The organism is Streptococcus mitis SK1080, assembly GCF_000220085.1.
GTDB lineage: Bacteria > Bacillota > Bacilli > Lactobacillales > Streptococcaceae > Streptococcus > Streptococcus mitis_K.
Genome location: NZ_AFQV01000015.1, coordinates 1 through 44,097, shown reverse-complemented (window position 1 = coordinate 44,097; position 44,097 = coordinate 1). Strand labels below are relative to the sequence as shown.

45 protein-coding genes and 3 pseudogenes are annotated in these 44,097 nt (G+C 40.7%); 9 read left to right on the top strand and 39 right to left on the bottom strand.

Annotated elements, in window-relative coordinates:
* Positions 1-179: IS3 family transposase (locus HMPREF9957_RS12575; RefSeq protein ID WP_004242311.1), on the top strand; the 179-nt coding region annotated here is incomplete at its 5' end.
* Positions 180-248: 69 nt separating this feature from the next.
* Here HMPREF9957_RS12575 and HMPREF9957_RS06275 read toward each other — a convergent pair.
* Positions 249-1,298, bottom strand: a complete 1,050-nt coding sequence (locus HMPREF9957_RS06275) for an ABC transporter permease (RefSeq protein ID WP_000653794.1) — start codon at positions 1,296-1,298, stop codon at positions 249-251.
* Positions 1,295-2,026: an ABC transporter ATP-binding protein gene (locus tag HMPREF9957_RS06270; RefSeq protein ID WP_000889954.1), complete on the bottom strand. Its 732-nt coding sequence runs from the start codon at positions 2,024-2,026 to the stop codon at positions 1,295-1,297. Before HMPREF9957_RS06270 ends, HMPREF9957_RS06275 begins: the two co-directional genes overlap by 4 nt.
* A 67-nt stretch (positions 2,027-2,093) precedes the next feature.
* On the opposite strand from HMPREF9957_RS06270, the gene HMPREF9957_RS06265 reads away from it, so the two are divergent.
* Together HMPREF9957_RS06265 and HMPREF9957_RS06260 are read left to right on the top strand one after the other, a co-directional pair.
* Positions 2,094-2,504 carry an HIT family protein gene (locus HMPREF9957_RS06265; RefSeq protein WP_001278327.1) on the top strand — a complete coding sequence of 137 codons (411 nt, stop codon included), beginning with the start codon at positions 2,094-2,096 and terminating at the stop codon, positions 2,502-2,504.
* A gap of 9 nt (positions 2,505-2,513) precedes the next feature.
* Positions 2,514-2,801, top strand: a complete 288-nt coding sequence (locus HMPREF9957_RS06260; protein ID WP_000777749.1) for a hypothetical protein — start codon at positions 2,514-2,516, stop codon at positions 2,799-2,801.
* A gap of 452 nt (positions 2,802-3,253) precedes the next feature.
* Here HMPREF9957_RS06260 and dnaJ read toward each other — a convergent pair whose 3' ends face one another.
* The 13 genes from dnaJ to HMPREF9957_RS06195 all read right to left on the bottom strand — a co-directional run bounded on the left by dnaJ (position 3,254) and on the right by HMPREF9957_RS06195 (position 15,645).
* Positions 3,254-4,390 (bottom strand): molecular chaperone DnaJ, encoded by a 1,137-nt coding sequence (gene dnaJ / locus HMPREF9957_RS06255; RefSeq protein WP_001066308.1) that lies wholly within the window; start codon positions 4,388-4,390, stop codon positions 3,254-3,256.
* A gap of 198 nt (positions 4,391-4,588) precedes the next feature.
* Positions 4,589-5,221 (bottom strand): DJ-1/PfpI family protein, encoded by a 633-nt coding sequence (locus tag HMPREF9957_RS06250; protein ID WP_000756353.1) that lies wholly within the window; start codon positions 5,219-5,221, stop codon positions 4,589-4,591.
* 215 nt (positions 5,222-5,436) lie between these two features.
* Positions 5,437-7,260: a molecular chaperone DnaK gene (gene dnaK / locus HMPREF9957_RS06245; protein ID WP_000034667.1), complete on the bottom strand. Its 1,824-nt coding sequence runs from the start codon at positions 7,258-7,260 to the stop codon at positions 5,437-5,439.
* Between the two features lie 368 nt (positions 7,261-7,628).
* Positions 7,629-8,153, bottom strand: coding sequence for a nucleotide exchange factor GrpE (grpE, locus tag HMPREF9957_RS06240; protein ID WP_000046042.1), 525 nt, complete (start codon positions 8,151-8,153; stop codon positions 7,629-7,631).
* A gap of 26 nt (positions 8,154-8,179) precedes the next feature.
* Entirely contained in the window at positions 8,180-9,214 is a 1,035-nt protein-coding gene (hrcA, locus tag HMPREF9957_RS06235; RefSeq protein WP_000255759.1) for a heat-inducible transcriptional repressor HrcA, read from the bottom strand.
* A gap of 160 nt (positions 9,215-9,374) precedes the next feature.
* Positions 9,375-9,887 carry a DUF2812 domain-containing protein gene (locus HMPREF9957_RS06230; RefSeq protein WP_001088690.1) on the bottom strand — a complete coding sequence of 171 codons (513 nt, stop codon included), beginning with the start codon at positions 9,885-9,887 and terminating at the stop codon, positions 9,375-9,377.
* A gap of 34 nt (positions 9,888-9,921) precedes the next feature.
* Positions 9,922-10,497 carry a DUF2812 domain-containing protein gene (locus HMPREF9957_RS13765; RefSeq protein ID WP_004242305.1) on the bottom strand — a complete coding sequence of 192 codons (576 nt, stop codon included), beginning with the start codon at positions 10,495-10,497 and terminating at the stop codon, positions 9,922-9,924.
* Positions 10,497-10,817, bottom strand: a complete 321-nt coding sequence (locus HMPREF9957_RS06220) for a PadR family transcriptional regulator (RefSeq protein ID WP_000423971.1) — start codon at positions 10,815-10,817, stop codon at positions 10,497-10,499. The genes HMPREF9957_RS13765 and HMPREF9957_RS06220 overlap by 1 nt, the downstream gene beginning before the upstream one ends.
* A gap of 122 nt (positions 10,818-10,939) precedes the next feature.
* On the bottom strand, positions 10,940-12,286 hold the full coding sequence (gene glnA, locus HMPREF9957_RS06215; RefSeq protein ID WP_001122887.1) for a type I glutamate--ammonia ligase: 1,347 nt from the start codon (positions 12,284-12,286) through the stop codon (positions 10,940-10,942).
* Positions 12,287-12,322: 36 nt separating this feature from the next.
* A complete protein-coding gene (gene glnR / locus HMPREF9957_RS06210; protein WP_000659548.1) occupies positions 12,323-12,679 on the bottom strand; it encodes a transcriptional repressor GlnR in 357 nt (118 codons plus the stop codon).
* A gap of 76 nt (positions 12,680-12,755) precedes the next feature.
* Positions 12,756-13,283, bottom strand: a complete 528-nt coding sequence (locus HMPREF9957_RS06205) for an FUSC family protein (protein WP_000119914.1) — start codon at positions 13,281-13,283, stop codon at positions 12,756-12,758.
* Between the two features lie 135 nt (positions 13,284-13,418).
* Positions 13,419-14,618 carry a phosphoglycerate kinase gene (locus HMPREF9957_RS06200; RefSeq protein ID WP_001096780.1) on the bottom strand — a complete coding sequence of 400 codons (1,200 nt, stop codon included), beginning with the start codon at positions 14,616-14,618 and terminating at the stop codon, positions 13,419-13,421.
* Between the two features lie 319 nt (positions 14,619-14,937).
* Positions 14,938-15,645 carry a hypothetical protein gene (locus HMPREF9957_RS06195; protein WP_000035012.1) on the bottom strand — a complete coding sequence of 236 codons (708 nt, stop codon included), beginning with the start codon at positions 15,643-15,645 and terminating at the stop codon, positions 14,938-14,940.
* Between the two features lie 257 nt (positions 15,646-15,902).
* On the opposite strand from HMPREF9957_RS06195, the pseudogene HMPREF9957_RS13555 reads away from it, so the two are divergent.
* Together HMPREF9957_RS13555 and HMPREF9957_RS06190 are read left to right on the top strand one after the other, a co-directional pair.
* Positions 15,903-16,103, top strand: a pseudogene (locus HMPREF9957_RS13555) (IS630 family transposase); the annotation flags it as partial.
* An 83-nt stretch (positions 16,104-16,186) separates the two neighbouring features.
* Positions 16,187-17,818, top strand: a complete 1,632-nt coding sequence (locus tag HMPREF9957_RS06190) for a Na/Pi cotransporter family protein (protein ID WP_000026671.1) — start codon at positions 16,187-16,189, stop codon at positions 17,816-17,818.
* A gap of 203 nt (positions 17,819-18,021) precedes the next feature.
* Here the strand turns inward: HMPREF9957_RS06190 and HMPREF9957_RS06185 are convergent, their stop codons facing one another.
* Together HMPREF9957_RS06185 and pepA are read right to left on the bottom strand one after the other, a co-directional pair.
* Positions 18,022-18,318, bottom strand: coding sequence for a bacteriocin immunity family protein (locus tag HMPREF9957_RS06185; RefSeq protein ID WP_000230142.1), 297 nt, complete (start codon positions 18,316-18,318; stop codon positions 18,022-18,024).
* Between the two features lie 21 nt (positions 18,319-18,339).
* The gene (gene pepA, locus HMPREF9957_RS06180) at positions 18,340-19,404 is read right to left on the bottom strand and encodes a glutamyl aminopeptidase (protein WP_000209174.1); all 1,065 of its coding nucleotides are present in this window, start codon (positions 19,402-19,404) and stop codon (positions 18,340-18,342) included.
* Positions 19,405-19,697: 293 nt separating this feature from the next.
* Between pepA and galE the strand changes: the two genes are divergently transcribed.
* Positions 19,698-20,696: a UDP-glucose 4-epimerase GalE gene (gene galE / locus HMPREF9957_RS06175; RefSeq protein ID WP_000167823.1), complete on the top strand. Its 999-nt coding sequence runs from the start codon at positions 19,698-19,700 to the stop codon at positions 20,694-20,696.
* A gap of 293 nt (positions 20,697-20,989) precedes the next feature.
* Here galE and yidD read toward each other — a convergent pair whose 3' ends face one another.
* The 12 genes from yidD to treP form a co-directional block, all read right to left on the bottom strand.
* Entirely contained in the window at positions 20,990-21,226 is a 237-nt protein-coding gene (gene yidD, locus HMPREF9957_RS0102320; protein WP_025170696.1) for a membrane protein insertion efficiency factor YidD, read from the bottom strand.
* Positions 21,226-21,948, bottom strand: coding sequence for a pseudouridine synthase (locus HMPREF9957_RS06170; protein ID WP_001222223.1), 723 nt, complete (start codon positions 21,946-21,948; stop codon positions 21,226-21,228). Before HMPREF9957_RS06170 ends, yidD begins: the two co-directional genes overlap by 1 nt.
* Entirely contained in the window at positions 21,935-22,504 is a 570-nt protein-coding gene (gene scpB / locus HMPREF9957_RS06165) for an SMC-Scp complex subunit ScpB (protein ID WP_000105305.1), read from the bottom strand. The genes HMPREF9957_RS06170 and scpB overlap by 14 nt, the downstream gene beginning before the upstream one ends.
* Before the next feature lie 18 nt (positions 22,505-22,522).
* Entirely contained in the window at positions 22,523-23,251 is a 729-nt protein-coding gene (locus HMPREF9957_RS06160; protein WP_000351889.1) for a segregation/condensation protein A, read from the bottom strand.
* Positions 23,251-23,985, bottom strand: a complete 735-nt coding sequence (gene xerD / locus HMPREF9957_RS06155; RefSeq protein WP_303659944.1) for a site-specific tyrosine recombinase XerD — start codon at positions 23,983-23,985, stop codon at positions 23,251-23,253. Before xerD ends, HMPREF9957_RS06160 begins: the two co-directional genes overlap by 1 nt.
* A complete protein-coding gene (cbpB, locus tag HMPREF9957_RS06150; RefSeq protein WP_000560711.1) occupies positions 23,982-24,443 on the bottom strand; it encodes a cyclic-di-AMP-binding protein CbpB in 462 nt (153 codons plus the stop codon). Before cbpB ends, xerD begins: the two co-directional genes overlap by 4 nt.
* The gene (locus tag HMPREF9957_RS06145; protein WP_001118948.1) at positions 24,440-24,961 is read right to left on the bottom strand and encodes a metallophosphoesterase; all 522 of its coding nucleotides are present in this window, start codon (positions 24,959-24,961) and stop codon (positions 24,440-24,442) included. Before HMPREF9957_RS06145 ends, cbpB begins: the two co-directional genes overlap by 4 nt.
* The gene (locus tag HMPREF9957_RS06140; RefSeq protein ID WP_000182444.1) at positions 24,937-25,908 is read right to left on the bottom strand and encodes a nucleoside-triphosphate diphosphatase; all 972 of its coding nucleotides are present in this window, start codon (positions 25,906-25,908) and stop codon (positions 24,937-24,939) included. Before HMPREF9957_RS06140 ends, HMPREF9957_RS06145 begins: the two co-directional genes overlap by 25 nt.
* Positions 25,905-26,699, bottom strand: coding sequence for a glutamate racemase (gene racE, locus HMPREF9957_RS06135; RefSeq protein WP_000370376.1), 795 nt, complete (start codon positions 26,697-26,699; stop codon positions 25,905-25,907). The genes HMPREF9957_RS06140 and racE overlap by 4 nt, the downstream gene beginning before the upstream one ends.
* 199 nt (positions 26,700-26,898) lie before the next feature.
* Positions 26,899-27,147 carry a YneF family protein gene (locus tag HMPREF9957_RS06130; RefSeq protein ID WP_000364990.1) on the bottom strand — a complete coding sequence of 83 codons (249 nt, stop codon included), beginning with the start codon at positions 27,145-27,147 and terminating at the stop codon, positions 26,899-26,901.
* 141 nt (positions 27,148-27,288) lie between these two features.
* The gene (gene treC / locus HMPREF9957_RS06125; RefSeq protein ID WP_000171235.1) at positions 27,289-28,914 is read right to left on the bottom strand and encodes an alpha,alpha-phosphotrehalase; all 1,626 of its coding nucleotides are present in this window, start codon (positions 28,912-28,914) and stop codon (positions 27,289-27,291) included.
* A 63-nt stretch (positions 28,915-28,977) separates the two neighbouring features.
* Positions 28,978-30,945 carry a PTS system trehalose-specific EIIBC component gene (gene treP, locus HMPREF9957_RS06120; protein WP_000514333.1) on the bottom strand — a complete coding sequence of 656 codons (1,968 nt, stop codon included), beginning with the start codon at positions 30,943-30,945 and terminating at the stop codon, positions 28,978-28,980.
* A 290-nt stretch (positions 30,946-31,235) separates the two neighbouring features.
* Here treP and treR point away from each other — a divergent pair, with 290 nt between their 5' ends.
* Positions 31,236-31,946: a trehalose operon repressor gene (gene treR / locus HMPREF9957_RS06115; RefSeq protein WP_000760667.1), complete on the top strand. Its 711-nt coding sequence runs from the start codon at positions 31,236-31,238 to the stop codon at positions 31,944-31,946.
* Between the two features lie 32 nt (positions 31,947-31,978).
* Here treR and HMPREF9957_RS06110 read toward each other — a convergent pair whose 3' ends face one another.
* The 5 genes and pseudogenes from HMPREF9957_RS06110 to HMPREF9957_RS06095 form a co-directional block, all read right to left on the bottom strand.
* Positions 31,979-32,782, bottom strand: coding sequence for an ABC transporter ATP-binding protein (locus HMPREF9957_RS06110; RefSeq protein ID WP_000157670.1), 804 nt, complete (start codon positions 32,780-32,782; stop codon positions 31,979-31,981).
* A gap of 12 nt (positions 32,783-32,794) precedes the next feature.
* Positions 32,795-33,688 (bottom strand): ABC transporter permease, encoded by an 894-nt coding sequence (locus HMPREF9957_RS06105; RefSeq protein WP_001012086.1) that lies wholly within the window; start codon positions 33,686-33,688, stop codon positions 32,795-32,797.
* An 11-nt stretch (positions 33,689-33,699) separates the two neighbouring features.
* Positions 33,700-34,677, bottom strand: a complete 978-nt coding sequence (locus HMPREF9957_RS06100; RefSeq protein ID WP_000869840.1) for an ABC transporter substrate-binding protein — start codon at positions 34,675-34,677, stop codon at positions 33,700-33,702.
* A gap of 506 nt (positions 34,678-35,183) precedes the next feature.
* A pseudogene (locus HMPREF9957_RS13045) lies at positions 35,184-35,303 on the bottom strand (IS630 family transposase); the annotation flags it as partial.
* 202 nt (positions 35,304-35,505) lie between these two features.
* A complete protein-coding gene (locus HMPREF9957_RS06095) occupies positions 35,506-37,131 on the bottom strand; it encodes a malolactic enzyme (protein ID WP_000123926.1) in 1,626 nt (541 codons plus the stop codon).
* 357 nt (positions 37,132-37,488) lie between these two features.
* Here HMPREF9957_RS06095 and HMPREF9957_RS06090 point away from each other — a divergent pair, with 357 nt between their 5' ends.
* Together HMPREF9957_RS06090 and HMPREF9957_RS06085 are read left to right on the top strand one after the other, a co-directional pair.
* Positions 37,489-37,839: a helix-turn-helix domain-containing protein gene (locus HMPREF9957_RS06090; protein ID WP_000208712.1), complete on the top strand. Its 351-nt coding sequence runs from the start codon at positions 37,489-37,491 to the stop codon at positions 37,837-37,839.
* A gap of 127 nt (positions 37,840-37,966) precedes the next feature.
* A complete protein-coding gene (locus HMPREF9957_RS06085) occupies positions 37,967-38,845 on the top strand; it encodes a LysR family transcriptional regulator (RefSeq protein WP_001049298.1) in 879 nt (292 codons plus the stop codon).
* Between the two features lie 414 nt (positions 38,846-39,259).
* Here the strand turns inward: HMPREF9957_RS06085 and HMPREF9957_RS06080 are convergent, their stop codons facing one another.
* The 5 genes and pseudogenes from HMPREF9957_RS06080 to HMPREF9957_RS06060 all read right to left on the bottom strand — a co-directional run.
* Complete coding sequence (locus HMPREF9957_RS06080; RefSeq protein ID WP_001291302.1) at positions 39,260-40,186, bottom strand: ATP-binding cassette domain-containing protein; 927 nt, start codon at positions 40,184-40,186, stop codon at positions 39,260-39,262.
* Positions 40,187-40,196: 10 nt separating this feature from the next.
* Positions 40,197-41,264: an ABC transporter ATP-binding protein gene (locus HMPREF9957_RS06075; RefSeq protein WP_000159551.1), complete on the bottom strand. Its 1,068-nt coding sequence runs from the start codon at positions 41,262-41,264 to the stop codon at positions 40,197-40,199.
* An 8-nt stretch (positions 41,265-41,272) separates the two neighbouring features.
* The gene (gene oppC, locus HMPREF9957_RS06070) at positions 41,273-42,199 is read right to left on the bottom strand and encodes an oligopeptide ABC transporter permease OppC (RefSeq protein ID WP_000103703.1); all 927 of its coding nucleotides are present in this window, start codon (positions 42,197-42,199) and stop codon (positions 41,273-41,275) included.
* Positions 42,199-43,695, bottom strand: coding sequence for an ABC transporter permease (locus tag HMPREF9957_RS06065; RefSeq protein WP_000759899.1), 1,497 nt, complete (start codon positions 43,693-43,695; stop codon positions 42,199-42,201). The genes oppC and HMPREF9957_RS06065 overlap by 1 nt, the downstream gene beginning before the upstream one ends.
* A gap of 66 nt (positions 43,696-43,761) precedes the next feature.
* Positions 43,762-44,097, bottom strand: a pseudogene (locus HMPREF9957_RS06060) (peptide ABC transporter ATP-binding protein); the annotation flags it as partial.

The following is a 44,097-nucleotide window of genomic DNA, read 5'->3' as shown; positions in this document are numbered from 1 at the left end:
AATCCTTCTTTGGTATTTTGAAATCCGAAATGTTTTATGGTTATGAGAAGACGTTTAAATCACTTAATCAATTGGAGCAAGCTATTGTAGACTATATTGATTACTACAACAATAAACGCATTAAGGTAAAATTAAAAGGACTCAGTCCTGTGCAATACAGAACTAAATCCTTTACTTAAATTATTTGTCTAACTTTTTGGGGTCAGTACAATTAAACTCAACTTCTTTTTTGTTTCATATAAGCAATGTTAGTCCTGCATCTGACGTTTTACCTGATAAGGCAAATACAAAACTTGTAAAACCAAACCAGCTCCCAGTAAGGCTAGAAGGGCTAGTTTTTCTTGGAAGGTAATCAACCCAACAACTAATTCCACTACTAAGACCAAACTGGTCAATCCTCGGACTACCGCCTGCAAGCCTTTTTCCTTTTGCCCCTTGTCCAGCGGAAAGAGTTGGGTCAAATACTGGTAGTCAAAGGCATGATAGAGGGCCAGCAACTGGAAGAGCAAGAGGTAGTTAAAGAGAACTACCACTGCTGTCGCAATCCAAGCTTGCTCGATAAAGACCTGCGCCAGCAAGGAAAGTAGGAGCAGACGAAGACTGAGGGCAAAGAGGTCTCCATTTCGCAGATAAGAACGCAGATAGAGATTTTGCCAAATCTTTCCAGGCACCTTTTGAACAACCTTTAGGATAAAGTCCAGATAGACACGACGCTTGACGCTGTTTGAAATTCCCTTTACCTGGGTAAAGAGGGCAAAGAAACGAAGCAAGACTTGCTTACGCTTGCTTTCTTGAGAAATAACATAGTCCCAGTCTAGTCCAGTTTCAGTAAAAAACTTGCTGGCCTTTTGACGAAAGAGGAAATATTTACCTAACCCAAACAAAAGCACATAGATTAGGAAGACAGGCAAGCCATAGCCCATTGCTAAAAATAAAGGCGCAAATAACAGCAAGAAAAGGGTCTGGACAAAGAGCCAAAAGACTAGGGAAATGCCAGTTTGACGCTTGAGATGGAGCTTGATTTCCTCTTCTCCGACCAAGAGAAAGAGCTTGTCTGGAGCCTCCATATAGGTGGCAATTCCACCCCAAAGCAAAAGTAAAACAGACGTAATTCCTACAAACAAAAGGATAGGCCAATGATTTTCAGGAAAATCTTGCAAGAGTTGACTGTACTGGTAGGCTAGAAAGCCCAACAGGACAAGTAGGAACAAGACAAAGTGGTCATTGAGAACATAGCGCAGATAACCGACACACTCCTTACGAAAAGCCTGCTTTCTCTTTAAAAACAAGTCTTTCATAGCTCCTCCTCTTTGGTCAGAGCCAAGTAAATATCATTCAAACTAGCCTCAGGCATATCAAAGGCTTCGCGCAGTTGCAGGAGATTTCCCTTAGCACGCACCTCTCCCTTGTGAAGAATGACAAAAGCATCACACATCTTTTCCGCTGAATCCAGCACGTGGGTACTCATGAGAATGGACTTGCCCTTTTGCTTTTCCACTTCCAAAAGCTGAATCAAGTCTGCAATAGCCAACGGATCAAGACCAAGGAAAGGCTCATCCACGATAAAGAGACTTGGATCCACCACAAAAGCACAGATAATCATGACCTTCTGCTTCATCCCTTTTGAAAAATGAACAGGAAACCAGTCTAATTTCTGGTCCAGACGGAACATTTTTAACAAGGGTTCTACTCGATCAAAAGCCACTTTCTGCTCAATACCATAAGCCATGGCAACCGTTTCGATATGCTCTCTGAGGGTCAATTCCTCATACAGACTAGGTGTCTCAGGAATGTAGCCAATTTGCTTGCGGTAGCTCGTTGCATCTTCTTGCAGGGTCAAGCCATTGATATTGATGGAGCCACTATAAGGTGTCAACAGACCGATAATTTCATTAATAGTCGTCGATTTCCCAGCACCATTGAGACCAATCAAACCGACCAACTGCCCACTTTCAACAGTAAAGGACACATCTTTCAAGACCGGGACATGAACATAGCCACCTGTCAGGTTTTTAATTTCTAACATATTTTCTCCAAATCTGGTATAATGTAGCTATATTATATCAAAATTCAATACAGTAGAGGTAGATTTTATGTCAGATTGCATTTTTTGTAAAATCATCGCAGGGGAAATTCCTGCTTCAAAAGTATATGAAGATGAGCAGGTTCTTGCCTTTCTTGATATCTCTCAAGTGACACCAGGACACACCTTGGTCGTACCCAAAAAGCACTATCGCAATCTTTTGGAAATGGACGCTACTAGCGCAAGCCAACTCTTTGCCCAAGTACCAACAGTGGCTCAAAAAGTCATGAAAGCTACCAAGGCTACTGGTATGAATATCATTGCCAACTGTGAAGAAATCGCTGGTCAAACAGTCTTTCATACCCACGTTCACCTCGTGCCTCGCTACAGTGCGGACGATGACCTCAAGATTGATTTTATCGCCCACGAACCAGACTTTGACAAACTCGCTCAAGTCGCTGAAACTATCAAAAACGCCTAAGGAGTTGCCATGAAATTATCTAATCTACTGCTATTTGCAGGAGCTGCAGCCGGAAGTTATCTGCTCACAAAAAATCGCCAAACCATCACAGATGAAGTCTTGAATACAACTGACCGCGTTCAAGCTATCAAGGACGATGTGGATATTATCCAAAACAGCCTGCAAATCATCGACCAACAAAAAGAACTCATCAAGGAATATCAAGAAGACCTGACTTACAAGTTTAAGGTCTTGGAAAAGGATATCCAGACTAGACTAGCTGTGATTAAAGAAACACAGGAAATCGAAGATAAGTAAAAAGAGCCCGACGGCTCTTTTTAAAAACGTAAACAAGTCATATCCCATCAACTATACTTCATAATTTAGGCAACTCATACTCAATAAAAATCAAAGAGCAAACTAGAAAGCTAGGCACAGGCTGCTCAAAACACCGTTTTGGGGTTGTGGATATAACTGACGAAGTCAGCTCAAAACACGGTTTTGAGGTTGTAGACAAACCGACGCTGACGTGTTTTGAAGAGATTTTTGAAGAGTATTATTCACCGTTTCATAACTAAATCGAAGACTTTCCCAGGTTTTCCGCCGTAATGAAAACACCTGAAACAGTTTGGTTTCAGGTGTTCGGAAACTTTGAGACCTAGGTTCAAAGTTTAGATATGGAACTTCGAAGAAGGTCGCTACCATCCGTCATTACTTAAGGAAAGTTTTAAAAAATCTATAAACAAAAGAGCCCAACGGCTCTTTTTGCTTTATTCTCCTTCAAAGGCATCTTTAATATGGTCAAAGAAGCCTTTTTTCTTTGGATTGACTTTTAAATCACCAGCAGCTGCGAATTCTTTCAAGGCTGCTTTTTGGCGGTCGTTCAAGCCTGTCGGTGTTACGACATTAACGGTAACGTATTGGTCACCAACTGCACCACCACGAAGGCTCGGAGCTCCCTTACCACGTAAACGGAATTTCTTACCAGTCTGAGTTCCCTCTGGGATAACCAATTCAACATCACCGTGAACAGTTGGAATATCTACTGTATCACCAAGAGCCGCTTGGACAAAGTTGAGGTTGAGATTGTAGAAGATAGTCGTTCCTTCACGTTCAAACTTATCGCTGGCTTCCACAGAAACTACTACATACAAGTCACCATAAGGTCCACCGTTAAAGCCTGCTTCACCCTGACCTGCTAGGCGAATTTGTTGACCAGTTTCCACACCAGCAGGAATTTTCACATGTACACTATGGGCTTGTTTTTCATGGCCTGTCCCGTGACAAGTTGTACATGGATCTTTAATTTCTTTTCCACGACCGTGACAGACATCACAGGTTACTTGACGACGCATCATACCAAGAGGAGTTTGTGTATCGACGTTAATGACACCAGCGCCATGACAGCGTCCACAAGTGACTGGACTTGTTCCTGGTTTAGCACCTGAGCCATTACATGTACTACAGCTTGCTTCACGATTGTACTTAACCTCTTTTTCAGCTCCAAAAATAGCTTCTTCAAAGGTCAAATTCACACGATACTGGAGATCATCTCCTTGACGAGGAGCATTTGGATTGCGCGAGGCACCGCCTCCGCCGAAGAAACTTGAGAAGATATCTTCAAAACCACCGAAGCCTCCTGCCCCGTCAAAGCCGCCGAAACCACCTGCACCACCAAAGCCACCATTGGCACCAGCCGCACCATATTGGTCATAGGCAGCCCGTTTTTGGTCGTCACTCAAAGTCTCATAGGCTTCCTGAACTTCCTTGTATTTTTCCTCAGCACCAGGCTCCTTATTGATATCTGGGTGATATTTTTTCGAAAGCTTACGATAAGCCTTTTTGATCTCGTCTGCCGAAGCGTTTTTTGACACCCCCAGACGATCATAAAATTCAGTATTGTTCATACAAGATACCAAGACCGTAAAATTCGACTGAAAAATAGGAAATCTGACGCTGGAGCGATGCTCCTAGGCAGATTTATCTTTTTTCCGCGAATTTAGGTCGGGTTCAATTCCTTTCTGTTATATTGAGTAAGAAATTTGGGAACCCGTGTTCAATTCCCTGAACACCCTTGTTCCTTTCTATAATTTTCATGTAAATCTTTAGAGGCTGTTTTCTATACTCTGCTTCACTTGATTAAACTCTTCATCTGATAGAGTAAATATCAAATCCTCTTCAGCATACTCGTTCTGTTCTTTAAAATAGTTGTCCGTATTCTCTGACAACCCTAAACCGAAAATCACTTTTCTTGCAAACTCTTGATGTGCAAAACCGATAGCCGTAATGATTTGTTTATCTTGGACAAGAACTTTCGGTTGGAAATTCTCACGTGGAAGAAATTCAAAATAGTCAAAGAAGTTTTGCCAAATTCCACCTGTAAATTCCGTGTCGTTCAACAAGCCTGCTTTCGCCAATAAAAGGGGCGCTGAAGAAATGGCTGCAATTAGGATATCTTGCTCATTAAGACTTCTCAAAAACGAGATCAATTTCTCATCTTGTAGAGCAGGACCTATATTTACCATTCCTGGCAAAATCACACAAGAATAATCTTCTATACGGATCTGATCCAATGTTTTCGTCGGTTGACAGGACAAACCATCCTCAGAGACCACTATCAAATTCTCAGAAGCTACATAATCAATCGTGATATTAAAAGACAGAGCTAAAGTACTTGTTAAAGAGGCTATCTCATAAAGAGAAAAATTAGGATAAATGACACAAAGTACTTTTTTCATACGCAACACCCTCTATTTTATCGAAAAACAGAGGCTGGGTTGCAACCTCTGGATTTCTTCTTATCATTACGACGTTCGAGTTTTAAAAATCAAACTAGTAATGCTAAATCGAGCACGCCCTAACCTCTTGGTGAAAAAGACAAATCTTTCTAGAAACTAAAGTTTCTGCGTCAGATTTCCTATTTTCACTGTGAGGTTTTAACGGGCTTTGCATCTTACTTTTCAGTAAACTCTCCGTCTACGACGTCATCGCCTGCGTTTCCTGTTGCTTGTGCACCTTCTGCTCCTGCTTGAGCTTGTTGAGCTGCGGCGGCTTGTTCGTAGAGTTTAACAGCAAGGCCTTGAGCTTTTTCGTTCAATGCTTCAAGTTTTGCTTTCATTTCGTCCAAGTTGTTGTCTTCTTGAGCTTTCTTAAGGTCATCAAGGGCAGCTTGGGCAGCGTCACGTTCTGCGTCGAAGCCTTTGCCTTCAGTTTCCTTGATTGTCTTTTCAGTCGCAAAGATGGCTTGGTCTACTTCGTTACGAAGGTCTACTTCTTCTTTACGTTTCTTATCTGCTTCAGCGTTAGCTTCTGCATCTTTCATCATGCGGTCGATTTCTTCGTCTGTCAAACCTGAGTTAGATTGGATCACAATAGTTTGTTCTTTTTGAGTTCCAAGGTCTTTAGCCTTAACAGACACGATACCGTTCTTGTCGATATCAAATGTTACTTCGATTTGAGGAATTCCACGAGGTGCAGCTGGGATGTCTGTCAATTGGAAACGTCCAAGAGTCTTGTTATCTGCTGCCATTGGGCGTTCACCTTGAAGAACGTGGATATCAACGGCTGGTTGGTTGTCTGCCGCAGTTGAGAAGACTTGTGATTTAGATGTTGGAATTGTTGTGTTACGATCGATGAGTTTTGTAAAGACTCCACCCATTGTTTCGATACCAAGTGACAATGGTGTTACGTCAAGAAGGACAACGTCTTTAACATCACCAGTAATCACACCACCTTGGATCGCAGCACCCATAGCAACTACTTCGTCAGGGTTGACTGATTTGTTTGGTTCTTTACCAGTTTCAGCCTTAACAGCTTCTACAACGGCTGGGATACGAGTTGAACCACCAACAAGGATAACTTCGTCGATTTCTGACAAGCTCAAACCTGCATCTGAAAGGGCTTGACGAACTGGCACTTTTGTACGTTCTACAAGGTCACGAGTCAAATCGTCAAATTTCGCACGAGTCAAAGTCATTTCCAAGTGAAGAGGTCCAGCCTCACCTGCAGTGATAAATGGCAAGCTGATTTGTGTTGAAGTTACACCAGAAAGGTCTTTCTTAGCTTTTTCAGCTGCATCTTTCAAACGTTGCATTGCCATCTTGTCAGTAGACAAGTCAATACCGTTTTCTTTCTTGAATTCTGCTACCAAGTGGTCAATGATTTTTTGGTCAAAGTCGTCACCACCAAGTTTGTTGTCCCCTGCAGTTGACAATACGTCGAAGACACCGTCACCCAATTCAAGGATAGAAACGTCGAATGTACCACCACCAAGGTCAAATACCAAGATTTTTTCTTCTTTATCAGTCTTGTCCAAACCGTAAGCAAGGGCTGCTGCTGTTGGTTCGTTGACGATACGTTCTACTTCAAGACCAGCGATTTTACCAGCGTCTTTTGTTGCTTGACGTTGAGCATCGTTGAAGTAAGCCGGAACTGTGATAACTGCTTTGGTTACTTTTTCACCAAGGTAGTCTTCAGCATAACCTTTCAAGTATTGAAGAATCATAGCTGAGATTTCTTGTGGAGTGTATTCTTTTCCGTTAGCAGAAACTTTTTCAGAAGTTCCCATTTTAGACTTGATAGAGATAACTGTATCTGGGTTTGTAACTGCTTGGCGTTTTGCAGCATCACCAACGATGATTTCGCCGTTTTTGAATGAGACTACAGATGGAGTTGTGCGGTTTCCTTCTGGGTTTGCGATGATTTTGCTTTCAGTTCCTTCAAGAACTGCAACTGCTGAGTTTGTTGTACCTAAGTCAATACCGATAATTTTAGACATGTGTTTTTCTCCTTAAATTTTATATTCTATTTTCTTTTTGATACTCTTCTTAAGTGGCGGCGCCGTCAGAGCTTGACTTCGTCAATCTCTTTGACTAAACTTTGAGCCTAAGGTCTCAAAGTTTGCGCAAATAGCGCCACGGCAAAGAGTATCGTCTTTGGTTCGCTTCGCTCACTATTGCAAAGCCAAATATATTTTATCTTTCTTCATAGTTTAGTGTCGTTTCGGACAAGTTTTCAATGTATTTATGTTACGACACGAGGAGTCGAAATCGATATTATTTCGACGACGAGTTAGTAAGGAGGCTAGGCAAACGCCATAGCGATTGCCGTTTTCTGACGAGTTGCTTTAGCTACCGTCAGAATTGCCTAGTTATACACCACTACCATTGCTGGGCGTAGGATGCGGTCATGGAGTTTGTAGCCTTTTTGGAAGACTTGGGCGATGGTATCTGCTGGGTGTTCATCGTCTGCTGGGAGAGTTTGGATGGCCATATGGTAGTTATGGTCAAATTCGCCATCAGCTGCGATTTCTTCGATTCCTTCTTCTTTCAAAGCGTGAATCAAGCTTTCTTGCACCATCTCCAATCCTTTTTTGACGTCCTCTGTCAAACCTTCAACTGCAAGTGCACGCTCAAGGTTGTCAAGCGATGGTAAAATTGCTTTTGCCAAGTCCTGGCTACGATAACGTTGCAAGTTTTGACGCTCTTCATTGGCACGGCGTTGGATATTTTGCATTTCCGCATGAGCGCGAAGGTATTTGTTTTCGAACTCATCTGCACGTTCATTTGCCAAGTCCAACTCAGACTTCTCAGGAGTTGTTTCTTCTACCGTTTCCACAACTTCCTCTTCTTGGACTTCTTCTACTTCTTCATTTTTTATATCTTGGGCCATTTTCGCCTCCTTTAATGATTTCAATCTTAATGTACTTCGTAATGATTACTGCTGAGGTAGCGGTAAAAATCTGTCAACTTCATGGTCAAAACACGATTGACTACATTGACTTGGTTGATTAGCTGTTGGTAATCCAGATTAACCGGACCGATAATTGCCAGAATTCCAACTCCCCGATAAGGAATGAGAAACTTACTACTAATCACAGCTAGGTCAGCTAGACAGGACTCTTGACTGTCTGCAACACGGACATTTTGCATCTGATCTTCACGCAGTCCCTCACGAATCTCCAAGGCCACCTTTTGCGGTTGGTCAAAGAACTGATAAGCTGCCAGATTGGCAAAATTCAAGAGATTAACCTTGCCCGCCACCACAATGTTTTCGTTGAACATTTCCTTAAAGATATGTTCAAAGAGATCGATAACATTGTCCGTTGTTGTAAAGTAACGCTGGATAATCTGCGGAATCTCCGTCCGAATCTTGTAGTGAATATCTAGAACGGTGTGGCCGAGGAAACGTTCCTGAATGATGCTCTTCAGCTTCAGCAAATCCTCCTGCAAGAAGTTTCTTGGAATCAGAAACTGACTGGTAACCGTTCGAGACTCGTCTAGGGTAAATACCGCCAAGGCTGTATGTTGCCCCAAAACAACGATATCAAAGGCTGTCAAACGTTGTCTGCTCGGCTCAACATCCAGTGCTACTACCGTACAGCCACTCAAGTCTGTCAGTAGATTAGCAGCCTCTTGCAGAATATCCTCCAATTTGAAGAATTCCTGATCAAAGGCTTTGACAATCTCATATACCTCATTTTCAGCCAGTCTGTCAAAATCCAGTGAGTGTTTTACATAGTACTGAAAACCAGCAACACTTGGCATCCGACCACTTGAAGTATGAGCCTTCTCAAGCAAACCTTGCTTTTCTAGAGCCGCCATGTCATTACGAATGGTTGCACTGCTAGAGTTAATAGACTCTTGCAAAGCTTTGGATCCGACAGGTTCGTGCGTTTTGGTAAAGATGTCAATAATGAGATTTAGAATATCCTGCTGACGCTCTGTAACCATCTCATCACTCCTCTCTGTCTGATCAATTAGCACTCGATACACTTAAGTGCTAACTTATGATTCTATTATACACCCTTAAAAGAGAATGTCAAGATAAAAACTCAAAAAATTAGCACTCTTTTATCAAGAGTGCTAAAAATCAGTCTACAGACCGAGAAACTCACCTTCCATCTACTCGGTATTTCCTTTTAAGTCTGAAAAAACCATGGATTAGATAAGAAATCATAAAAGCATATAGAGCAAAAATGACAAAGAAAGATTGCGACAATTCTTCTCGAAACAAACTCATACAAACAACAAGACCACCTAAGAAAGTAGCTGTACAGGAACGAAGTCTATATCGTACAACTTCCCATCTGAGTCTCTTACTCATATAGACTTGATCCTCTGAAAGTATATCAGAAGCCGATTTACGAAGAATCGAACAAGAACCTGCTCCTATCAATTCCCAACCTCTATCTCTAAAATCTTGCAGTTCATGCTTATGCTTTTTAAGAAACCTAGAATCATAGATACAGTAGATAACATCGTCTGGTTGACATTGGTCAAAATAGAACAAACCAAAACGACTAGTTCTATACTTCCAACCTTTCAAATGCATCTCATGTAAATATCCTTCTTCCTTGTCCAAATCAACAATGGTGAAAATCCGAAATTCTACTCTGCTATTCATTGCCTTACCCCAAAATTAGAAAACATGCCTGGCGTTATTTATCAGATAATTCTTTCCACTTTTGAAACAATCTCCAAAAAATATAAGAAATCTGAATCGCATGGACTATCAATAAAACACCATCTATTATAACAATCAAAAACATTTCCCAACTGAAAGAACTACCTCCAGTGACAAACTTTGTGAAAACCGGTAGTAGAGCTAAAAAGAGAAGCAAAATAGGAAGCATCCGCCTCGTTAAAATCCGTTTCACCATAGCTAACTTCCCAGCCGCGTCATTATAAATTTCAAACTCGGCATCCGACTCAATTCCAGAATGAAGCTTTCTAAAGTAGGAAAAACCATTAAAGTCTGTAATATGCCCCCATCCACAGTCTTTAAATAATTGTAAATAGGAGGCTCTCTCTGATTTTTTCATAGGATAAAAGTCCAACTGATAAGACACCTGCTCCGGTTGGCACTTTTCAAAAGTATACTTAACCGCAACTACTAAGTTAGAGTAGGTCACTTCCTTGAGTTTCCAGCCCTCAGCATGCATTTTTCTAAGATATAAAGCCTCTCTATCATAATCCGCAATGGTAGCAATTCTATAAACAACCTTCTTTTCCATCATCTTTCCTCCAGACTGTTTCTATAGAGCCGTTCAATACGTTTCAATTCAATATCTAAGACTTTTCTTCCCAAGTCTGTAATCTGATAGATTTTACGCTTCTCCTCTTCTCGGACAAAGGAAATCAAACCATCCTTTTCCATTTTTGACAAGGTTCCATACATAGTTCCAGGACTAATCGAAACTTGCAAATCTGTCATCTCCTTGACCTTTTGCGTAATACTGTACCCATGACCTTCCTTTTGCAGACAGAACAAGATATAAAAGCCCGTTTCCGTCATCGGAAGATAAACTCGACGAATCTTATCCGTTAATTCCATTTATAGCTACCTCCTATCCAGTTCGATATATCGCACTTCGTTATATAAAATATATCACACCTCGATATAAAATACAAGAAAAAAAGATTATCCTCACGGACAATCTTCCTTCTATATTAGTATTAGTAAAGGTCTAAATAATTATCAATTTCCCATTGTGAAACGAAGGTTGCATAACTTGCCCATTCGATTCGTTTGGCTTCAAGGAAACTAGTATAGATATGTTCTCCAAGAGCCACTCTGACAACTTCATCTTCTGTCAAAGCTTTCAAAGCGTTGTGAAGAGTTGATGGAAGGTCTGTAATACCAGCTTCCTTACGCTCTTCTGCTGTCATGATGTAGATATTTTCTTCGATAGGAGCTGGTGCTTCGATTTTATTTTCAATACCATGCAAACCAACCTCCAAAAGAACAGCCATAGCGATGTATGGGTTAGCCATTGGATCCACTGAACGCAACTCAAGACGAGTTCCCATACCACGTGAAGCAGGCACGCGCACAAGTGGCGAACGGTTACGACCAGCCCAAGCAATGTAAACAGGCGCTTCATAACCTGGAACCAAACGTTTGTATGAGTTAACCGTTGGGTTCATGATGGCAGTATAGTTGTAGGCATGCTTAATCAAACCGCCAAGGAAATGGTAGGCCGTTTCTGACAACTGCATTCCTTTTGGATCATTTGGATCAAAGAAAGCATTGTTTCCTTCTGCATCAAACAAGGACATATTACAGTGCATACCTGATCCGGCAATACCAAATTTTGGTTTTGCCATAAAGGTTGCATAAAGACCATGTTTGCGAGCAATGGTTTTAACAACAAGTTTGAAGATTTGAATCTTATCACAAGCACGGAGAACTTCATCATACTTAAAGTCAATTTCATGCTGTCCAACCGCAACCTCATGGTGACTCGCTTCTACTTCAAATCCCATTTTGGTCAAGACATTCACAATCTCACGACGTGTATTGTCCGCAAGGTCAGTAGGCGCCAAATCAAAGTAGCCACCCTTGTCATTTACTTCAAGCGTTGGATCCCCATTTTCATCGAGCTTAAATAGGAAGAATTCTGGCTCTGGTCCAAGGTTGAAGGATTTGAATCCCACTTCTTCCATGTGACGAAGAGCACGTTTCAAATTGCCACGAGGATCTCCTGCAAATGGTTCACCTTCTGTTGTATAGACATCACAGATCAAACCTGCAACACTTCCATTTTCATCTCCCCAAGGGAAGACTGTCCATGTATCCAAGTCAGGGTACAAGTACATATCCGACTCATTGATACGTACAAAACCTTCAATAGAAGATCCATCAAACATAGCCTTATTTGACAAGACTTTATCTAACTGTTCATCTGTAGCAGGAATTTCGACGTTTTTCATGGTTCCCAAAATATCTGAGAACATGAGACGGATAAAGGTAACATTTTTTTCCTTGACTTCACGACGAATATCTGCAGCTGTGATTGGCATGAGTTTTCTCCTTAATGTATGACTACTTGCGGTTGCCTAACCGCGACCAAAAGGTGACCGTACTGAAGCAAAGCGACCCTGTTGGAGGAGTTCATTGTGAAGTGCACGACGCACCTCAGTCTGACTCACCGCTTTCTTGGATTTCGCTTCACGTTCAGCATATTTTTTCTTAATGGCAGCGATATTATAACCTTCAGAGATATAATCTTTGATTTCAAGCAGACGATCCATGTCATTCAAGGAATACATGCGACGGTTCCCTTCGTTTCGATCAGGCTTAATCAACTCTTGATCTTCATAATAACGAATCTGACGCGCCGATAAATCGGTCAACTTCATAACACTGCCGATAGGAAAAACAGCCATATTTCGGCGAAATTCTTTTTCCTTCATTTACAATTTCCTTCTTTCTGTCTATTATAGTCTAAAAAAAGACAAACGTCAATTGATAATGTTATAAAATGTAACATTATTTTTCTTTTTTCTCTAAAAAGAGCCGAATACGATCAATATCGTAATTTACGAGAATTGCGACAAAAACTCCCATGAAAGTTTCTGATACACGTGCAAACACGTACAAAATTGTTTCGCCGCTCGGAATCGATAGGGTAATAATTAACATAGCTGCTACACCACCAATAACCCCTGCTTTGTTATTCATGGCTACATTTGTCATAATGGTTAACATGGTACAAATCGGAACAACAACTAAGGTTACCCAAAAGGCTTCGTGGAAAAAACTATTTATTAGGAAGAAAACCAAGGCATAGAGGCCACCGATACTATTTCCTAGAATACGCGAAGTCCCAAAATGGACACTCTTATCAAAACTCTCCCTCAGGCTAAAAACGGCTGTCAAAGCACCAATTTGAAGACCTTTCCAACCAAAAAAGCCAAAAATCAAGAGAACTAGAAAAACAGCAATACCTGTTTTAAAGGTTCGCATACCAAGTTTGAACTGGGATTTATCGAATTTATATTTTTTAAAATAACTCATAATCTCAACTTTCTATTTCCATTTTATCATAATTTGGGGAATTTTATGAGCAATAGTTGAGAGGAAACGTTTTTATTTTAATCAAAAGAAAAGAGGAACTTTCATCCCTCTCTTCTTTGACTTGTTTATAAAATCTTATTTTTCTGTCAAGGCTGCAAGTCCTGGAAGAACTTTACCTTCAAGAAGTTCCATTGATGCTCCACCACCAGTAGAGATCCATGAGAATTTATCTGCACGGCCAAGGTTAATCGCTGCGGCAGCTGAGTCACCACCACCGATGATTGATTTAACGCCTGGTTGTTTCACGATAGCGTCCATCACACCGATTGTTCCAGCTTGGAAGTCTGGGTTTTCAAACACACCCATAGGTCCGTTCCATACAACTGTTTTGGCACCAGTCAAAGCTTCGTCAAATTTAGCGATAGATTTTGGACCGATGTCAAGACCAAGGAAGCCTTCAGAAACTGCTTCACCTTCAGTGTCACGTACTTCAGTGTAGCCAGCAAATGCGTTAGCTTCTTTTGAGTCAACTGGCAAGATCAATTTACCATTTGCTTTTTCAAGAAGAGCTTTAGCAACATCCAATTTGTCTTCTTCTACAAGTGAGTTACCGATTTCGATACCTTGTGCTTTGTAGAATGTGTAAGTCATACCACCACCGATAAGAACTTTATCAGCTTTTTCAAGCAAGTTTTCGATAACACCAATCTTGTCTGAAACTTTTGAACCACCAAGGATAGCCACGAATGGACGTTCTGGAGTTTCAACTGCTTCTTGGATGTAGGCAATTTCGTTTTCAAGAAGGAAACCAGCAACTGCTTTTTCAACGTTTGCTGAGATACCAACGTTAGATGCATGTGCACGGTGAGCTGTACCGAATGCATCGTTTACGAAGATACCATCTCCAAGTGATGCCCAGTATTTACCAAGTTCAGGATCGTTTTTAGATTCTTTCTTGCCGTCAACATCTTCGTAACGAGTGTTTTCAACCAAGAGAACTTGTCCATCTTCAAGAGCGTTGATAGCTGCTTCCAATTCAGCACCACGAGTGACACCTGGGATAAATTTAACTTCTTGTCCCAACTTAGCAGCCAAGTCAGCAGCTACAGGAGCAAGTGATTTACCAGCTTTGTCTGCTTCTTCTTTTACACGACCAAGGTGAGAGAAGAGGATAGCACGTCCACCTTGTTCAAGGATGTACTTGATAGTTGGAAGAGCTGCAGTGATACGGTTGTCGTTGGTAATCACGCCATCTTTTACAGGTACGTTGAAGTCAACACGAACGAGAACTTTTTTCCCTTTCAATTCAACGTCTTTAACAGTCAATTTTGCCATTAGATATGACTCCTTCTTTTTTTATACGTGTTAATTATATCACAAAATCAGCAAAAGAGATAGAAAAACCCTAAACTTTTCTTGTTCTTTTACCACTGTAAAAATTGACTCATCTACCTGTAGACTTTATCTTAGCAAACTCTATTTCCTTTCCTTAAAATAGTAGAACAAGGTAAAAACTATAATCCCATTTAGGATTGTATAATTCATTAAATCAAATTTAATAACTAGTTTTAAAAACATTGTTTTATCCATACAAAAAACTAGCATCTAATTCATTTTCAGACTACTTTCTTGAACTTTTAAAGAGTCGTTTCGTTCAAATTTTCTTAAATACAACATTACAATATTCCTTATTCTCCCATTTCTTACTATCTCTCCTTAATTTAAAAAGATCAGATCCTTTCAATTCTATCTTCTTGTTTTCAAGTATATAACTCTCAATATATTTTACTTCTTTATCGTTAATTTCTTTACACCTGAACCCACTCCCACCGCGTGGTGAATGCTCAAACATATCAAGGATATATTTATCTTTTATTTCAATTAATTCTTTATGTTTAGTTTGTGCTTGATAACTCTCCTTGGAAGCAACTATAGTATATCGTCTCTTTGGTCTACTACTTTTTTTAGGATGATCAATTCCAGCCCACTGATAATGATCTACATAAGAAAAATCATCATATTTTATTGTTGAAAGCTTAACATCATTATAGTGTTCAAAAGGGTAATCACCTACTTTTTGTGGTTTATCGCTCTTTTCCCAATAAATTATCTCGTCTACAATAAATACTAAGTCAACAAACCACTTATCATCTGATGGAGTTCCTTGTCTGGTAAACCAAAATAACGTATCTCCCTTTTTAAGTTGAGATGCTTTGATTTGATTGGTTTTACAAAATGTATTCAAAAATCTTTCGCTCCAAACATATGGATCTTGATTCCCTTTAAAATTATCACAGTATACACTAGTATCATCAATTTTTACTTCAATTCTATTTTGATGTAACATAATATAATTTGCCATAATATGCATTCTCCTATGTCATGTTCTATTTTAAAAGAAAAAATCTCTGTGATTCGTAAATAAAATCATAAAAATGTTATTATATTTAAATAGTGTCCTAGATAGATTATATAATTTACATTATTAATCGTCAATAAATCTTGTGATAAAGTTTTATTATAATTAATGAATTCAAAGTCTTTCATAACTTTTTCTAAAGCAAGAAAGATACCATTAATACTAGACTAAAATCAAAAAAACATCTTATAATAGTAGTTATGAAACTTACAAACGAAGAAATACAAAAAATTGAAAAACTCCTAAGAGATTCATCGTACACCAAATATCACAAACGTCTACAGATTATTTATTTCCGCTCAAAAGAAAAGAGTTATAAGAAAATCATGAATCTGCTAGATTGCACTAAAACAACTGTTTGGAGGAATTTTAAAAAATGCCAAATTTTCTTTCTAAAATCTTAGCTTAACACTTGTTAGATTTACTTTTATCCTTTAAAATAGAATAGGAGAAATTCCGTTATTATTTTTCGGAGGAAAAAGAAATGTCCATTAATTGGCAGGAAATTTTATTTCACTTTTTAGGTGGTCTGGGACTATTCTTATATAGTATCAAGACCATGGGAGACGGTTTGCAACAAGCTGCTGGAGATCGCCTTCGTTTTTACATTGACAAGTACACCAGCAATCCCTTTTTAGGTGTTCTAGTCGGAATTGTCGTGACTGCCCTGATTCAGTCAAGTACAGGGGTTACAGTCATCACGGTTGGACTTGTCAGCGCTAGCCTTCTCACTCTTAGACAGGCTATCGGAATTATCATGGGAGCCAACATCGGAACTACCGTCACTTCCTTTATCATCGGTTTCAAGCTTGGTGAGTATGCTTTACCTTTGATTTTCCTTGGAACCATGTTCCTCTTCTTTACAAAAAACAGAACAGCAAACAATATCGGACGCATCCTGTTTGGTGTAGGAGGAATCTTCTACGCCCTCAACCTCATCAGTGCCGGTATGAGTCCTCTTAAAGATTTACCACAATTCAAGGAATACATGGTAACCTTGGGACAAAATCCTGTGTTGGGAGTTTTTGCCGGTGCAGTGATTACCGTCCTCATCCAAGCTTCTTCTGCGACAATCGGGATTTTGCAAGGTCTCTATGCAGGTGGATTCCTTGACCTTAAAGGTTCGCTACCAGTTCTCTTCGGTGATAATATCGGGACAACCCTAACAGTTATCATCGCGGCAGCTGGAGCCAATGTCTCTGCGAAACGCGTTGCTGCCACCCACGTTACCTTTAACGTTTTAGGGACTATTCTTTGCTTAATCTTATTAGGTCCATTTACATCTATGATTGAGTACTTCCAAGCACTCCTTCACCTCTCACCTGAGATGACCATCGCCTTCTCGCACGGTGCCTTTAACGTAAGTAACACCATTGTACAATTTCCATTCATCGGAGCCTTGGCCTACTTTGTAACTAAGCTCATCCCTGGTGAAGATGAAGTTGTCAAGTACGAACCACTTTATCTTGATGAGCATTTGATTAAACAAGCTCCATCAATCGCTCTCGGAAATGCCAAAAAAGAACTCCTTCACTTGGGAAATTATGCTTCTAAAGCCTTTGACCTTTCATACAACTACATCATTGACCTTAATGAAAAGGTTGCTGAAAAAGGCCACAAGACGGAAGAAGCCATCAACACCATTGATGAAAAATTGACTCGTTACCTGATTACTCTTTCAAGTGAAGCCCTTAGCCAGAAAGAAAGTGAAGTTCTGACCAACATCCTGGATTCATCCCGTGATTTGGAACGGATTGGGGACCACGCAGAAGCCCTAATCAATCTGACTGACTACCTTCAACGTAAAAATGTTGAGTTCTCTGAAGCTGCTTTGGAAGAACTAGCTGATATCTATCAAAAAACCACTGGCTTTATCAAGGATGCCCTTGACAGCGTGGAAAACAATAATATTGAAAAAGCTCAAAGTCTGATTGAACGCCATAAAGAAATCAACAATATGGAACGTGTTCTCAGAAAGACTCACATCAAACGCCTCAACAAGGGCGAGTGTTCAACACAAGCTGGGGTCAACTTTATCGATATTGTTTCCCACTACACTCGTGTATCAGACCATGCTATGAATCTGGCTGAAAAGGTCATCGCTGAACAAATCTAATGCTCTTCGAAAATCAAATTCAAACCACGTCAACGTCGCCTTGCCGTACTCAAGTACAGCCTGCGGCTAGTTTCCTAGTTTGCTCTTTGATTTTCATTGAGTATAAGAACCAAGAAGCTATCCTAAATTGGATGGCTTTTTTCTTTTCCTAACCAAGAATTGCTTTTCTACCATATAGAAAAATGCTTTGATTCACAATGGAATCAAAGCATTTTAAAGAGTTCCCCATACATAAGGGCAGAAGCTGCGGTTCCCCTGTACTTGGCTTCTTCTCTTTTGATAAAGCGAGCCAAGTTGAGCAACTCAGGTGCCGGATGTCTAGGATTCTTGAGCAATTCACGATTGACCAGGCCTGCGAGACGGACTGCCAGCAATTGCTCATTTGTAGTAGGCAGTTTTTTAGCAGTCTCTAGGAGAGCAGCAACTAAATCTTCACTCAAATCATGTCGAGCATGATTGTAAAGATCTTTTATAAGGCTTTCTAGGTTTGGTTCTACCATCCCTACCACCTCCCTTATGGTTTAATAATTTTTAATCAAATCAACTGTTGAACGATCCAATTTTTTCACCAAGGCTTGCAAGAAAGCTTGAGCTTCTAGGAAGTCATCCATAGCGTAGAGGGTTTGGTGAGAATGGATATAACGAGCGCAAACACCGATTGTTGTTGATGGGACACCACCATTTTTCAAATGAGCTGCGCCAGCGTCTGTGCCGCCTTTACCACAGTAGTATTGGTACTTGATTCCAGCTTCTTCAGCCGTTGTCAAAAGGAAATCTTTCATTCCTGGGAGAAGCAAGTGACCTGGATCGTAGAAACGAATCAAGGTTCCATCTCCAATCTTGCCTTGACCACCGTAGACATCACCTGCTGGTGAACAGTCAACTGCGAGGAAGACTTCTGGGTCAAACTTGGTTGTAGATGTATGAGCACCGCGGAGACCAACTTCTTCTTGGACGTTAGAACCCAGATAGAGTTCATTTCCGAGTTTTTGACCTGACAGAGCTTCCGCCAACTCGCTCACCATCAGAACACCGTAGCGGTTGTCCCAAGCTTTTGAGATGATATTTTTCTCATTGGCTGTCAAGATTGCAGAACTATCTGGTACGATGGTGTCGCCAGGACGGATGCCAAAGCTTTCTGCCTCAGCCTTGTCCGCAAAACCGCCATCAAAGACGATATCTACAATAGCAGGCATAGTTGGACCACCCTTACCACGAGTCAAGTGTGGAGGGACAGAACCCGAAATCACAGGAATTTCACGACCATCACGAGTCAAGAGTTTGAAACGTTGGCTGCTGACTACCATGGGGTTCCAGCCACCGATTTCTACGACACGGAAGGTACCATCTGGCTTAATCTCACTAACCATAAAACCAACTTCATCCATATGAGAAGCGACCAAGACGCGTGGCGCATCCGCAGCTTCTGAATGTTTAATCCCGAAAATACCACCCAAGCCATCTGTCACCACTTCATCCACGTGCGGTGTTAACTTTTCACGAAGATAAGCACGAACAGGTGCTTCATGACCTGAGATAGCAGCAAGTTCTGTTACTTCTTTGATTTTTGAAAATAATGTTGTCATTTCAGTTCCTTCTTTCTTTCATCCATTTTACCACTTTTTATAGGAGAAGGATAGCGGGAAGGTGGATTTCTAAGCTAGTATCTTAGTCTTGCTCTATCTTAGAAAAAGATTGTATTTTCTTGCATGTGAGGTAAAATCTAAGAACTATTCCAAGATTAATCAAACTATTAATTCCCAAACAAAAAAATAATTCAATGATATATTTTTCATGTTTTCATGAAAATTATAGAAAATAGTTGACTTTCCTTCCCTCTTTCTTTAAAATAGTACAAAACTAGGAAAAGGAAAAAATCATGACCAAAACAATCCTTGTTACAGGTGGAGCTGGCTACATTGGCTCCCATACCGTTAAAGCTCTTTTAAATGCTGGCTATCAGGTACATGTTCTAGATAATCTCTCTACAGGAAATCGTTCAGCTGTGGATAGTCGTGCTAGCTTTAAGCAACTAGATGTTTATGATGCTAGTGCCCTAAAAGCTTACTTAGAAGAAAATCAGATTGATGCTGTTCTTCATTGTGCAGGTGAGATTGTTGTGAGCGAAAGCATTGAAAATCCAAGTAAATACTTCACTGCCAATGTTGCTGGTATGAACCAAGTTCTCAAAGTCTTGTCTGAAGTTGGCATTCAAAAAATCATGTTCTCTTCGACTGCTTCTCTCTATGGCAATAACTGTATTGACAAGCCAGCAACTGAAGATACCCTGCTCGACCCTGTCAACCCTTATGCAGAAACAAAACTGATGGGTGAACGAATGATTTACTGGATGGCCAATCGCTACGATTGGAAATATGTCATTTTCCGTTACTTTAATGTTGCTGGGGCTGAAATGGATGCTTCAAACGGTCTACGTGTGAAAAATCCAACTCATATCATTCCAAATATCAACAAGACAGCATTGGGACAAAATGATAGCCTGAAAATATTTGGAGATGACTACGATACACGTGATGGTTCATGTATTCGGGATTACATTCATGTCTTGGACCTTGCACAGGCTCATGTTAAAGGAATGAACTACCTATTTCAAGAAGACAGTTCTTCTCAAATCTTTAACTTAGGAACCGAAAAAGGCTATACCGTCAAAGAAATCTTTAAAACTGCTGAAGAATTACTGAATCAAAAAATACCACACGAAATTGTTGCTCGCCGTGCTGGTGACCCAGCTAGCGTCCTAGCAGACGCATCAAAAGCTAAAAAATATCTTGATTGGAAGGCTAGCTACTCCCTCGAAGATATTATTTTATCGGATTATCATTGGCGTGTTAAAGAAGGTAAAAACATTTTGGAATAAATAGCAGAAACATCAATCATAAATAAAAGCACAGATAGATGGCACTTGATAAATACCAAGTATCATCTATCTGTGTTTTATACATTAGAATCCAATTTATACTCTTCGAAAACCTCTTCAAACCACGTCAACATTGCCTTGCCGTAGGTAGGGTTACTGACTTCGTCAGTTTCATCTACAACCTCAAAACAGTGTTTTGAGCTGACTTCGTCAGTTCTATCCACAACCTAAAAACACTGTTTTGAGCAGCCTGCGGCTAGTTTCCTAGTTTGCTCTTTGATTTTCATTGAGTATTATTTTGCATTTCTCTTTAAAGAAAAATGGTCTGGGACGGGGTCCTTACCTGTTTTCGACCAGGGATGGCAACGTAAAATCCGAGCCAAGCCCATCAAAACACCCTTGAAGCCATGTTTTTCAATAGCCTGAATCATGTAGTTGGAACAAGTCGGCTCAAAGCGACAAGAGGGTGGAAAGGCTGGGGAGATAAACCGTTGGTAAAAGCGCACAGGCACTATCAAAATTCGTTTCATTATTTCTTGGTTACAGCCATGGTGTGTAGTTGGCTGATTTCTTTTTTATTAAGACGGCGGGATTCTCCCGGACGAAGACCTGTCAAGTCTAGGTGTCCGAAACGAGTCCGTGACAACTTGTCCACTTGGAGACCGACAGCTTCAAACATCTTTTTAACCTGGTGGTTACGCCCTTCATGGATGGTCAACTGCACCACAGAGCGGTTTTTAACTGGGTCCACTTTGATAATCTCATAGACAGCCGGCTTGGTTTTCTTGCCATCAATCTCAAGTCCACGGGTCAAGGGGCGGAGATTATCCTTATTGGCCACACCTTTAACACGCGCGACATAAACCTTGTCAATCTCATTACGAGGGTGAATCATCTCATCCGTAAAATCCCCATCATTGGTCAAAATCAAGACTCCTGATGTATCCCAGTCCAAACGACCTACAGGGTAGATGCGCTCCTTCACGTTGGGCAAGAGGTCGACAACCGTCTTGCGGCCCTTGTCATCTGTCACACTGGAAATGACACCGCGTGGTTTGTTAAGCAGATAATAGACCTTTTCTTCATTGTAGATAGGTTGACCTTCCACTTCGACCTTGTCGCCTGACTTGATGGTCGTTGCTAGTTCACGTACCACCTGGCCGTTAACCGTCACCAAGCCTTGCTTGATCAGCTCTTCTGCTTTTCTCCTACTGGCCACACCTGCGTGGGCAATATACTTATTGATTCTCATCTTCTTCTATCCTTTCACCAAATAATTGGCTTTCTTGGGCTTGAATCTCAAGCTCATCAATCACTGGTAATTCTTCCAAATGGTTAATTCCCATGTAATCTAGGAAATAATCTGTTGTCACATAGAGGTTGGGGCGTCCCAACACTTCTTTTTTTCCGTCTTCTCGTATCAAGTCAAAGGCCTGCAACTTTGCCAAGGCCCCACTCGAGTTGACCCCACGGATGGCATCAATCTCTATCCGTGTGATGGGCTGTTTGTAAGCAATGATGGACAAGGTCTCAAGGGCAGCCCGAGATAAACTCTGGTTGATAGGTGCCTTAGAGTATTCCTTCAAAATCTCTGCAAATTGAGGCTTGGTCACCAATCTATAAGCGCCCCCTGTCTCAATCAGAGCCAAACTGGAATCTGGATCCTTTTCATACTTCTGGACTAATTTTTCTAAACTCTGCTGGATGCCTGTCGGTGGCAGAGAGAGGAGTTCAGCTAACTGGCGGACTCTAATCCCATCTTCACCCGCTACAAACAAGAGCGCTTCTATTTTTGCTAAAGTACTCATCTTTCCTCTCTATCAAGTCTAGCTTTTGGCCACTTGACTTTCTTCCTTCTTTTCCATGAGATAAATATCTCCGAAACTTTCCTCTTGCACAAGAATCAGCTCCTGAGTTTTGATTAACTCTAGGGTTGCCAAAAAGAGGGTAATGACCTCTTGGACATTCTGAGCTTCCTTGAACAAATCCTGCAAGCGCAATTGATCTCGTCCAGTCAAGGACTCTTTCACGATAACCATCATGTCCTCAATCTTATACTCATCCCGCAAGATAGTCGTGTGATTCTGGGCAAACTCCTCTTTTTTCTTTGCTAGGATATTTGAAAAAGCCAAAAAGAGGTCAATGGTCGTCTTGTCATGCACAAGCTCCGCATCTTCGTAAATCAACTCTGTCGGCGCTTTGGAATAATACTGGGCCCGATCTTGGTGCTTGGCTTCCAAGTGCTCCCCCAAGAGCTTGAACTTGCGGTATTCTTCAATTTGAGAGAGGAGATCCTGCTCTAGGTCATCCTCCAAATCGGTCACTTCCGCTACCTTTGGAAGAAGCTTGCGGCTCTTGATCAGCATGAGCTGACTGGCCATAACCATGTACTCGCCCGTCACTTCCAGACGCATGGCCTGCAGAGTTGAGACATAAGCTAGATACTGTTCAATGACTTCCGTAATAGGCACATCGTAGATATCCATCTGGTACTTAGAAACCAGGTGCAAGAGCAAGTCCAGAGGCCCTTCAAAATCTTTTAGTTTAATATCCATTATCTATATTTTTCTATGGTCAGGACTGTTTTTAATCCTAATTTTTTTGCAATTTCGTACAAATCGACCTTGTTTTCAATTTGTCGTAGAATGAACTGTTCCCGCAAGGCTTGGGCTGATAGTGCTGGAAAACCTTTCTCCTTGACAAAAGACTCTAGCTGACGAAAGGCCCACTGACGAGAATAGGCTTTCCCTGCCCTTTCAAAGAGATAGGTCTGCCCCATCAAGGGTTCCAACTCTGAAAGCAAGGTCGTGGGAATGGTAACAATCCTCTGTTGGGAAGCCTTCTTGATTCGCAACACCTGAAAATCCAGATTGATATCCGCAACCTTGAGAGCTAAAATCTCACTCGGTAAGAGCCCCATTTCTAGGATTAAGAGCGCTAGCAAGCGACCCTCTGGAACGTCACTTTCTTGCCAAAAAGAGTCTAGGTCTAACAGTTCTGGCTTTTCGGTCTTCTTTTCAGCTTGTTTGGCTAATTCCAAGCGGTAAAAGCTATCCACTTCTCCTTTTTGATAGAGAAAGTAGAGAAATTGGTTACAGGTCGAAATCTTTCGCTTCTGAGCGCTGATTTTTAGATTGACTAGCTGGGCTTGGTAAATCTTGAGACTGGTCTCAGAAATCCGCTCGCCTACAATGTCTAAAAATTGCTCCAAATCATACCTATAGGACTGCTTGGAATTGGCAGACAGACCCTGCTTTTCCTCTAAAAAGTCTGAAATCCTGTCTTTTATTTGCATCGAATCTCATATTCCTTACTAAAGTCATGCAAGAGGGCATTGACTGCCTTGAGGATAGACTTGCGCGTGATAATCCCTTGGAAAATACCAGACGCATCCACAACCGGCAAGAAGGACTCATCTACCAGCTTGTGCAAGACCTCCGTAATGGTAAAATCAGGAGAAACAACCGCTACATCTGTTCTCGTCATATGAACGATATCCGTATCTGCCATAATTTCTTGACTCAAGTCATGCTCCATCTGGTAAGCCATAATATCTCTGAGCCCAATAGTTCCAACAAAGTGTTTTTCATCTGTCACAACAGGAACACGGGTATAGGTCATCTGACTAAGCAAGAGGGTTGCATGATCCGCATTGTGGGTATCAATCAACACGGCTAGATTTTCAGCAGGGGTCAAAAAAGTTTCCTCCTGCCCCAACAAGAAAGTTTCAAACTCCTTGGCAATCATCGACTAAACTCCTTGGACAAGCCTGGATACACCTCATGGTCTCGTGTCAAAAAGTCCACTTTAAAATAACTATCATCAATCTCCACACGAGCATAGAGACATTCTCTGATGATCCCACGTGGTTGACTGATGGAACCTGGATTTAGAAAGAGGGTCTTACCTTCCATCCAAGCATTTGGCACATGCAAATGCCCATAGAGGCAGATATCGGCCTCTTCCTCCTGAGCCCAGTAGTCCAACTTTTGAAAGTTGAAATTGATGTCAAACAAGTGACCATGAGTTTGGATAATCTTGGTCGAACCAAGCTCGGTCACCAAACGTTCTGGGTAACCTGCATAGAAGTCCATATTCCCTTTAACAACACGGATGTCTTCCCAAAGGGGAGAATCAGGACGCAGTTCAGAATCGCCATTATGAAAAACGGCATCAACTTTGCCCACATAGCGATCACGGATTTCTTCCACAATCAAGCTATCGCCATGAGAATCGCTCATTACAATGATGGTTTGCTTTGCCATGATGGAAATACCTCCAAAAGTTTCTTAACGGCTAAGGCACGGTGAGATTGACTATTTTTTTCTTCAAGGGTTAATTCAGCTGAGGACTTGCCTGTCTCTCCTACAAGGAAGAGAGGATCATAGCCGAAGCCATTTTCACCCTTAGGTTCAAAGTTAATGTAGCCTGGCCAGTCTGCTTCAACAACCAAACTTTCCTTGTTTGGACTGGCTACGACTAGGGTTGTATGGAATTGAGCCGAGCGGTCCTTGAGTTCAAAGACCATGGCCAATTCGTGCAAGAGTTTGGCATTGTTTTCACGGTCAGTAGCTCCCACTCCTGCGAAACGAGCTGACCAGACACCTGGCAAGCCACCAAGGACATCGACTTTGAGACCTGAGTCATCTGCCAAAACCATCTTGCCCGTTAATTGAGAAATGGTTTCTGCCTTGAGACGGGCATTTTCTTCGAAGGTCATGCCTGTTTCAGCTACTTCAGGCAAATCAGGGTAGTCATTAAGATTTTCCACATCGTAGCCTAACTTATCAAAGATAGCTCGGAACTCTTTGGTCTTGCCTTCGTTTCGAGTCGCAATGAGCAAGGTTTCTCTGACCTTGTTTGTCTCAAAAAAGTCTTGAACATTAACCCCTTCTTTTGGCAATTCAACATATACAAGTTGCCCATTTTCAACTAAGAGAAAAGCCCCTTGACGTTGGATGACTTCCACATTTCGTCCCATTTCTTGGTTGAGGATATCTACCACAAAAGACAATAAACGGTAGAGAGAACCATAGCGTAAAACAGTAACAGAAACAGGAAAACCTCGATCCTCATCTCGAAATCTTTGGGCAAACTCCAATAGAGGAAAATCCAAGTCATCATCCGTCAACGTCCGGACGCCACCAAAAATACCATAGGACCCGACATACCAGTCCTGTTCATCCTTATATTCATAAATTTTATTTGTCATAATTCTACATGCTCCACATGAATCTCTTTTTCCAGCCATTCTTCACCAATTTGTGCAAAACTTTGGCTGCTGGCTGTTGTGTAAAAACGGTGATGGAGTGGTCCAGCATCGCGACCACGATTGATTTCAAAATAATTAAGTAAGACTGAGATGTCCCGTACACACTCTGCCCCACTATCGATAAGTTGAACCTTGGGCCCCATAACATTTTGAATAATAGGTCTGAGAAGCGGATAATGGGTACAACCCAAAATTAGGCTATCCACCTTCCCAACCAAGGGACGCAGAGTTTCATAGACCACTTTCTTGGTGACACTGGTCGACAGGGCCCCCGACTCAACCAAGGGAGCAAACTTGGGACAGGCCAAACTCTCCACCTGTAAGTCCGGATCCAAATCATGGATTTTCTGACGGTAGATGTCTGATTGTACCGTCATGGGTGTTCCAATCACTCCGATTTTCCCACCTTGGCTGGACTTGATAGCTGCCGAAGCTCCTGGCAAAATCACACCTAGGACAGGAATATCTAGTTGAGCCTTGATTTCTTCCCAGACGACGGCAGTCGCAGTATTACAAGCAATGACAATCATCTTGACATCCTTGGTCAAAAGAAAGTTGACCAACTGCCAAGTATATTCACGAATTTGCTCAGCAGGACGGGGACCATAGGGCGCCCGTGCCGAATCTCCAATATAGACGATTTCTTCATGGGGAAGCTGGCGCATGAGCTCGCGCACAACGGTCAAGCCCCCGACACCCGAATCCAAAAAACCAATTGGTCGATTATCCATACAGTCTTCTTTCTAGTCTTTTTTCTGATTGATAGTTCATTATGATTATTGATCCTTATGAACTGAAGGACAGCCTAAGCAACAACTATCTCTCTTAATCATAATCAAATATCAATAGAATGCAAGGAAAAAGTCTCATCCCTAAAGCATAGCCAACATAGTGAGAAGTCTGGAACTTTCATCCCAGACTTTTCCTTATTTATTTTTTCTTTTTATTGTTAGCAAGGGCTGCTTTTTGTTGGCGGATGATTTGGTGGTAAACTTGTTGTACCTTAGCTTCGCTTGGTTTTTGACCATTTGCACTCAAAAGAGTACGAACTGCTTCAGCATTCAAACGTGGGTTGTCAGCAAATTCTTTTTCAATTTGCTTACGAACCAAGTACATTCCTCCAAGAGCTCCTCCTAGAAAAGCTAGCACAATCAATACAATTGCTAATAGTAAATCCATCATTTTTCTCCTGTTTCTTTTTGAGTCTCTTTCATTATACCATAAACTAGCCACCCTGACTAGTTTGTTTTACGCTTTCAGGGAGGGAATAGACAGCAAAAAGAACCCTGCTTTTCTGCGAAAGAGGGCTCCTTACTGAGTTTAATTTACATAAATAGCTAGTGTTTGATACGGTTTGAGTAGAATTTTTTCAGACACTTCTGCATCTTCATAGTTTGAAAGCAAAATCTGTCCATTTTGGTAGGCTACTGGTAAATCGATTTCCACTTCTGTGGCATAAAAGTTATTGAGCACTAGCAACTTTTGATCCTCAAACTGGCGTTCAAAAGCATAGACTTGTTTGCTATCTTCAAAGGCTGGTTTGTAACTTCCTTCTGAGATGATAGGCATTCCTTTACGAAGTCGAATCAAGTCTTGGTAGAAGGTGAAAATCGGACCTTGGATTTCATTTTCTACATTGATGTGAGGGTAGGATTTTCCTGCCTTGAGCCAAGGTGTCCCTACTGTAAATCCTGCATTTTCCGAAGAATCCCACTGCATGGGAATTCGTGAATTATCACGCGACTTAGCCTGAATAATCTGGAAGGCTTTTTCCTGACTCTTCCCTTCCTCTAAGAGCATCTGATAGGCATTGAGCGATTCGACATCCACATAATCAGCAATAGAATCATAGTCTGGGTCAATCATCCCGATTTCCTCGCCCATATAGATATAAGGTGTCCCACGTGAAAGGTGAATACTGGCCGCTAGCATGGTAGCTCCTTCCTTGCGGAAGTTTTGAATATCAACAAAACGGTTTAAAGCGCGTGGTTGGTCGTGATTGTTCCAGAAGAGGGCGCTCCAACCACCTTTATCACTCATTTCCTTACCCCAACTATGGTAAAGACTCTTCAACTCTTCAAAATCAAAGGGAGCCAAGGTCCACTTTTGCCCATCTTTGTAGTCCACTTTGAGGTGATGAAAATTAAAGGTCATGGATAATTCCTGACGGTCAGGCGACGAATAGAGGACACAGTTTTCCATGGTTGTAGAAGACATTTCCCCAACTGTCATAAAGCTATCGTCTGATCCAAAAGTGGCTTGATTCATCATACGCAAATAGTCATGAACGATAGGCTTGTCTGTATAAGCTGGCTTTCCTTCATTTTCAGGACAATCCACTAAGACTTCATCCTTGCCAATCAAATTGATCACATCAAATCGGAAACCTTTAACACCCTTGTCGCGCCAAAAATTAACGACCTTGAAAAGCTCTTTACGAACATTGAGATTGCGCCAATTAAGGTCAGCCTGGGTCTCATCAAAGAGGTGAAGATAGTATTTCCCCGTATCCCCGAAAGGCGCCCAAGCAGAGCCACCAAACTTAGACTGCCAGTCTGTCGGTTGGTCTTGGATGAAGAAAAAGTCTTGGTAGTACTGGTCGCCAGCTAGAGCTTTCTGAAACCATTCATGCTCTGTCGAACAATGATTGAGGACCATGTCCAGCATAAAGTCAATCTTGTGTTCTTTACCAACACACACCATTTCCTCAAAATCAGCCATATCACCAAAAAGAGGATCTACTGCCATATAATCTGAAATATCGTAACCATTATCCCGTTGAGGGCTTGGGTAGAACGGATTGAGCCAGACCATATCCACGCCCAGTTTGGCTAGATAGGGGATTTTTTCGATAATTCCACGTAAGTCCCCAATACCATTGCCAGTGGTGTCTCTGTAAGATTTTGGATAGATTTGATAGACTACTTTTCCTTTATCAAGTGTCATCTGTTTCTCCTTTTCTGATAAAAGGGAGGAAGCAGTCTTCCGTCCCTATTTGTGCTATTTTGATTAGATTCGTGTTGCGACTATGAGAGCTTCTCCAGCTTGGATTGTTGTCGGATAAGTTCCAGTGATGGTCGCTGTATAAGCATCTTGATTGGTAATAATGATAGGAGTTTCTGTTACCAGACCTGCAGCCTTAATGACATCCATATCAAAACGAATCAGTTTCTGACCAACTGTGACATGATCTCCTTGGGCTACAAGACTTTCAAATCCTTTGCCATCAAGACCAACTGTATCCATACCGATGTGAATGAGCAATTCCACTCCCTCATCAGAGACAATACCGATGGCATGCTTGGTAGGGAAAAGAACCGTCACTGTCCCATTGACTGGAGAAGTCAACTCACCTTGACTTGGTTCAATGACCAGACCTTGCCCCATGACACCTGAAGCAAAGACTGGATCAGTTGCTTGACTTAGTTCTTTTACTTGTCCTTCAAGTGGGCTAACAATTTCTACTGGAGTATGTTCTACTGGTTCATGGCTCACAAATTCTGCTTCTTCTTGAGCAACGAATTCTGCCTGCAAGTCCGTATCGTCCTCTGTTTTTGTAAAGAGACCGGCCTTGCGGAAGAAGAAAGTCAAGAGCATTGGAACAAGAATAGCGACTAGCATAGTTCCTGCAAATGGCAACATGTATTGAGGTTGAATAGAGAGGATACCTGGCAAACCACCGATACCAATAGAAGCCGCAGTTACATTAAAAGTAACGGATAACATGCCTGCAAGAGCTGAACCAGTCATTCCAGCTACAAATGGATAGATGTATTTGACATTGACCCCAAAGAGGGCTGGTTCTGTAACACCAAGATAGGCTGAAATAGTGGCAGGAAGTGAAACCTGAGCCTCACGCTCATCATGACGGTGCATGAAATAGTAAGCAAATACGGCCGAACCTTGGGCAATATTAGAAAGAGCAATCATAGGCCAGAGGGCAGTTCCACCAACATCCGCAATCAATTGTGTATCAATAGCATTGGTCATATGATGTAGACCTGTGATGACAAATGGAGCGTAGAGGGCACCAAAAATCGCACCGAAGAGCCATTTAACTGGACCCGTCAAACCTGCCAATACAACTGATGAAAGTCCTTGACCAATTGTCCAACCAATTGGTCCCAAAACAGTATGAGCCAAAATCAAAGCTGGAATCAATGACAAGAAAGGCACAAAAATCATGGAAATCACTTCTGGAATATGCTTGCGCCAGAAAATTTCAAGATAAGACAGACTCAAACCTGCAAGCAAGGCTGGAATAACTTGGGCTTGGTAACCGATACGATTAACAGTAAAGTAACCAAAATTCCAAACCCAGTTTGCCGCAATATCAGCTGCTGGCGTTGAAGCAACCGCATAGGCATTGAGCAACTGAGGCGATACCAAACAGATTCCGAGAACAATTCCCAAGATTTGGCTGGTTCCCATCTTACGAGAGACAGACCAGGTAATCCCTACTGGTAAGAACTGGAAGATAGCTTCACCCGGCAACCAGAGGAAGTGATTAACCCCTGCCCAAAACTGAGAGGATTCCGTGATGGTCTTGCCATCCAACATAGACCAATGCACACCTTCCAAGACATTACGAAAACCAAGAATCAATCCACCAACAATCAAGGCTGGAATAATCGGAGTAAAGATTTCCGCCAGAGTGGTCATGACACGTTGGACCACGTTTTGATTACTCTTAGCTGCAGACTTGGCTGCTTCTTTGGAAACACCCTCAATGCCTGAAACAGCTGTAAAATCATTATAAAAAATCGGCACGTCATTCCCAATAATCACCTGAAATTGACCTGCATTTGTAAAAGTTCCTTTAACAGCTGGAATTGATTCGATAGCCTTGACATTAGCCTTCTTATCATCTCCTAAAACAAACCGCATCCGTGTCGCACAGTGAGTGACGGCAGTCACATTTTCTTTGCCTCCAATTGCCTGAAGCAAATCTTTGGCTTCTTGTTCAAATTTTCCCATTTGATTCTCCTTATACTTGTCAAAGCAAGTTTGATTTGATAGTTCTATTGTAAACGATACCAAACTTGTCTGCAACTTGTTTGGTGTAAAAAGAGGATTTTTTCGTCATTTTTCTGGAACTTGTATGGTAAAATAGATACAGGTGTTCATTAAACTAGACTAAAAACCCATTTAATACTCAGTGAAAATCAAAGAGCAAACTAGGAAGCTAGCCGCAAGCTGTACTTGAGTACGGTAAGGCGACGCTGACGTGGTTTGAATTTGATTTTCGAAGAGTATAAGGAAGCCAAATGAAGAAATATCAACAACTATTTAAGCAAATCAACGAAACCATTCAAAACGAGACTTACGCTGTCGGAGAGTTCCTTCCTAGCGAGCATGACCTCATGGAGCAATATCAAGTGAGTCGTGATACCGTCCGAAAGGCTCTGTCTCTCCTCCAAGAGGAAGGATTGATCAAAAAGATAAGAGGGCAAGGTTCTCAAGTCGTCAAAGAAGAAACACTCAATTTCCCTGTATCCAACCTAACCAGCTACCAAGAACTAGTCCAAGAACTTGGACTGCGCTCTAAAACCAACGTGGTCAGTCTGGACAAAATTATTATTGATAAAAAATCCTCACTAATAACTGGCTTCCCAGAATTTCGTATGGTTTGGAAGGTGGTCCGCCAGCGTGTGGTGGATGATCTGGTATCCGTTCTGGATACGGACTATCTGGATATGGAACTAATCCCAAATATCACTCGCCAAATTGCTGAGCAGTCTATCTATTCTTATATAGAAAATGACCTCAAACTCCTTATTGATTATGCTCAGAAGGAAATCACCATCGACCACTCAAGCGACCGAGACAAGATTCTCATGGACATTGGCAAAGACCCTTATGTCGTTTCGATTAAATCAAAAGTCTATCTCCAAGACGGACGCCAATTTCAGTTTACCGAAAGTCGCCATAAATTAGAAAAATTTCACTTTGTAGATTTTGCAAAGCGTAAGAAATAAAAGACTGAGACACCACATCTCAGCCTTTTTCTTTATCCCAAAACCAATTCATCACTGACTAGACTTTGACCACTATTTTTCTGGAAGAGATGCATAAGGTCTTCAACCGTCAGATGCTTCTTCTCTTCTCCCTTGACATCCACCACTATCTTGCCTTGATAGAGCATAATGAGACGATTACCATACTCAATCGCATGGTTCATATCGTGGGTAATCATCAAAGTCGTCAACTGATGGTGTTCCACAATCTTTTGCGTCAAATCCATCACCATTTGACTGGTTTTTGGATCAAGTGCCGCAGTATGTTCATCCAAAAGCAAAAGTTTAGGTTTCACCAGAGCTGCCATGACTAGGGTCAAGGCCTGTCTTTGTCCTCCTGAAAGGTATTGAGTATCCACTTTCAAGCGGTTTTCAAGACCAATATTCAACTCTTTCAAGGCTTCTTGGAACTGGATTCTATCCTTCTCCTTCACTCCCCAACCAAGTCCTCTCTTCTGCCCGCGTCTCAAGGCAATAGCCATATTCTCCTCAATCGTCAAACGAGAAGCTGTTCCCATCTTAGGATCTTGAAAAACACGGGCGATATCCTTGGCTCTCTTTCTTACACTCAGATTTTTAATGGATTTGCCTACCAATAAAAGGTCCCCTTCGTCCACCGATAGATTGCCAGCCAAGATATTCATCAAAGTGGATTTCCCTGCTCCATTTCCACCAATCACAGAGATAAAATCTCCCTCTTCAACCTCTAAATCTAATCCTTTGAGGACATGGTTCTCATTGACCGTCCCTGCTTCAAATGTTTTGTGAATATTTTCAAGTGTTAACAAACTTGCCATAACTTTTTCCTCCTATTCATTTCTCAATTTCAGACCACGAATCTTTAATCTCTTTTGCAATTCTGGTGCGAATAGAACCAAGGCTAACAAGATTGCATTAAAGAGACGAACCAGGTTCTGATCTAGATTTGGAATTTCATAGATATTTAAAATAATCAAACGGTAAACAATAGCACCGATTCCGATGGATAACAAACGTCCTCCAATGGTCAAGTCGTGTATCAAGACTTCCGCAATAATGACTGCACTCAAACCAACAACGATGGTTCCTGTCCCAGAGGTTACGTCTGAAAATCCATCATTTTGAGCGAACAAGGAACCACACAGAGCAATCAAACCGTTTGAAATCATGTAACCAACAATCTTCATGGTGTCTACATTGACCCCATTTGCCTCACTCATCGGAATATTGTCCCCAGTCGAACGCAAGACCAAGCCAATCTCCGTTTTCATCAAAAGGGTCAAGACCAAACAAACAAGTAAGAGACAGGCCAAACTGAATGAGAAAACAGCTTCTTCAGTTGTCAGTCCCAAGCTAGCCAACTGTTTAAATACAGTTGAAGAATCTCCCAAGGAAAGATTGGGCACACTTCCCATGATTTTAATATTGATTGAATAAAGCCCTGTCAAGGTCACAATCCCTGTCAAGAGAGCTGGGATTTTCATCTTGGTGTGGAGCATTCCTGATACAAGACCTGCTACCATACCTGCCAGCAAAGCAAGTAAGGTCGCAATCCAAGGATTTGTCCCTGCCTGTATCTGAGATACGACGACAGCCGCCCCCAGTGGAAAGGCTCCTTCAGCAGTCATATCCGCAATATCCAAAATACGGAAAGTCAAGTAGACCCCAATAGCCATAATCGACCATAGCAAACCTTCTGATAAACTAGATAATACAAAATTCATCTTAAACCTCCTTATTCCTTGCCTTCTAACTTACTAATATCAATTCCCAATGCATCTGCCATTTCTTGATTGGTATGCAATTCCAGTTTTTCAGGCAACTCAACTGCTATATTTTCTGGCTTCTCACCTTTTAAGACACGAACCAGCATTCTTGCTGTCTGTCTTCCCAATTCTTCATAATTGGTTCCGTAGTTATACAAGCCACCAACAGCAACCATTTCTGTTGAACCACCGAATACTGGAACCTTGTGTTTAATAGAAACCTGCTTGACTGTTTCCATGGTTGATGAAATGATATTATCCGTTGGTACAAAAACCATATCCACCTCTGCCATCAAGCTTTCTGCAGCCGCCTTGACGTTGTTACTGTCCAAGATTGTTTTTTCAACAACGGTAAAGCCTTTTTCTTCCAGAAGGCGCTTAGCTTCATCCTTTTGGACAACCGAATTTGGCTCGCTCTGAGTATAGAGAATTCCAATCGTTTTAGCTTTTGGCAGGACTTTCTTTATCAAATTGATTTGGGTTGAAATGGCATCTGATGACTGATCACTTGTCCCAGTTACATTACCCCCAGGATGTTCTCTTGACTCAACTAGCTTGGCACTGACAGGATCTGTTACCGCTGAAAAGATAACAGGTGTCGTTTGTGTTGTATTGGCCAAGCTCTGAGCAGAAGGCGTTGCGATAGCTAGAACGACATCACTAGATTCTGCTAGCTGCTGGGAAATTGTTTTTAGATTTCGTTGTTCTCCTTGTGCATTTTGCAAATCAATCTCGATATTTTTCCCTTCAACATAGCCTTGCTTGGCCAGCTCATCCACAAAACCTTCTCTAGTAGCGTCCAAAGATTGATGAGTAATAAACTGCGAAATACCGATACGAAAAACATCTTTTTTCTTATCCGCCTTCAACTGATGCAAACTGATCAGAGAGGTCAAGAGAATCCCCACTACCAAGAGGGGTGCTAGTAATTTTCGAACAACTTTCATAATGAAACTCCTTCTCAGAAAAGATAATACTCAATGAAAATCAAAGAGCAAACTAGGAAACTAGCCGCAGGCTGTACTTGAGTACGGCAAGGCGAAGTTGACGTGGTTTGACTTTGATTTTCGAAGAGTATAAAACAAAAAACCGCCTAGATACTATCTAAACGGATGCTTGAAATAATCTAACAAGTTACAACTTAGCTAGTCCATTTAGATATTCATCTATATGGACCACAATCAAAAATCTTAGCCACATAGATACAAACAAATTGCTTGAACTGTTTGCATCCATGGTGACATGTCTACAAACACTATCTAAAGTAGCTAAAGTAGCTAAAGTAAAAGTTTTGATTCATCGTTACAGCTTGTTTCTTATTCATTTCTTTTTCTGCTTTCTTTTTTGATGTTTCCTATCTTACCACCTTTTTCATTAGCTGTCAAGAATATTTCAGAATTTTTTAAAATTTTTCGAAAATTCTTTCATAATTCTTTCAATTCTTTTAGGATAATTTCAAAGATTTGCCCATTAGACAAAATAGAACGATTTGAAGACTTTTATGGTATTTAGTTGTACTAGAGTCTTTTAAAAGTGTTTTGATAACTTGTATTTCTTCTTTGGTTGATTTCATATCACTATTATATAATGCGTTTTGATTTTAGTATAGTATTAAACTGACTCTTGGCAGTCGGACAAAAAATCGACAGTTATTTTATACTGTTTAAAACCAATAGTCAATACGACAATCTCTTTACTTTTCGGTTATCAACTCTGTAGATTGCTAACATATCCAAAATAAGCCAAGTATCCCGAGGATAGGCAGCAGAAATGAATTATTTATACTCTGGATACCACTTCAAATCACGAACTGCTTTGGCCATATCTGTTTCCTTAGCGCGTGCAAGTCCTTGCTCTTGTGCTTTTTTAGCGACTGCTTCTGCTACTTTAATAGAAACATCTGCTACATACTTGAATGGTGGCAAGACAGGAGCTCCTGGTTGGCCTGGATTGACAATACCACTCAATGAATGCGCCGCCGCTCCAATCATTTCATCAGTCAAAAGACTTGCTTCAGAAGCCAGCATACCTAGACCAAGACCTGGGTAAATCAGGGCATTATTTGCTTGACCAATCACATAGTCTACACCTTTATAAGAAACCGTATCAGCAGGAATTCCTGTTGCGACAAAAGCTTTGCCATCTGACCATTCAATCAAATCTTTGGCACTAGCTTCTGCCAATTTAGTTGGGTTTGACAAAGGGAAGATCATTGGACGTTCTGTGTTTTCACACATAGCTTCTACTATTTCTTTAGTGAAGGTATTAGGCTGAGTTGAAGTTCCTACAAGAATGGTTGGCTTCACAGTCTTCACTACTTCAAGCAGGTCAGTCAACTTATCTGCGTTACTAAAGTCAGCACGTTTCTTAGCAAATGGTTTTTGCTCTGGTGTCAAGTCATCCATGTCATCAAAGAGAAGACCTTGTTTATCAACCATAAAGAAACGTTTATAGGCTTCTTCTTCAGAAAGACCTTCACTTACCATTTCACGAAGAACACGAGAGGCAATTCCTGCACCCGCAGTACCACCACCATAGCAGAGATAAACTTGATCTGTTAATTTTTCACCACTAATATCCAGAGAACCAAAGATACCACCCAAGGTAACGATTCCTGTACCTTGAATATCATCATTAAATGTCGGAATTTGTTTCCGGTATTTTTCAAGAATATTGGCAGCATTCAAGCGGCCGAAATCTTCCCAGTGAAGGTAGAGTTTAGGAAAGAGACGTTCTGCTGTTTGAACAAATTGGTCAATGAAGTCGTAGTAACGATCTCCGCGGACCCGTTCGTGACGATTTCCTAAGTAATTAGGATTGTTACGAAGTTCTTCACGGTTAGTCCCTGCATCAATGACTAAAGGAAGGACCATCGAAGGATCGATTCCAGCAGCACCTGTATAGACCATCAATTTCCCAACAGAAATGTCGACACCATTTGTTCCCCAGTCGCCAATTCCAAGGATTCCTTCTGCATCTGTTACAACAATGAGACGAATCTCGCGACCCCCGGCAGCGTTTTTCAAAGTAGCTTCAATATTTTCAGGATGATTAATATCAAGATATCCCGCATATTGGGGATCTACAAAAAGATCACTATAGCCTTCAATGGTATCTGCAATAGTTGGATCATATACAATTGGATTGAATTCTTCCAAATGTTGAGAAAAGAGGTAATAGAAAAGAGTCCTGTTGGTATTAAAAATTTCCATTAGGAAAAGACGTTTTTCCAAATCATTGGCTTTTGTTTGCATTTGTGCATAAGTTTGCGCCGCTTGTTCTTCAATCGTTTGAACATACGGTGGCAGTAAACCGATAAGGCCTAGTTCCTTTCGCTCCTCTAAGGTAAAGGCAGTACCTTTATTGAGGAAAGGATTGTTTAAAATATCATGTGCAGTCATAGTGCAACCTCCTTTTTACTTATATTGTACCACATGGAACGAATTGTTTGTAAAACGTTGTTGTTTAAATAATACAATTGTATACGCATATGTTATAATGAGTCTACGAGAACAATTTCTAATAGGCTCTTTTATACTTAAAACACTATTATTGATAATACTTTAAGTTGTTATATTTTATAAATTTCTGAACTCATCAAACTCTCGATGATCACTCTTTACTAAAAGTTTCGAGTAAAATAAACCAATCATACAAATTGACAATCCTAATTAAAATAAATATCCTATAAGTGTGTTATATAATACTTTCTATTTTTTAAGGTGTTTTTTGTCATATAAAACTTGTATTCTATTTATATGACAACTAAAAACTATTTACAACAATATATTTCCCAAAAAGTGAAATATTTTCGAACACAGAATAAAATGAGCCAGGAAGAACTTTCGGAACAAGCAGGACTCGGGCTTAAATATATCAATCAACTTGAAAACCAAAATGTGAATCTGACCATTCACAGTCTTGAAAAAGTGATTGACGCCCTAGAAATGACCCCAGAGGAATTTTTCAATTTTGATAGCCTTGAATCAACCTCTGATAAGAGTGACAATCTTTCACTCAAAAGAATCAACATGAAGATTAAACAGCTCCCTATTGATAAACGAGAAAAGATGTTGGTCATTTTTGAGAGTATCTTAGATAATCTTTGAGATCCCTGACTCACTTACATTTTAACTGGTGAATACTCGTATAGTCAAATTGTAGGATACGGATAAAAATTATTTATCTGCTGTTTTCCACTTATTTTCCTTCTCCAACTAATGAAATTGAGCCCATATGAATTTAAAAGATCTACAATATTTTTATGACCTCTGCCAGCTTCAATCCTATACGGAAGTAGCAAAACAACATAAAGTCAGCCAACCATCTATTTCTTATGCTATCAAGCGCTTAGAGGAATCCTTTAACTGCAAATTGATTCACCATGACCCCTCGCATCGTTCCTTCAAGCTAACTCCTCAAGGACAAATCCTTCTAAAGCATACAGAACTGATTTTACCTGAGGTCATTTCTACTCGCAAAGAAATTAATCGCTCCTTGGCACAATACTCTACTGTAGGATTCCCTCCTATTATCATTCAGTATCTCTTTGCTGCCTTAAACGAAAAAGATAAATTCGATTTTTTAAAAAAGGTACGCCCTATCCGCGATGGCTCCGTGGAGTTATTAAACCTTCTCATCAAAGGAGACCTTGATGCAAGCCTACTCGGTTTGATTGAACCTCTCAACTATCCTTCAATAGAGTCACACGAGCTATTTCATAAAGAACTGTATGTCGTTTTATCTAAGAACCATCCTTTTGCCACTGCTCCTTCCCTCGCTTTTGAAGAATTAGCAGATCAATCCTTTATACTCTTAGACGAACACTTTGTTCACCTGAAAGCTTTTGAAACGCTTAATCAAAAGTATCAAAACAAGGCAGAAATATTCTTTAAGACTGATGACATTGCCATCCTTAAAGAACTTTTAAAGAAAGGGATTGGCCTTAGTTTACTGGCTGATATCGCACTTTCTGATGAAGATGATGATTTAATAAAAATTCCTCTTATACCGAAGGACAAGATAACTTTTACAGTTTATTACGCTTACCTTAAATCAGCTACACCGTCATCAGAAGTAGAAGCCTTATTTAATCTCCTTAAATCATATGAATAGAAAAAACTCTAACTATCAATGAACTGATAGCTAGAGTTTTTTACATTGTAGATATTAGACTCAATGAAAATCAAAAAGCAAACTAGGAAGCTAACCTCAGGTTGCTCAAAACACTGTTTTGAGGTGGCAGATAGAGCTGACGTGGTTTGAAGAGATTTTCGAAGAGTATTAGACTATAGTAGATTGAAGCTAGAGTAATACGCCGCGACTTCTAAACCTTTTCTAGAAATGAATTTGACTTTCCTAATAAAGTTGTTCAGATTTTATTTCATCTCACTATAATTCAATGATTTTCTAAGAATTCTATTTCTTTCGAAAATTCTTTCAGAATGCTTTCAAAGTTTTTCAAATCAGTCCAACAAAAAAAGGTTTATAATTTCCATAAAAATTGACATGGAAATTATAAAACCATTATTAGCTTAGTCCTTTTTGATAACGTGCCAATTCGGCTTGGTTCGCCCAAACATAGTGACCTGGACGGATTTCTACCATAGATGGCTTATCAGTCTCATAGTCGTGTTGACTTGGGTCGTAAACCTTCAAGACCTTCTTACGTTCCAAGATTGGATCTGGGATTGGTACCGCTGAAAGCAAGGCTTGAGTATATGGGTGAATTGGATTGTTAAACAATTCTTCTGTTTCTGCAACCTCTACAATAACACCCTTGTAAATAACTGCGATACGATCTGAAATAAAACGAACGACAGACAAATCATGGGCGATGAAGAGATAGGTCAAACCAAGTTCTTTTTGGAATTTTTTGAGCAAGTTCAAGACTTGGGCACGCACAGAAACGTCCAAGGCTGAAATGGGCTCATCCGCAATAACAAAGTCTGGTTGCATGACCAAGGCACGGGCAATACCGATACGTTGACGTTGACCACCTGAAAACTCATGAGGGTAACGAGTCAAGTGTTCAGCAAGAAGACCTACTTCACGGATAATATTTTTAACTTTCTCTTTACGTTCTTCTTCATCTTTGAACAGATGATGATTGTAAAGACCTTCAGAAATAATATAATCAACAGTCGCACGTTCATTCAAACTTGCGGCAGGGTCTTGGAAAATCATCTGGATTCGACGAATCAATTCCGCAGCTTGTTCACGCGATTTCTTTCCATTAATCTTTTGACCCTCAAAAATGATATCTCCATTACTTGTGTCATTTAGACCGATGATAGCACGACCAATAGTTGTTTTCCCACTACCTGACTCACCTACAAGCGAGAAAGTTTCTCCCTTGTTGATAAAGAAGTTAGCATTTTTAACTGCGACAAACTTCTTACTTCCTTCACCGAAGGAAATTTCTAAATCTTTGATTTCTACTAATTTTTCAGACATTTCCTTCCTCCTAGTCTTCCAGATGGGCAAATCCCATTTTTTCACGGATCTTATCGTGGAGATTTGCAATCACAGCTGGTTTTTCTACTTTTGGAGCATCCTCATGAAGAAGCCAAGTTTTAGCCCAATGTGTCTCTGATACTGAGAATTGAGGAGCTTTTTGTTCGAAGTCAATCTGCATTGCATAGTCAGAACGCAAGGCAAAGGCATCCCCTTTCAGGTCAGTATAAAGTGACGGAGGTGTTCCTGGGATTGAGTAAAGATCCCCTTTATCATCAGCAAGCTGAGGCAAGCTAGACAAGAGACTCCATGTATATGGATGACGAGGGTCATAGAAGACTTCCTCAACAGTTCCATATTCAACGATTTCTCCTGCATACATAACCGCTACCTTATCCGCAATACTTGCTACCACACCAAGGTCGTGAGTGATAAAGATTGTTGTGAAATGATACTCATTTTGTAATGATTTCAGCAAATCAATAATCTGTGCTTGAATGGTCACATCCAAGGCTGTTGTTGGCTCATCACAGATCAAAACATCAGGTCGGCAGGCAAGGGCAATAGCAATTACGATACGTTGACGCATCCCTCCAGAATATTGGAATGGGTATTCATCAAAACGTCTATCTGCATCTGGAATCCCAACCTTATTCATGTAGTCAATGGCCAATTCTTTTGCTTCTTTAGCTGTTTTTCCTTGGTGTTTTACAATCACTTCTGTAATCTGACTACCAATTGTTTTAATGGGGTCCAAACTAGTCATTGGGTCCTGGAAGATCGTCGCAATCTTAGCACCACGAATTTGTTCCCAATCTTTATGAGAAGACAAGGCTGTCAAGTCCTGACCACGGTAGTCAATACTTCCTTGGGCAATGCGACCATTTTCTTCAAGCATACCTGTGAAAGTCTTTGTCAAAACAGATTTCCCTGATCCTGACTCACCTACCAAGGCTAATACTTCTCCTTCAACTAGTTCAAGGGAAACGCCGCGAATGGCTGTCAATACTTTGTCACGAACGTCAAATTCCACGACAATATCGCGAGCAGTCAAAATTACATTTTTTTCTTTTGTCATTTCTACTCCTATCTATGTGTACGTGGATCACTAGCATCCGCTAAGTTTTGACCAACTACGAAAAGGGACAAGGATACCAAGACAAGGGTTGTCAATGGAATCCAGAACAAGTAAGCATTGGTTGTTACGTTTTGTGAATAATCCGAAATCAAACGACCCAAACTTGGCACGGTAATCGGTAATCCAAGACCGAAGAAAGACAAGAAGGCTTCGTATGAGATAAAGCTTGGAAGCATTTGAGTCATGGTTGTCACAATAACAGATACCAATTGTGGCATGATGTTTTTGGCAACAATCTTCAAGGTCGGTGTTCCCAAAGTACGTGACGCCAAGTTGTATTCCAAATCACGGTAACGCAAGATTTGCACACGGATCATGAAGGCAATTCCAATCCATGTCGTCACACTCATAGCAAAAATTAGATTCCAGAATCCAGCTCCGATTGAGTAAGTCAAGACAATGACAATCAAAAGAGATGGGATGTTTGAGATGACATTATAAACTTCCATCATCACACGGTCAACTGATTTTGAAATTCCCCAAATACCACCGACAAAGACACCGATAACCAAGTTAATCACTGTCGCAATCACAGAAATGAGGATGGAGTTACGAGCTCCGAACCAGACACCGTCAAAGAGAGATTTACCATTACTGTCTGTACCGAACCAATGCTCAGCATTTGGCTTGATATAACGAGCACTAAAGTCGTTTACCTTGCTGACATCATTGAAATCAAACTTAGAAAACATTGGGTAGATGAAACTCATCAAAATGATGGCTACCAAGATTCCCAACATGACTACAGTTGATTTTTTCTTCATAAATTGTCTAAACACTGATTTCCAGTAAGAATATGCTGGCGCATCAATAGTTTCAGAGGCAAAATCGTCACGTTTTACAAACTGAAATTTTTCTTTATCGATTGTAGACATTATTTGCCTCCTTTCTCAGTCAATTTAATACGTGGGTCAATAATGGTCATCCAAATATCTCCCAAAAGAAGTGAGAAAATAGAAATACATGTAAAGATGAAGACAAGACCAACGACCATAGAGTTATTAGATGCTTTTACAGAGTCAATCAACATTTTACCCATACCTGGGAAGGCAAAGACTGTTTCAGTAAGGGTTGCACCACCGATAACCCCGATAACAGCACCAGGAATTCCTGAAACCAGCGGAACCATGGCATTTTTAAATATGTGTTTGTTTGAAATTTCTTTTTCAGACAAACCTTTTGCACGAGCGAAACGAACAAAGTCTTGAGATTGCAAGTCAATCATGTAACGACGAATCCAAATGGCTGTACCAGGAGCACCCAACAAACCAAGGATAACTGCTGGTAAAACATATGAACGCCAATCTCCAGCACCTAAGATAGGGAATGAATCTGGCAAGCCAATTGAAGAACCAATCAATCGAACAATATAAACAAGGGCGATTGTTGGAAGAGCCATCAAGAAGGTCAAAGCCCCTGTTGAGAAGCTATCGATCCAAGTGTTCTTGAAACGAGCCATGGCTGAACCAAGTGGCACGGCAATCGCATAAGAAATCACCAAACCAATCAAACCAGCAATAGCAGAGCTGACAATCATAGATGGATATTGGTAATTACTTTCAGTCGCTGTATAAGGATCATCTTTCCCATAGCTAGCTACTTCACGAGAGTCAGCCTGACTAGGTGACTTGTAGGTTCTTGAGTAAATATTTACAGAAGACGTTTTCTTACCTGTTGGGAACTGAACTTGGGCAGTTTTGGTCTGTCCTTGACCTTGAGTAATAACCTGAAGAACTGGTGTATTAGCATAGGTTGGATAAGAGTCACCTAAATTGATATTCACAAAATTTTGATGCACAAATGGGAACTGACTGTTGAAGTATAAGAGATATTTATGTTTAGTACCTGAACCGACCAATGACCATCCGATAGCTGGATCATTTTCAAAACGAAGATAGCGTTTCAAGTCTGGGTTTTCAGGGTCTTGAATTTTATTTGTATGGTCAATGTCAATCAAGTTAGCATAGAAGTGAAAAACACGTTCAAAAATTGGAATTTCACGAGTAGCATAAAATTGACCACTTTCAGTAAATTCTCCCAAAGTCCAACCATGACCTAATTGATTGATGTACTTTTCATAAATAGCTTTATTGGTCGCATTTGCCTCTACTGTTACAGAAGAATCCATGCTACTTGCCTTTTCTTGCAACTCTTTAGTATCGTAATACTCAATGTAGCCCATACGCTCAAACACAGTATTTTCATAGTTATCACGTTTATCAGCCGTTGTCGCAATTTTATTATAGTTAGGATCCTGCTTGAAAATCAATTTTCGAGGAACCAAGGTATAGATAATCGTGTAGGTCAAAGTCGTTACTAAGAAAATCGAAACCAATGACCGCAAAACACGCATAAAAATATATTTTTTCATATTATTTCCTTTAAAAATCCCAAAAGAACCTTCTCCTCATGGAGAGAAAGTTCTATTAGAAATTATTTACTTCACATGACTTGCCAATTCTTTTTGAGCTTTCTCATTTGATTCAGCTTTTTCTTTCAACCATTTTTCACGAGCTTTTTCATACTCTTCTTTGGTGATTGCTTTTTCACCAACTTCAGTGTACTTCAAGTATCCTGAATTTTCACCTTTAAGGCCGGCTACAGAATATGATGAGCTAAATGGTAGAACTTTTGAAACATATGAAACAGCTGTTTCTTTAGGAGAAGCCATTACTGGAATTGTCAAAGCATTGTCAGTCAACCAAGCTTGTGCTACCGCGTATTTTTCATAACGTTTTTGAACATCTTGGTTTTCGCTGTTTGCATCATCAAG

Excerpts from the sequence above, each read along its gene's own strand:
- HMPREF9957_RS06275 (WP_000653794.1), bottom strand. The coding sequence starts at position 1,298 with ATGAAAGACTTGTTTTTAAAGAGAAAGCAGGCTTTTCGTAAGGAGTGT.
- HMPREF9957_RS06270 (WP_000889954.1), bottom strand. The coding sequence starts at position 2,026 with ATGTTAGAAATTAAAAACCTGACAGGTGGCTATGTTCATGTCCCGGTC.
- HMPREF9957_RS06265 (WP_001278327.1), top strand. The coding sequence starts at position 2,094 with ATGTCAGATTGCATTTTTTGTAAAATCATCGCAGGGGAAATTCCTGCT.
- HMPREF9957_RS06260 (WP_000777749.1), top strand. The coding sequence starts at position 2,514 with ATGAAATTATCTAATCTACTGCTATTTGCAGGAGCTGCAGCCGGAAGT.
- dnaJ (WP_001066308.1), bottom strand. The coding sequence starts at position 4,390 with ATGAACAATACTGAATTTTATGATCGTCTGGGGGTGTCAAAAAACGCT.
- HMPREF9957_RS06250 (WP_000756353.1), bottom strand. The coding sequence starts at position 5,221 with ATGAAAAAAGTACTTTGTGTCATTTATCCTAATTTTTCTCTTTATGAG.
- dnaK (WP_000034667.1), bottom strand. The coding sequence starts at position 7,260 with ATGTCTAAAATTATCGGTATTGACTTAGGTACAACAAACTCAGCAGTT.
- grpE (WP_000046042.1), bottom strand. The coding sequence starts at position 8,153 with ATGGCCCAAGATATAAAAAATGAAGAAGTAGAAGAAGTCCAAGAAGAG.
- hrcA (WP_000255759.1), bottom strand. The coding sequence starts at position 9,214 with ATGGTTACAGAGCGTCAGCAGGATATTCTAAATCTCATTATTGACATC.
- HMPREF9957_RS06230 (WP_001088690.1), bottom strand. The coding sequence starts at position 9,887 with ATGAATAGCAGAGTAGAATTTCGGATTTTCACCATTGTTGATTTGGAC.
- HMPREF9957_RS13765 (WP_004242305.1), bottom strand. The coding sequence starts at position 10,497 with ATGGAAAAGAAGGTTGTTTATAGAATTGCTACCATTGCGGATTATGAT.
- HMPREF9957_RS06220 (WP_000423971.1), bottom strand. The coding sequence starts at position 10,817 with ATGGAATTAACGGATAAGATTCGTCGAGTTTATCTTCCGATGACGGAA.
- glnA (WP_001122887.1), bottom strand. The coding sequence starts at position 12,286 with ATGCCAATCACAGCTGCAGATATTCGTCGTGAAGTCAAGGAAAAAAAT.
- glnR (WP_000659548.1), bottom strand. The coding sequence starts at position 12,679 with ATGAAGGAAAAAGAATTTCGCCGAAATATGGCTGTTTTTCCTATCGGC.
- HMPREF9957_RS06205 (WP_000119914.1), bottom strand. The coding sequence starts at position 13,283 with ATGAGTTATTTTAAAAAATATAAATTCGATAAATCCCAGTTCAAACTT.
- HMPREF9957_RS06200 (WP_001096780.1), bottom strand. The coding sequence starts at position 14,618 with ATGGCAAAATTGACTGTTAAAGACGTTGAATTGAAAGGGAAAAAAGTT.
- HMPREF9957_RS06195 (WP_000035012.1), bottom strand. The coding sequence starts at position 15,645 with ATGGCAAATTATATTATGTTACATCAAAATAGAATTGAAGTAAAAATT.
- HMPREF9957_RS06190 (WP_000026671.1), top strand. The coding sequence starts at position 16,187 with ATGTCCATTAATTGGCAGGAAATTTTATTTCACTTTTTAGGTGGTCTG.
- HMPREF9957_RS06185 (WP_000230142.1), bottom strand. The coding sequence starts at position 18,318 with ATGGTAGAACCAAACCTAGAAAGCCTTATAAAAGATCTTTACAATCAT.
- pepA (WP_000209174.1), bottom strand. The coding sequence starts at position 19,404 with ATGACAACATTATTTTCAAAAATCAAAGAAGTAACAGAACTTGCTGCT.
- galE (WP_000167823.1), top strand. The coding sequence starts at position 19,698 with ATGACCAAAACAATCCTTGTTACAGGTGGAGCTGGCTACATTGGCTCC.
- yidD (WP_025170696.1), bottom strand. The coding sequence starts at position 21,226 with ATGAAACGAATTTTGATAGTGCCTGTGCGCTTTTACCAACGGTTTATC.
- HMPREF9957_RS06170 (WP_001222223.1), bottom strand. The coding sequence starts at position 21,948 with ATGAGAATCAATAAGTATATTGCCCACGCAGGTGTGGCCAGTAGGAGA.
- scpB (WP_000105305.1), bottom strand. The coding sequence starts at position 22,504 with ATGAGTACTTTAGCAAAAATAGAAGCGCTCTTGTTTGTAGCGGGTGAA.
- HMPREF9957_RS06160 (WP_000351889.1), bottom strand. The coding sequence starts at position 23,251 with ATGGATATTAAACTAAAAGATTTTGAAGGGCCTCTGGACTTGCTCTTG.
- cbpB (WP_000560711.1), bottom strand. The coding sequence starts at position 24,443 with ATGATTGCCAAGGAGTTTGAAACTTTCTTGTTGGGGCAGGAGGAAACT.
- HMPREF9957_RS06145 (WP_001118948.1), bottom strand. The coding sequence starts at position 24,961 with ATGGCAAAGCAAACCATCATTGTAATGAGCGATTCTCATGGCGATAGC.
- HMPREF9957_RS06140 (WP_000182444.1), bottom strand. The coding sequence starts at position 25,908 with ATGACAAATAAAATTTATGAATATAAGGATGAACAGGACTGGTATGTC.
- racE (WP_000370376.1), bottom strand. The coding sequence starts at position 26,699 with ATGGATAATCGACCAATTGGTTTTTTGGATTCGGGTGTCGGGGGCTTG.
- HMPREF9957_RS06130 (WP_000364990.1), bottom strand. The coding sequence starts at position 27,147 with ATGGATTTACTATTAGCAATTGTATTGATTGTGCTAGCTTTTCTAGGA.
- treC (WP_000171235.1), bottom strand. The coding sequence starts at position 28,914 with ATGACACTTGATAAAGGAAAAGTAGTCTATCAAATCTATCCAAAATCT.
- treP (WP_000514333.1), bottom strand. The coding sequence starts at position 30,945 with ATGGGAAAATTTGAACAAGAAGCCAAAGATTTGCTTCAGGCAATTGGA.
- treR (WP_000760667.1), top strand. The coding sequence starts at position 31,236 with ATGAAGAAATATCAACAACTATTTAAGCAAATCAACGAAACCATTCAA.
- HMPREF9957_RS06110 (WP_000157670.1), bottom strand. The coding sequence starts at position 32,782 with ATGGCAAGTTTGTTAACACTTGAAAATATTCACAAAACATTTGAAGCA.
- HMPREF9957_RS06105 (WP_001012086.1), bottom strand. The coding sequence starts at position 33,688 with ATGAATTTTGTATTATCTAGTTTATCAGAAGGTTTGCTATGGTCGATT.
- HMPREF9957_RS06100 (WP_000869840.1), bottom strand. The coding sequence starts at position 34,677 with ATGAAAGTTGTTCGAAAATTACTAGCACCCCTCTTGGTAGTGGGGATT.
- HMPREF9957_RS06095 (WP_000123926.1), bottom strand. The coding sequence starts at position 37,131 with ATGACTGCACATGATATTTTAAACAATCCTTTCCTCAATAAAGGTACT.
- HMPREF9957_RS06090 (WP_000208712.1), top strand. The coding sequence starts at position 37,489 with ATGACAACTAAAAACTATTTACAACAATATATTTCCCAAAAAGTGAAA.
- HMPREF9957_RS06085 (WP_001049298.1), top strand. The coding sequence starts at position 37,967 with ATGAATTTAAAAGATCTACAATATTTTTATGACCTCTGCCAGCTTCAA.
- HMPREF9957_RS06080 (WP_001291302.1), bottom strand. The coding sequence starts at position 40,186 with ATGTCTGAAAAATTAGTAGAAATCAAAGATTTAGAAATTTCCTTCGGT.
- HMPREF9957_RS06075 (WP_000159551.1), bottom strand. The coding sequence starts at position 41,264 with ATGACAAAAGAAAAAAATGTAATTTTGACTGCTCGCGATATTGTCGTG.
- oppC (WP_000103703.1), bottom strand. The coding sequence starts at position 42,199 with ATGTCTACAATCGATAAAGAAAAATTTCAGTTTGTAAAACGTGACGAT.
- HMPREF9957_RS06065 (WP_000759899.1), bottom strand. The coding sequence starts at position 43,695 with ATGAAAAAATATATTTTTATGCGTGTTTTGCGGTCATTGGTTTCGATT.